A 50676-nucleotide genomic window follows, 5' to 3' on the forward strand; every position below is an offset into this window, starting at 1 on the left:
GGCGCAGTCCACGAGTGATCGTGATCAGCGGGTGGAGGACATCGGTGGCGCTGTCGGCGGCCGACCGTGCGAACTCCCGGCTGCGGGCGATCGAGGCGGTGCCGTTGCTCAGGATGCGGGGGAGGGGGCGCCGGGCCACGTCAGTCTCCAGATGGTGCGAACGAAGTGCTGCAGGGGGCAGGAGGCGTCAGAACTTGATCCCGCCCAGGAGGCTCGCCAGGCTCGCGCTGCCGGCCTTGATGCTCGGGGCGATGGCGGTGCCCGCCATGAAGAAGCCGAAGAGCGCGCAGACCACGGCGTGGGACGCCTTGAGCCCGTCCTTGCGGAAGAACAGGAAGACGATGATGCCGAGCAGCACGACGCCCGAGATGGAAAGGATCATGACGGTTCTCCTGGTTGGTGGGGACAGTCACCATGAGTTGTTCCAGGTTCACAGCATGTATCCATACGATAAAAGGTGCAAATGGGGGAATTTTCGCGGATTTCCCTCGAATGGCGGAGGTCTGCAGGCCCTCCTGAGTGCGCTTTCGGCAGGCGTCCGGGTGCCTTCGTGATCGTTGCCGCGGGCGCGCCCCGTCATGTGCCCGGACGGGCAGTACCCTGTCGATTCACTCGTACGGCTGCACTGGGCGCCGTACGCACCCCCTGAGTCACCCCGCAGTCGAAAGGCGGTCCGGTCCATGAGCGAAGCCCCCGACCCGGAAGTCGTGGAGCTGGCGACCAAGATCTTCGATCTGGCGCGCCAGGGCGACACGGCGGCCCTGGCCGCGTACGTGGACGCGGGCGTTCCGGCGAACCTCACCAACGACAGCGGCGACTCGCTCGTGATGCTCGCCGCCTACCACGGCCACGCGGACGCGGTCCGGGCGCTCCTGGAGCGGGGCGGTGACGCCAACCGTGCCAACGACCGGGGGCAGACGCCGCTCGCCGGTGCCGTCTTCAAGGGCGAGGACGCGGTGATCCGGGCGCTGCTCGACGGAGGCGCGGATCCGGCCGCGGGCACGCCGTCGGCGGTGGACACCGCCCGGATGTTCGCCAAGACGGAGCTGGTCGAGCTGTTCGGGGCGGCCTGAGCGGGGTACCTGACCAGCAACAACGGGGGCGCTGGAAATGTGGTCGCGGCGGTGTGAACCGCTGGGTCATCATGACGACGTGATTCACGGACGCGACGGCGGGGCAGGAGTTGCCGCACCGCGTGGACCGTGAGCGGCCCGCCCCCGGACCTCCCGTCCGGGATCCCTACGGGCCACCGACGAGAGGCAGAGGAAGATGGTCTACAGCAAGCAGAAGACGGCGGGCGGCCCGACGTGTTGGCGCACGGCCAGGTAATTCACGATTCCCGGTTGCGTCGACGCTTGATGTGAGGCTGTTTCCCATGTTCGATCCGGTCATAGCGCCCAGCGGTACGCTGCTCGGCCTGCTGCAGCGGGGCCGCGGCGACGGCACCCTGCACGCACTCACCGCACCCCGATCCGAGGCGCTCGCCGCCCTGGAGACCTGCGTGCTCCACGACCCGCGCCACGACTGGCAGGTCGAGAACCGCTCCCTCTACTACGCCAGGCTCTACCTCGATCTCCGTGGCGGGATCGAGGAGATCGAGCGGCATCTGTTCGACCCCGAGGACGTCCTGAACACGGACGACTCACGCACCGGCCTAGCGCTCGCCGTCCTGGGGCACCTCGCCTCGTACGGCAGGCATGACGCCCTCGAACTGCTGCGCCGGTACGCGGCCTTCGGCACCAACTGGGCCTGGGCCCTGGACGAACTGGCGCTGCGTGACGACGACGCGGGCCTGCGCGCCCTCGCCGTGCCCGTGCTCGGCAGATTCCCCTCGGACGCGCAGGGCGAGGCCGAACTGGCCGCCGTCGTGCGCGACGCCTACGAACCCCGGCCCTGGCGGCTGTGGGAGGAGGACCCCCGGGAGGCCGTCGGCGCCCGCGTGCGCGCCGCACGGGAACAGGGCTCCTTCGACCGCTGGCAGCGACAGATGCGCCCCGCCGGGCCGCGCCCCGGCTGGAGCGTCCAGGCCGTCTTCGACTGGGCGCAGGAAGGGCTCGAACGCGGCGCCGTCCTGCACGTGCCCGCTGCCCGCTGCCTGAGCGCGGTCGCCGGGCCCGAAGATCGCGCCGAGATCCTCGCAGCCGCCCGCGACGGCTCCGACGGGGCGCGCGGCACGGCCCTGCGCTACCTCGCGGACGCCCATGATCCCGATGTGTTCGACCTCATCGAGTTCGCGGTGGAGAGCCCGTCACGGGCCGTCGTGGACGCCGCGGCCGAGGCCTTCGAACGGATGCGCGGCGTCGCCGCCGTCGAGCGGGCCCGCCGCTGGGCCCAGCGGCCCGACGAGCTCGGTGCCGCCGCGGGACGGGTGCTCGCCTGCAGGGGCGGCGCCCAGGACAGCAAGCTGGTGCTCGCCGCTCTCCGTGAGGCCGTCCGCGGCGAAGGCCCGGACGCGCCGACCCTCTGGACACTCGTCGACGGCGCGGGACGGCTCGGCATCGCCTGCGCGGCCCCCGTCCTTCGCCACGTCTACCGCGAGACCGCCTCCTCCCACCTGCGCGGCCGCGCGGCCCGCGCGCTCGCCGCCACCGACCCCTCCTTCGCCGCCGGATTCGCCGTCGAGTGCCTGTGGGACTGCGAGGAGTCCACCCGCGAGGTCGCCGCACGGCACGCCGAGACCGGCGACGCCCGCGTGGTCACCCAGCTCAGAAGGCTCGCCGCGGACCCCGCCGAAGAGGACGAGGTACAGACCGCGGTACGCAGCAGGATCGACCCCGACGCGGCCGAGGTGTGACCGGCGCGCCCCGGGGCGGGGCGCGTGCGGAGGGCAACGCTCATGGGACGTTCCTCGCGAGGAAAGATCCACGTTGACGTGACCACGCCCCGTGCGACGACAACACGGGTATGCGTGTCGTCATCGTCACCGAGTCCTTCCCTCCCGACGTCAACGGCGTGGCGCACTGCGCCCTGCAGACCGCCCGGCAGCTCGCCGCGCGCGGTCACGACCCCCTGGTCATCGCCCCGGCCCCCGCGGCCGGGGCGGACGCCACAGCCGACGCGAGTGCGCCCTGCCCCGTCATCCGTGTCCCCTCCCTGCCCCTTCCCGGATACCCGCAGGTCAGGGTGGCCCTGCCCAGCCGACGCCTGTCGGCGGCGCTGAGCGCGCACCGGGCCGAACTCGTCCACCTGGCCAGCCCGTTCGTCCTCGGCGCGCGCGGCATGGCGGCCGCCGCTCGCCTGGGCATACCCGCCGTCGCCGTCTACCAGACGGATCTGGGCGGCTACGCCCGTACGTACATGGGAATGGGCGAGGCCACCGCCTGGCGCCGCATCCGCGCCGTGCACGCCGCGGCCGACCGCACCCTCGCCCCGTCGGCCGCGGCCCTGCGTGATCTCGTGGCGCACGGGGTGCCGCGGGTGCGGCTGTGGCCTCGGGGCGTGGACGCGGCCCGGTTCCGACCCGCGCTGCGGGACGAGGGCGTACGCCGTGAACTGGCGCCGAACGGTGAGCTGATCGTCGGCTACGTAGGGCGTCTCGCCCCCGAGAAGCAGGTCGAGCTCCTTGCCGGGGTGTGCTCCCTGGAGGGCGTGCGCCTGGTCGTCGTCGGTGACGGACCCAGCGAGGGCTCCGTCCGGACTGCGCTGCCGGGCGCGGTCATGCTGGGGCGCCGCACCGGCGGCGAACTCGCGCGGATCTTCGCCTCGTTGGATCTCTTCGTGCACACCGGGCCCTACGAGACGTTCTGCCAGACCGTGCAGGAAGCCATGGCCAGTGGCGTGCCGGTGATCGCGCCCGCCGCGGGCGGACCGCTCGACCTCGTAGTCCCCGGCCGCACCGGCGTCCTGGTGCCGCCACGCGACGCCCTCGCGGTGCGGGACGCGGTCTGGGCGCTCGCCGCCGATCCGGGGCTGCGTGCGACCTACGGAGAGGCTGGGCGCGCGGCCGTCGAGGGGCGGACCTGGGACGCGGTGGGCGAGCGGCTTGTCGACCACTACTACCAAGTGCTCGCCTCGCGGACGGCGGTGGCGGCATGAGGGCGGCCCTGTACCGGGAAGCGGCCTACCGAGCGGCGGCGGCCCGCGGTGGCGCGCGCCCCGCCGGCTCGCTGCGCATCGTGCGGCTCGCGAACTTCGTGGCCCCCTCGTCGGGCGGACTGCGCACCGCGCTGCGGGAGCTGGGGCGCGGCTATCGCGCGGCCGGGCACGAGCCCGTGCTGATCGTGCCCGGCGAGCGGGCCGCCGTCCGCGACACCGACCAGGGCCGCGTCGTGACCCTGCCGGGTCCGCTGCTGCCCGGCACCGGCGGCTACCGTGTCCTCGCCGACCGGCGCAGGGTGGCCCGGGTCCTCGAACGCCTCGCCCCCGACCGCATCGAGGTCTCCGACCGCACGACCCTGCGCTGGACCGGCGCCTGGGCCAGACACCGCAGGATCCCGGCCGTGATGGTCTCCCACGAGACGGCCCACGGTGTCCTCAACACCTGGGGCATGCCCAGGGAGGCCGCCCTGCGGGCCGCCGACGCCCTCAACTCCCGTACGGCGCACGCCTACGCGCGGGTCGTGTGCACCACGGAGTGGGCCGAGCGTGAGTTCGTCCGCATCGGGGCGCGCAATGTCGTCCGCGCGCCACTCGGTGTCGACCTGGTGGGCAGCCATCCGGGACTGCGTGATGCACGCGTGCGTGCCCGCCACGCGCGCGGGGGCGAGGTACTCCTCGTCCTCTGCTCACGGCTGTCGGTGGAGAAGCGGCCGGGCATGGCGCTGGACGCCCTGGAGGCACTTCGTGGCCGGGGAGTTCCGTCGGCCCTCGTGGTGGCGGGGGACGGGCCGCTGCGCGCCCGCCTCGAACTGCGGGCGCGCGAGCGGCGGTTGCCGGTGACGTTCCTGGGGCACGTCGCGGACCGCGCGGCCCTGGGGGCGCTGCAGGCCACGGCCGACGTCTGCCTCGCGCCGGGCCCCTGCGAGACGTTCGGGCTCGCGGCCTTGGAGGCGCTGGCCTGCGGTACGCCCGTGGTGGCCAGCGTGTCGTCGGCACTCCCGGAGATCGTGGGTGGCGCTGGCGAGGTGGCGAAGGACAACGGCAGGGCGTTCGCGACCGCCGTCCAGGCGCTCCTCGCCCGCCCGGAGCAACTCCGGAGGGAGGCGGCACGCGCGCGTGCGGAGTGCTTCGGGTGGGAGGGGGCGGTCGCCGCGTTCTTGGGGGCGCATGAGGCGGGGCTCGGGGTGGGTGAGTCGGGGCTGGGGGCCGGGGCTTTCGGTGGTGGGCTCGGCTTGGGTGAGGTGGGGTTTGGGGGTGGGGCTTTCGGCGGTGGGTTTGGTTCGCCACGGAGGGGTGCGTCGTGAAGCTGCCGTGTTTTGTTGCCATGGGGGATTCCCTCACCGCGGGTGTCGGTGACCCGGTGGGGGAGGGGCAGGGGTTGCGGGGGTGGGCGGCGCTGTTGGCCGGGGGGATCGTTGCGGGTGGCGGGGAGGCGCGGTTCCACAACCTCGCCGTCAGCGGGGCCCAGACCTCGGACGTGCTCGGGCGCCAGCTCCCCGCGGCGCTGGAGCTGCGGCCCGACCTGGCGTCCGTGATCGTCGGCGTCAACGACACTCTCCGCTGCACGTTCGACATCCGTGCCGTGGCCACGCGGCTCGACGAGATCTACGGGGCCTGCGCACGGCAAGGCATCCCGCTGCTCACCGCCTGCCTCCCCGACCCGGGGGCCATGCTCGGGCTGCCCAGCGCGTTGGCCCGCCCGCTGGCCCGGCGGCAACGCGCGGTCAACGCCGTCGTCCACGCGTTGTCCGAGCGGTACAGCGCCGTGCACCTGCACCTCGCGGACGACGCGTGGGTCGCCGACCGCACCCTGTGGAGCGCGGACCGGCTGCACCCCGGAGAGCGAGGCCACCGCCTGGTCGCCGCCCGCTTCCACGCCCTGCTCGCCGCCCGGGGCTTCGCGGCGGGCAGCCCGCCCTCGTGCGAGCCCCAACTGCCGTCGCCCACCCGGTCGGCGAACCTGCTGTGGCTGGCCACCGCGGGCACCGGCTGGGTGGCGCGCAGGTGCACCGATCTGCTGCCCCAGTTGCTCACCCTCGCGGTCGACGAGATACGGCACCAGATGCGGGGCAGCAGCGCCCGGCTCGATCTGAGCGCCACCGACGCGGTGACGGCGGCCCTCGTGGCGCTTACCGCGGCCGAGCAGCCGGAGGCGGCGTAGGAGGGGAGACCCGGGGGCCTCAGCGTATTGCCGCCGGGACGAAACGGAGCGGCGTTCCCGGCACCGCCTGCGCGGCACCGGCCAGATCGGCCTCCCTGACCACCGCGATCACCGGATAGCCCCCGGTCGTCGGGTGGTCGGCGAGGAACACCACGGGACGGCCGTCCGGCGGCACCTGGACGGCGCCGAGGACCATGCCCTCGCTGGGGAGTTCGCCGGTGAACTCCCGCTCCAGGGAGGGCCCTTCGGTGCGCAGGCCGATGCGGTTGCTCGCCGAGGACACCCGGTAGACGCGCGTGGTCAGCGTGCGCAGGGCCGCGGCAGTGAACCAGTCGGCACGCGGTCCCGGCGTCACCCGCAGGATCAGCTCGCGGGGTGGTGCGAGGTGCGGGACGGTGTCCACGCGCGCGTGGGGCCCGCCGACCGCCCCCAGCGGGATGACGGCTCCGTCCGCGAGCGGGGGAGGGCCGAGCCCGGAGAGCAGGTCGGTGGAGCGGCTGGCGAGGACCGGGTCGACGGCCACTCCGCCGCTGAACGCGACGTAGCAACGTACTCCGGAGACGGCCGCCGAGACGTCGAGCAGCGCACCGGCAGGTACCCGCACGGGCGCACCCCATGCCACCGGGCGTCCGTCGACCGTCACCGGGCAGGGCGCCCCCACGACCGCCACCGTCACCGCGCAACGCGGCCGCACGGAGCAGCCGTTGAGCGTCGTCTCCAGGACGGCGGCGTCGGACGGGTTGCCGACGAGGCGGTTGGCGAGGCGGGCCGCCGCCGGATCGAGGGCCCCGGAGCGCGGCACCCCGAGGTGCGCGTGCCCGGGGCGGCCCTGATCCTGCACGGTGGTCAGCGCCCCGGCCCGGACGACGGCGAAAGCCCGGTCGGTCATCGTGCCTCCGAGCCCTGCACGAGGGGGACGGGCACGAAGCGCACCCGGACCCCGGGGGTGAGCAGCGCGGCGGGCACGCGCGCGTGGTCCCACAGCACGGCGTCGGTCGTGCCGATCAACTGCCAGCCGCCCGGCGAGGAGCGCGGATACATCCCCGTGTACGGTCCCGCGAGGGCGACACTGCCGGCCGGGACACTGGTACGCGGGGTGGCCCGGCGAGGCACGTCATAGCGCTCCGGGAGCCCGGTGAGGTAGCCGAAGCCGGGCGCGAACCCGCAGAAGGCGACCCGGAATTCGGTCGCCGCGTGGATGCGGGCCACCTCCGTCACCGGCACCCCCCAGTGCGCTGCCACATCGGCCAGATCGGGCCCGTCGTAGCGGACCGGGATCTCCCGTACGTCCTCCGCGCGCGCCGACAGGGGCGGTACCTCCAGGGCGGCGAGCTCCGCGCCGACGCGGCCGGGGTCGTCGAGGCCGTCCAGGAGCACCGTGCGGGCCGCGGGCACGATCTCCCGTACGCGGATCAGCCCCGCGGCCCTGCGGCGCAGCAGTTCGGCGTGGAGCGCCTGCGCCTCGTCGCCGTCGGCGAGTTCCACGAGCAGCGCCAGATCGCCGACCGGAAGCACCCTCACGCGAAGGCCTCCACCCGCACGCCCGCGCCCTCGAGGCGCGCACGGACCTGCCGGGCGAGGGCCACCGCCCCCGGGGTGTCGCCGTGCAGGCACAGCGAGCGCGCGCGGACGCCGATCCGCCGGCCGTCCAGAGCGGTGACGGACCCGGACCGGGCCATGCCCACGGAGCGTTCGACGACGACGTCCGCCTCCGTGATGACGGCGCCCTCGCTGCCGCGCGGCACGAGCGTCCCCTCCGGGGTGTACGCGCGGTCCGCGAACGCCTCGGTGACGACCGGCAGTCCGGCCTTGTCGGCCACCTCCAGGAAGCGCGATCCCGGCAGTCCGAGGACGGGCAGAGTGTCATCCGCGAGCAGGACCCCGTCGACGACGGCGTGGGCCTGGCCCTCGTCGTGGACGACGCGGTTGTAGAGCGCACCGTGCGGCTTCACGTACGACACGCGCGTGCCTGCCGCCCGCGCGAAGACCTCCAGGGCGCCGATCTGGTACGCCACTTCGGCCGCCAGTTCGTCGGCGGGTACGTCCATGGAGCGGCGCCCGAAGCCCGCCAGGTCGCGGTAGGAGACCTGGGCGCCGATCCGTACGCCGCGCGCGGCGGCCTGTTCGCACACGCGGCGCATGGTGGCCGCGTCCCCGGCGTGGAAGCCGCAGGCCACATTGGCGCTGGTGACGACGGAGAGCAGCTCTTCGTCGTCGGTCAGGCGCCAGCGGCCGAAGCCCTCACCGAGGTCGGCGTTGAGATCGATCACGGCGTCGATCGAGGCTTCCGTCATCTACGTAGATCTCCTGTTTCCGTTCGGCGGCCGCTCAGGCCACCCTGTACTGCTCGTCGCGGGCATCGGTGACGAACATCTGCCCCGGCGCGTGCGTGATCGCGAACGGCGGACGCGAGGCCATCACCGCCGCCTGGGGTGTCACTCCGCACGCCCAGAACACCGGGATGTCACCGGGCTCGGCGGCCACCGGATCACCGAAGTCCGGCCGGGTCAGGTCGTCGATGCCGAGCCCCGCGGGGTCCCCGCAGTGCACCGGACCGCCGTGCACCGCGGGCAGCAGTGAGGTCTCGCTGATCGCCGTCGAGAGGTGCTCGGGCGGAACGTGGCGCATCGACACCACCATGGGTCCGTGCAGGCGGCCCGCCGGGCGGCAGGGGCGCGCGGTGACGTACATGGAGACGTTGCGGCCCTGCTCGACATGGCGCATCGGGACGCCGGACTCCGTCAGCGCCCACTCGAAGGTGAAGCTGCAGCCGATGAGGAACGACACCAGGTCGTCCCGCCAGTGCTCGACCACGTCCGTGGGCTCGTCGGTCAACTCGCCGTCCCGCCACACCCGGTAGCGCGGCAGGTCCGTCCGCAGATCGGCGCCGGGCGCGAGGGGCGTGGTCCAGGAGCCCGCGTCCGTGACGTCGAGCACCGGGCAGGGCTTCGGGTTGCGCTGGCAGAACAACAGCATGTCGTACGCCCAGTCGGCGGGCACGGCGATCAGATTGGCCTGGGTGTGGCCGGCCGCCCAGCCGGCCGTCGGGCCGCTCGTGCCCGCGCGAAAGAGCGCGCGGGCCTCCGCGGGGCTGTGCGACGCGGTGACCGAGGGGCTCATGCCAGCTCCTTCCCGCGCGTCTCGGGCAGTCCGAACAGCGCGAGCACGGCGATGGCGTAGCCCAGTGCGCCGAAGACCAGGGCACCGCCCACGCCCCAGCTGTCGGCCATGAAACCGACCATGGTGGGGAACACGGCGCCCACGGCGCGCCCGGTGTTGTACGTGAAGCCCTGCCCCGTGCCGCGCACGGCTGCCGGGTAGAGCTCGCTGAGGAACGAACCGAAGCCGCTGAAAATGGCCGACATGCAGAAGCCGAGCGGGAAACCGAGCACAAGGAGAAGGCCGTTGGCCCCGTCCGGGATGTTCGTGTAGGCCAGGATGCTGGCCGCGGAGAGGAACGCGAAGAGCGTGATGTTGCGTTTGCGGCCGAGTACGTCCGTGAGATAGCCGCCGGCGAGATAGCCGATGAAGGCACCGGAGATCAGGAACGCGAGATATCCGCCCGTGCCGACCACGGTGAGTCCGCGCTCGGTCTTCAGGTACGTGGGCACCCAGGTGGCGAGCGTGTAGTAACCGCCCTGGACGCCGGTGGAGAGCAGGACCGCGAAGAGCGTGACGCGCAGGAGGCCGGGCTTGAAGATCGCGGTGAACGACCCCTTGTGCGCGCTCTTCTCGCGCTCCTCGGCCGCCTCCGGGGCGTCCTGCACGTTCCGGCGCACGTAGACGACGAGGAGGGCGGGCAGCGCACCGGTCCAGAACATCACGCGCCAGGCGATGTCCTCGTCGAGGAACTGGAACACCAGGGTGTAGACGATCACCGCGAGCGCCCAGCCGACCGCCCAGGAGCTCTGGATCGCGCCGAGAGTGCGGCCGCGGTTCTTGGCGGTGGCGTACTCGGCGACCAGGATCGCGCCGACCGCCCACTCGCCGCCGAAACCGAGGCCCTGGAGGGCGCGGAAGACGAGCAGCGTCTCGTAGTTGGGCGCGAAGCCGCAGGCGACGGTGAAGACGGCGTACGTGATGACCGTGATCATCAGCGCCTTGACCCGGCCGATCCGGTCCGCGACCACCCCGGCGATCGCGCCGCCGATGGCGGAGACGACCAGGGTGACCGTGGTGAGCAGGCCCGTCTGGCCGCTGTCCAGGCCGTAGTACGCGGCGATCGCGACCATGCTCAGCGGCAGCGTGAAGTAGTCGTAGGAGTCGAGGGCGTAGCCGCCGAAGGCGCCCGCGAAGGCGCGGCGGCCGCGTGGGCCGAGGGCGCGCAGCCAGCCGAACGCGCCGCTGTCGTCGGAGGATTGGCCGTCCGTGGGGCGGGGGTCGGTCGACAGGGCCTGGGGCGGTGGGGATGTGCTCATGGGCACCTCGCAGGAGGGGGGACTGTGCCGTGCCCGCCAAGGTAGAGGATCGTTGAACGATCCCTCAATACCCATGTTGTCTCGTTCTTGTATCTGCGATTGAATCCGGGCATGGCTGAGGGAATGGCTGACCCGGGCGGACCGAGCGGACTGGCCGACGACCGTGCGCTCCTGGGGCGCACCAGTACCGCGGAGCGGGTGTCGGACATCCTCCGGAGCCGCATCGCCGAGGGATACTTCCCGCCGGGAGTGCGCCTGTCGGAGGACAGCATCGGCGGTGCGCTCGGTGTCTCGCGCAACACGCTGCGCGAGGCCTTCCGTCTACTCACGCACGAACGGCTGTTGGTCCACCAGCTCAACCGCGGGGTATTTGTCCGAGTTCTCACGATTGAGGACGTCGAGGACATTTACCGCACACGGCGCCTCGTGGAATGCGCGGTCGTCCGCGGCCTCGGCGATCCGCCCTTCGCCCTCGACGGACTCGCGAGCGCCGTCGCGGACGGCACGAAGGCGGCCCGCGAGCGCAAGTGGAAGGGCGTCTCCACCGCCAACATCCACTTCCACCGAGAGCTGGTCGCGCTCGCCGGAAGCGCCCGCACCGACGAGGTGATGCGCAGCGTCTTCGCCGAACTCCGCCTGGCCTTCCATGTGGTGGACGATCCGCGCGGGCTGCACGAGCCCTACCTCGCGCGCAACCGGCAGATACTGCAGACCCTGCAGGAGGGCGACGCCACGGAGGCCGAGCGGCTGCTTGCGGTCTACCTGGACGACTCGCTGCGCGGCCTCGTCGACGTCTACGGCAGCCGCGTGGCAGAGGGCGAGCGGGCGGGCGGCTGAGCCCGGGCGGACCGGCGAAGGGCGTTGCCAGATCTGCGCCGTTTCGACCGTTGTCAGACCGAGGATCTAGTCTGTGCAGCGTGACTTCGCCTGCCGTTACGGACACCGCTCCGCCCCAGCTCAGCGCGGGGCCGAGGCCCGCTCTGGGTCCGGCCGCCGACGAGGGCCTGGCGCGGCGCCTGCGCGCGCTCGCCTGCACGGCGCCGCTGCACGACCTGGACGTGCGCAAGGCCAACCTCGCCGGCGAGTACTCGGTGTACGCGATGGCGGAGGTGGCCCTGTCCGCCATCGACCTCGTCACCCTGAACATGGACTTCGACACCGGCGCCGACCACGAGCAGATCGTGACCAGGCTGCTGCCGCGCGTCGGGGCCCAGGCCCCCCGGCGCCCCGTGGCCGAGCACGAGCGCGTGGCCCGCTGGGTCCTGGAGAACCTGATCAACGTCGGCAGCGTCGACCGCGGCTTCCGCGCGGTGTACGGCACCTTCGCCCCCGACGGCACCTATGTGCGCAGGGACTACGACTTCAAGCTGATCGAAGAGGTGCCCGGGTACGGGGGCGGTGTCTATCTCCGCACGACGGACGAGGCGGTCAACGTCCTCGTGGGCGCCCTCGACACCGACGTCACCAGCGCCCAGATCGCCGCCGAGGTGAAGCTCGAGGTGCTCATCAGCCGCGGCCGTCTCGCCGATGCCCAGCTCGCCGCGGAGCAGGCGCGCTATCGGACCGTGCAGTACTCGGAGACGCTCCGCAGAGCCTTGGACGCCACCCGGCGCAACGTCCGCGCGGTCGACTGGCTCCGCGCCGTCCCCGACATGATCGCGGAGGCGCTCGACCACGTCGCCGACCGCTACCGCCACGAGAACGCGATCCTGACGAACATCCGCAAGGCGCGCGACGAGTCCGAGGACCCCGAGCAGAAGCGCCGCGCCGCCGAGCTCGTCGACATCGTCAAGGACTGCATCCGCCGCCACACACAGCTGCAGTCGCGGCTCCTCGAAGCGGGCCCGCTGTTCCGGGCCGAGCAGGACCGCCAGGCCTTCGCGGCCCCCACCGCCCGCACCGGCCTCGATCTGTACGGCCAGCTCGTCGCTCCCCTCCTGCCCCTCCCGGTCGAGCAGGCGAGCCGCGTGACGGGCGCGTTCTTCGCGCGCGGGACGGGGCTGCGCACACCCGTGTCCGTCCGCGTCGGCGACCTGGTGGACATACTGCTCACGCCGCCTCAGGAGCGCGAGCACCTGGGCATGGAGATGCCCGAGCCCGACCTCATCGCCACCCCTGACGACAGCCGCTTCAGCGAGGAACAGCTCGCCGACGCCATGGAGCTGCTCGACCTGCCGGCCGACGCGCCAAGGCGTCTGTCCGGGCTGCTCGCCGACGCGCGCCGACGCGACACCGAACTGCCCTATCTGGTCGCCCTCCTCGCCGTGCACGCGGCCAGCCCGCCGGTCGGCACCGCGTACCGCCAGGGCGAGGAGAAGCTCCTGTTCGCCGTGGACGACGGCGCCCAACTCGACGACCCGGAGTTCGGCGGCGCCGACCTCATCGTGGGCACGGCGCTGCTCGACGCCGCCGGCATGGCGGCCGGCCGGACGGAGGCCGCGTGAGCACTCCCCGGACGCTCCTGAGCACCCCCGACCCCCGCCACTCCCTCCCGTACGACCGCCGCAAGGAGCACAAGCCGTGACCGAGCACCCCGCAGAGCACGCCGCGTGGGGCGAGCCGGACGCGACGGCGGCGCCCGCGGCGAGCGCCCCCATCACCCCGGCCGACGCCGCCGACGCAGCCCGCCTCGTCGCCTTCGGGCTCCAGCCCAAACTCCAGCCCGCCCGCGACCAGGAGTACGCCGAACTGCTGCGCAGGTACCGCGAGGACCCGCCCTTCGCGCGGCTCGCCGACGCCGTGGCCGCCGGGCTCGGGCTCGTCGTCCTTGAGGTGTCCCCGCGCGCGGGGATGGCCGTGACAGCCGCAGAGGACTCCGTGTTCGCCGTCCGCATGGGCGACTACGCACGCCGTACGGCCGCCGACTCCACCGACCGCTTCCTGCACGGTCTGGCCCATCTCGCCGTGGCCGCCCTGGCGTTCCCGCGCCCCGAGGACCTCGCCGACGACGGCTACATCGGACGCGTCACGGTCAACGGCGTGGACGCCTTCGTACGACAGGCCTGCCACCGCCTGGAGGAGCGCGCCGAGGAACAGGGCGAGAACTCCGACCCCGCCACCGACACCCCCGGTCTGGAGGCAGCCTGGCGGATCTGGGCACGGCGCAGCTCGACGGGCGCCACCAAGGACGCCCGACGCCTCGCCGGGTCGACCACCGGGATCATCGGCAAGGCCGTCGCGTTCCTCACCGACTCCGGGTTCCTGCAGCGCACGGGCGACGACTCCGGGGGCACCTACCGCACCACGGCCCGCTATCAACTGCAGGTGCGCGACATGGCGGGCGGCGCCGCCATGGCCGAACTCCTGGAACTCGGCGTCGTGCCCGTCACGGACGGGTCCGCGACCCTGCTGCCCCCCGAAGAGACCGACGATCTGGAGCTGGCCGCCGACGCGGGGCTGCCCTTCCACTCCTGACGTCTCGCCCCGCCCCCCCCACATTCCCGCTGTTCCCCACGACTTACGACGAGAGTCCGCCGCCATGTACGAGCTGTCCCGGGTCCGCCTCTACTCCATCGGCCCAGCCGGTGCGCGCTACGCCGACACCGTGCTTGACCTGCGCGGCGTCGGCGCGGAGGTGCCCGACCCCGCGCCCGCCCAGGCGGAGTTCTTCGAGGACGAGCCGGTCGGCCCCCCGCGCCGCCCCGCGCCCGCGGGCGTGCTCTTCCTGGAGAACGGCGGCGGCAAGTCCGTCCTGCTCAAGCTGATCTTCTCGGTGATGCTGCCCGGCCACCGGAACACGCTCGGCGGTGCCAGCTCCGGAGTCCTTCGCAAGTTCCTGCTCGCCGACGACTGCGGGCACGTCGCCCTGGAGTGGCAGCACACCCTGACCGGCGAGTGCGTCGTCGTCGGCAAGGTCAGCGAGTGGCGCGGGCGGCAGGTGTCCAATGACCCGCGGAAGTTCGCCGAGGCGTGGTACTCCTTCCGGCCAGGACCCGGCATGAGCCTGGACTCGCTGCCCGTCGCCGAGTCCACCGCCGTACGCCCCTTCGCGGAAGGCGCTTCGGGTGCCCAGGGGCGGCGGCGCACCATGAAGGGCTTCCGTGACGCGCTGACCGAGGCGGGCAAGGCGTACCCCCACCTCGAAGTGCACTGGGAGGAGATCCACGACCGCTGGAACGAACACCTCGGCGACCTGGGCCTCGACCCCGAACTCTTCCGCTACCAGCGCGAGATGAACGCCGACGAGGGCGAGGCCGCGGGCCTCTTCGCCGTCAAGAAGGACTCCGACTTCACCGATCTGCTGTTGCGCGCCGTCACGGACACCCGCGACACGGACGGCCTCGCCGATCTCGTGCACGGCTTCGGCAACAAGCTGGGCCGCCGCTCCGAACTCATCGCCGAGCGCGACTTCACCGCGGGCTCCGTCGACCTGCTCGGCCGGATCGTCGAGGCCGCCGACACCCGCTCACGCGCGCGTGACGTGCACGCGGGAGCCGAGCGGCGCACCCGTACGCTCGCCCGGCGCCTCTCGGCGCGCGCGGTCGCCGAGCGGAGCCGCGCGGGAGAACTCTCCGAGCGGGTCACCGCCGCCGCGCAGACCGTCACCACGGCGGAGGAAGCACGCGGCAGGTCCTCCCTGATCTCAGCCGAACTCGCCTTCCGGCACGCCTCCTTGGCGCTCACCGTCGCGGAGAAGGCCGCTGCCGCGCAGCGCCGTGAGCTGGCCGACGCGCGTCAGCTGCACTCCGCCTGGCAGGCGGCCGAGGCCGTTCTGCGCCACCGCGCGGCCGCCGACCGCTCCGCGCGCGTGGCCTCCGCGATCCTGGAGGCCGAGCGTGACGCGGCGCCCGCCCTTGCCGCCCGCTCCAAGGCGGCGGCCGATCTCGTCCGTGTGCTGCACACCGCGGCCGAGGGCGCCGAGTCGCTCGCGAACGAGGAGGAGGAGCGCTCGGCCGCGCTCCAGGAGACCGGCGAGGCCGCCCACCGCGACGCGACCGTCGCCGCGACCGAGGCGCAGCGTGCCCGCAGCGAGGCCGGACACCTCCGGCAGCGCCTCTCCGAGGTCGAGCAGGAGACCGCGGAGGCGGTCCGCGCGGGCTGGCTCGACGACACCGCGCCGGATGCCGACCCGGCGCGCGCCGCGCTGGCCGCGAGCGACGCCGAGAAGAGCGCGGCGGCCGCCTGGGACACGGCCCGCGAGACCTCCCTGCGCGCCGCCGAGCACGCCAAGGAGGCAGCCGCGGCCGAGGCCCGCGCCGAACTCACCGCGGCCCGCGCGTCGGACGCCGCGGACGCGGCCGAGCACGCGTACGACGCGGAACGCCGGGCGGCGGAGTCGATCGCCGGGGACGAGCGCCTCGCCGAGCTGCTCGGCCTTCCCGGGACGAGCTCCCAGGGCGGGGTGCCGCAGCCACGCCAGGGGGCCGCGGGCACGGGCGACAGCGGCGACCGGGAGGACGAGGCCGCCCCCACCACCCGCACCCTGATCGATGGCCTGTCCCTCACCGAGCTGGACCGCAGCGCCGACGACCTCCGCACGCTCCTGGAGGACGGGGTCGCATCCGCCGAGCGGCAGCTCTTCGAGCTGCGGACCGCAGCCGCCGACGACTCCCGCATCCTGGGCGCCCTCGGCGACGGCGGGCTGCTTCCGCCGGGACCCGACGTCCTGGCCACCGTGGAGTTCCTCGGCGAGCACGGCATCCCCGCGCTGCCCGGCTGGCGCTACCTCGCGCAGGCCGTCGACCCCGGCGACCACGCGCGCGTGCTCGCCGCCAGGCCCGAACTGGTCGACGGCGTCGTCATCACCGACCCCGCCACGCACGCACGGGCCCGCGAGGCGCTCGCCGGCGCCGCCCTGCTGCCCCGCTCCGCCGTAGCCGTCGGCACGGCGGCCGCCCTCCTCGCCCCGACCCCCGGTGAGGACGCACAAGGCGGGGACGTCTTCCTTGTGCCGCCGAACCCCGCCATGCACGACGAGCACGCCGCCGACGAGGAGCGGCAGGCGCTCCGCACGCGGGCGACGAAGCGTGACGAGGAGATCCGGACGCTCGCCGCGCGCCTCACCAAGGACCGCGAGCTCGCCGCGCGGCTCGCCTCCTGGCGCGGCGGCTGCCCCGCCGGACGCATCGAAGAGCTCGCCGCCGCCGCACGCGGCGCCCGTGCCTTCGCCGAAGAGGCCGAGGCCGAGCTCGCCGAGGCCCGAACGGTCCGGGCCGAGGCCGACGAGGCGGCGGCCGAAGCGGCACGCGCGCGTGACGAGCGGCAGGAGGCCGCCCAGCGCGCGCGTCGCGTCGCCGACGCACTCGCGGGCCTCGCGTTCCGCCTGCGCGAGCGCGCGGGCTGGCAGAGCACGCTGCGCGAACTGGCCGATGACGCCGTGGAGTCGGAGGCCCGCGCCCAGACGTGCCTGGACCGCGCCCGCGCTGCCGACGAGGACCGCCGAGCCGCCCAGCGCGCCGCCGACGACGCCCGCCGCACCGCCCGCGCCCTGCGTGCCGAGCGCGCCGAGATCGCGGGCGCCCCCGAGGACCTGCCCGAGGAAGCCGCCGCCCCCAAGTCGTCGCTGCCCGCCCTCCGCGAGGCCTACCGCGCCGCCTCCCAGCTCTACGAGAAGGTCGGCGTCGGCGCCGACCTGCGCGCCGAACAGGCCCGCGCCGAGAGCGACGAGAGCAGTGCGCTGGCCGAGCTCGACCGGCTCAGCAACAAGGTCCGCACCCGCGCCGCCCTGCTCCTGGAAGGCACGGACGGCTCCGACGGCCCCTCCCGGCAGGCCGCCTCCGCGCGCGCCGAGGCCCAGGTCCAGCTCATCGAGACCCGCGCCTCCGCCGCGAGCGAGCAGCTCGGCAGGCTGCGCGGCGAGGCCGAGCGGCTCGCCCCCCAGGACGACGCCGAAGCGCACACCGAGCTCCCCGAGGACCTGGTCCCCGCCGACGCCGAGCACGCGCAGGCCCTCCTGCGCACCGCCACCGCCGAACTGGCCGCTCACACCGGGGCGTTGAGTCAGGCCAAGGACGCGCACGCCACCCTCCTGCACGCCCACCGCGCCACCGAGGACGCGGCCGGCGGCTTCGACGAGACCGCCGCCCTCCTGCGGGACCTCCTGCGCGAACAGCACCAGGAGGAGGAGACCGCCGAAGAGCCCGAGCCCTACCCCGGCACCCTCGAAGAGGCCCGCCAGTCCGCGTCCGAGGCCCGGCGCTCGCTGCGCGGCTGCGCCGCCGACCTCTCCACCGCCGAGGCCGCCGTCCGCGAGGCCGGCGACATCCTCGTACGGCACGCGAACTCCACCCGCTACGAGCAGGTGCGCACGCCCGCCCGCCAGCAGATCCGTGAGCTGCCCGCCTCCGCGCTGCCGGAGCACGCCAAGAAGTGGGCCGACGCCTTCGCGCCCCGGCTGCGGGTGCTCACCGACGAGTTGGAGCAGTTGGAGCGCAACCGCGACAGCATCGTGGACCGCCTGCGCGGGCTCGTGGAGTCCTCGCTCGCCACGCTCCGCTCCGCGCAGCGCCTCTCCCAGCTGCCCGAGGGCCTGGGGGAGTGGTCGGGCCAGGAGTTCCTGCGGGTCCGCTTCGAGGAGCCCGACCAGGCGACGCTGACCGAGCGCCTCGGCGAGGTCATCGACGACGCCACGCGGGCCGCGGTCAAGAAGAACTCCGACATGCGGCGGGACGGGATGACCTTGCTCCTTCGCGGAGTTCAGGCGGCGCTCGAACCGCGTGGCATCGCCGTGGAGATCCTCAAGCCGGACGCCGTGCTGCGCGCCGAGCGGGTGCCGGTCGGCCAGATGGGCGACGTCTTCTCCGGCGGGCAGCTGCTCACCGCGGCCATCGCCCTGTACTGCACGATGGCCGCCCTGCGCAGCAACGACCGGGGCCGCGACAAGCACCGGCACGCCGGCACTCTCTTCCTCGACAACCCCATCGGCCGTGCCAACGCCACGTACCTCCTGGAGCTCCAGCGGGCCGTTTCGGACGCGCTCGGCGTGCAGCTGCTCTACACGACGGGGCTGTTCGACACGACGGCGCTCGCGGAGTTCCCGCTGGTCATCCGGTTGCGGAATGACGCGGACCTGCGCGCGGGCCTGAAGTACATCAGCGTCGAGGAGCACTTGCGGCCGGGTCTGCCGCAGCAGGACCCGGCCGAGGAGACCGTGCACGGGGAGATCACGGCGACGCGCATGTACAAGCGCCCCGCCGCCACCTCCTCGTAGGCGTTAGGCCAGCCGGTCGGCCAGCCACTCGTGGAAGAGGCCGATGTGATGCTCGGTCGGCACGAGCACCCCGCCCCCGCGATAGGCGCGTGACGCCATCGCGGGCTGGGTGCGCTCGCAGGCCTCGAAGTCCTGTTCGTTGACCCGGTGGAAGAGCTCCACGGACCGGGTGAGGTCGACGCCGGACGCGACGACCTCGGGTGCGTACAGCCAGTCGCACTCGACGACCGTGCGGTCCTCGGCCAGCGGGAACATCCGGTGCAGGATCACGTGGTCGGGGACGAGGTTGATGAAGACGGTCGGCTTGATCGTGATCGCGTAGTAGCGGCGGTCCTGGTCCTCGGCGATCTCGGGGAGCCGTTCGAAGCCCGGACCGCCGTCGACGGTGAACCCGCTGACCTCCTCGCCGAACGAGGCACCGTGCCCGACGTAGTACTGGGCGGCGAACCCGTCCGCGAACTCCGGCAGCACATCGGTCAGTTCGGGGTGGATGGTCGCGCAGTGATAGCACTCCATGAAGTTCTCGACGATCAGCTTCCAGTTGGCCCGTACGTCGTACGTGACGCGTTTGCCGAGGGCCAGCGATTCCGTCCCGTAGCGCTCTATGGACGCCGCGTCGCCCAGGCGTTCCACCGCCGCGCCGACGACACTCTCTTCGAAGGACGGGGGTTCGTCGGCCAGGCACACCCAGGCGTAGCCGAGCCACTCCCGTAGCGCGACCTTGACCAGGCCGTACGCCGTGCGGTCGACGTCGGGCATCTTCACCAGGTTCGGTGCGGCGATCAGCTTGCCGTCGAGGTCGTACGTCCATGCGTGGTAAGGGCATTGGAGCGCGCGGCGCACCTCGCCCGCCTCCTGGGTGCAGAGCCGGGCGCCGCGGTGCCGGCAGATGTTGAGGAAGGCGCGCAGCTCCCCGGAGCGGGAGCGGGTGATCAGTACGCTCTCGCGGCCGATTTGGACGGTGCGGAAGGCGCCGGGTTTGCCGAGGTCGGCGGCGCGCACCGCGCAGAACCAGAGCGATTCGAAGACGTGCTCCTGTTCCTGCCGGAAGATCTCGGGGTCGGTGTAGAAGTGGCCCGGCAGCGTGGTCATCAGGCTGGCGGCGGACGGGGCCTCGGGGGTCGTCGTCACGGTGGCGTACTCCTCAAGCGGGCGCGGCGGCCAGGCGGCTGGGGTCGAAGAGCTCGATGGGGTGGTCGGTGGTGCCCCGCAACGCCAGATCGGCGACGATCTCGCCGACGACCGGCACGAACTTGAAGCCGTGCCCGGAGAACCCGGCGGCCACGGTGACCGACTCCGGGTGGGCCGGGTGGCGGGCGATGACGAAGTGTTCGTCGGGCGAGTTGGAGTACATGCAGGTCGCGGCCTTGAGGAACCGTCCGGGCAGGGAGGGGATGTGGCCCGCCATGTGCTCCGCCATCGCGGCGACCTCGTGCTCGTGGACCGTGCGCTCGATGTTCTCGGGAGTGCAGGGCGTGCCCTTGCGGAAGAAGGCGACCTTGGCGCCGAGGTCAGGTCCGTCGATGGCCGGGAAGCCGTAGACCTGCACGTCGTCCGCGTCCTCCCAGATGTAGATGGGGTGATTCTGCGGCAGGAAGGGCCGCACACCGCCCGTCGGCTGGAACCAGTACATGACCTGCCGCTCGATGGTGAACGGCACCCCGATGTCGGTCAGGAGCTGCGGTGCCCAGGCCCCCGGACAGATGACCAACTGCCCCGCGGTGTAGGTGTCTTCGGGGGTGTGCACGCGGACACCGCCCCCATACGGTTCCCAGCGTGTCATCGGCTCCTCGAAGTGCAGGTCGGCGCCCTGTTGGGTGGCGAGCTGCAGATGGGCGGCGACGGTGTTCTCGGGGCGGACCAGCCCGGCCCGGGACTCGTACAGGGCGACCTCGTCGTCGCGGGGAGCGAGCGTCGGGAAACGGCGGCGTATCTCGCCGGCGTCGAGCATCTCGTGGGGCAGGTCCCACTGCCGGGCGGAGAGCAGCGAACCGGAGACGGTGCGGCTCTCGGGGCGCCCGATCATCACGCCGCCGCACAGGGTGGCTATCTCGCGGCCGGTGTCGCGTTCGAGGCGCGCGTACAGCTCGTACGAGCGAAGGAGCAGCGGTACGTACGCGGGGTCCTCGAAGTAGGACTGCCGGGTGATGCGTGAACCGCCGTGGCTGGATCCGCGGTTGTGGACGGGACCGAACTTCTCCAGGCCGAGGACGCGGGCGCCGCGTGCGGACAGATGGTCGGCGGCGGCGCTGCCCATGCCGCCGAGGCCGATCACGATCACGTCATAGGTGGGGGACACAGAGCTTCCTCCAGAACAGCCGATGGGTCTGTGGCAGTGGGGCCGCTACCGGCGGATGCGGGTCATCTTCGGGTCGAACAGCGGTTCTTCGGCGACCGTCGCGGGCACCTTCTCGCCGAAGTACTCGACGTGCACGCCCGTGCCCGCCTCCAGCGGCGGCAGCCACGCGTAGGCGACGCACCGGCCCAGCGTGTAGCCGTACGAGGCGCTGGTGACGTACCCGGCCGGTGTCCCGTCGACGTGCACCGGCTCCTTGCCGAGGACCACCGCGGCCGGATCGTCGAGCAGGAGCGCGGTCAGCTTGCGCGCGGGGGCACCGAGTTGTTCGAGTGCGGTCCGGCCCACGAAATCACCGCGGTCCATGCGCACGGCGAACCCGACACCCGCCTCGTACGGATTGTGTTCGGTGGTCATGTCATGGCCCCAGGCGCGATAACCCTTCTCCAGACGCAGGCTGTTGAACGCCGACCGTCCGGCAGCGATCACACCGTGCTGCTGCCCCGCCTCCCAGAGGGTGTCCCAGAGGCGGAGCCCGGTGTCGGCGCTCGTGTAGAGCTCCCAGCCCAGCTCACCGACGTACGACAGACGCATCGCCGTCACCGGGACATGCCCGATGTACGTCTCCTTGGCCCGGAAATAGCCGAACGCCTCGTGCGAGAAGTCGTCCCGGGTGAGGGGCTGGACGAGGTCACGCGCGAGCGGGCCCCAGACGCCGACGCAGCAGGTGCCCGAGGTGATGTCCCGCAGGTGGACGTCGTCGGGGGCATGGCGCAGGAGCCAGTCGAGATCGGCCGGACTGTTGGCGCCGACCTGGAAGCGGTCCGGGGCGAGCCGGGCCACCGTGAGGTCGGAGCGGATTCCGCCCGCCTCGTCCAGGAGGAGGGTGTACGTCACCGCGCCGGGCTTCTTGGCCAGGTTGTTCGAGGTCATGCGCTGCAGGAAGGCGAGCGCACCGCGGCCCGAGACCTCCAGGCGGCGCAGCGGGGTCATGTCGTAGAGGGCGACCTTCTCGCGGGTCGCCTTCGCCTCCGCGGCCGCGATCGGCGACCAGTGCCGGGCCGACCAGGCGTCGCGCTCGGGCACCTCGACGCCCGCGAGGAGCGGGGCGTTCGCCTCGTACCAGTGCGGGCGCTCCCAGCCGCCGCCCTCCAGGAAGACGGCGCCCAGCTCCTGCTGCCGGGCGTGGAAGGGGCTCACCCGCAGCGGCCGGGGCCGGTCCATGGGCTGCAGCGGGTGCAGGACGTCGTAGACCTCGACGAACTGCTGGGCGCCGCGGTCGGCGATGTACGCGGGGGAGCGCTGGGCGTCCTCGAAGCGGGTGAGGTCGCAGTCGTGTACGTCGACGGAGGGCCGCCCGTCGATCATCCACTCGGCGACCGCCTTGGCCACGCCCGCGGAGTGCGTCACCCACACCGCCTCGGCCAGCCAGAAACCGCGCAGCGCACGGGACTCACCGAGGACGGGCATCCCGTCCGGGGTGAAGGAGAAGACGCCGTTGAAGCCCTCCGCGACCTCGGTACCGCGCAGGGCAGGCAGCAGCCATCCGCAGTCCTCCCAGCTCGGCGCGAAATCCTCCTCGGTGAAGGGGTACGAGGACGGCATGTCCGCCGCGTCGTCGTACGCCGGGACGGCGAAGGCGTCCACGGGCAGGGGCCGGTGGGCGTAGGAGCCGATGCCGATGCGGTCGGTGTGCTCACGGAAGTACAGGTCGCGGTCCTGGAAGCGGAGGATCGGCTTCGACGCCTCCGTGCGCAGGTTGTTGACGCCCGCGAGCTCGGGGAGGGGAGCGGTCTTCGCGTACTGGTGGGCGAGCGGCAGGAGGGGTATGTCGACGCCGGCCATGCGCCCGATGACCGGCCCCCAGAAACCCGCCGCCGACACGACGTGATCGGCGGGGAAGGTCCCCTGGTCGGTGACGACGGCGGTGACGCGTCCTGCCTCCTGTTCCACGCCGGTCACGGTGTGCCGGTCGAGGAAACACGCGCCACGCGCGCGTGCCCGCTCGATCTGCGCGTGGCAGGCGAGCACGGCACGGGCGAGCCCGTCGTCAGGGGTGTGCAGTCCGCCGATGACCTTGCTCTCGTCGATGAGCGGCCACATCTCCTTGCACCGGGCCGGACCGACCAGTTGCGCGCGGATGCCCCAGGAGGCGGCGTATCCGGCCTTGCGGTGCAGGTCGGCCCAGCGCTCGGGCGTGGTGGCGAGCTCCAGGCCGCCGACCGGGTTGAAGCAGGGCAGACCGTCCACCTCAAGGGCCCCGAACTTCTCGACCGTGTACGTCGCGAAGGCGGTCAGGGTCTTGGACGGACCTGTCTGGAAGACGAGTCCGGGGGCGTGCGAGGTGGAGCCGCCGGGGGCGGGCAGCGGGCCCTGTTCGAGGACCGTGACGTCGGTCCAGCCGCGGGCGGTCAGTTCGTCGGCGAGTGAGCACCCGACGATGCCCGCGCCGATGACGACGACGCGAGGGGGCGAGGAACGGCCGCTCACAGGACCACCACCGAACGCAGCACCTCACCGCGGTGCATCCTGCCGAACGCCTCCTCGACCTGGTCGAGCGTGATGGTCTCCGAGACGAAGCCGCCGAGGTCGAGGCGGCGGCTGAGGTACTGGTCGACGAGGATCGGGAAGTCCCGGGTCGGCAGACAGTCGCCGTACCACGAGGACTTGAGGGCGCCGCCGCGCGAGAAGAGATCGATCAGCGGAAGATCGATCCGCATCTCCGGATCGGGCACCCCGACCTGCACAAGGACGCCCGCGTGATCGCGCATGTAGAAGGCCTGTTTGTACGTCGACGGGGTGCCGACCGCGTCGATCGCGACGTCGACCCCGAAACCGCCGGTGAGTTCGCGGACGGCCTCGACCGGGTCCGTGCCACGGGAGTTGACGGTGTGCGTGGCGCCGAACCGGGTCGCCCCGTCGAGCTTGGCCTCGTCGATGTCGACGGCGATGACGCGGCGCGCCCCCGCCAGCGAGGCACCGGCTATCGCGGCGTTGCCGACACCGCCGCAGCCGATGACGGCCACGGTGTCGCCGCGGCCCACCTGGCCGGTGTTCACGGCGGCGCCGTAACCCGCCATCACCCCGCAGCCGATGAGCCCGGCGGCCTCGGGGCGGGCCGCCGGGTCGACCTTCACCGCCTGCCCGGCGGCGACCAGGGTCTTCTCGGCGAAGGCGCCGATGCCCAGGGCGGGGCTCAGGGGAGTGCCGTCCAGGAGGGTCATGGGGTGGGCGGCGTTGCGTGAGTCGAAGCAGTACCAGGGACGGCCGCGCAGGCAGGAGCGGCAGGCTCCGCAGGGTGCCCGCCAGGCGAGCACCACATAGTCGCCGGGCGCCAGATCCGTGACGTCGGCACCGATCGCCTCGATGGTGCCTGCCGCCTCGTGGCCGAGCAGGAACGGGAAGTCGTCGTTGATCGCGCCTTCCCGGTAGTGCAGATCCGTGTGGCAGACGCCGCAGGCCTGCACGGAGACAAGTACCTCTCCCGGTCCGGGATCTGGCACGACGATCGTCTGCACCTCGACGGGTGCGCCCTTCTTCATGGCGACGACGGCACGGACCTCGTGTGGCACGACCCAACTCCTCTGCTGTTGCGCACTGCACGACGGGTTGCGCTATGAGAGACATAGTGGGAACGCCATCAAGAGGCCGTCAAGGGGTGGGAGTTAACCCTTGGCAAATCAGCTGCGCACAGCGAAACGCCGCCGGACACAGCGCGAGGGCGGAACCGGATACGCCGGTTCCGCCCTCGTTCTTGGCCCTGGTCCTCCGCCCGTACTCGCGGGCTGTCGGGTCAGTCGCTCAGAAGCCGTAGCCCATCCGCCGCGACAGCTCCACGGCCGCGGCGACCGTGCGCTTGGCGAGCTCGGTCAGGCGGTCCTCGGTCAGGCGGTACACGGGCCCGGACGCGCTGAGCGCCCCGATCACCTTGCCGTCGTGCGCGCGCACCGGCGCGGCGACGGCCGCCAGGCCCACCTCCAGCTCCTCCACGGCGACGGCGAACCCCTGGTCGACGACGGCCTCCAACTCGCCGCGCAGCGCCACCGTCCCGGTCACCGTGTGCTCGGTCAGACGCGGCAGCGTCCGCGCGATCAGCCCCTCGCGCAGCGTCGTCGGCAGATGGGCGAGGAGGATCTTGCCGCTGGAGGTGGCGTGCAGCGGCGTGCGCCTGCCCAGCCAGTTCTGCGCGGTCACGGACGCGGGACCACGGGCCTGCATGATGTTGACCGCGGCGTCGTCGTCCAGGATCGCGATGTTGACCGTCTCGCCCAATTCGTCGGCGAGGTCGCGGCAGACCGGGCCGCCCTCCTGGGAGATGTCCAGACGCACTGCCGCCGCCCCCGCGAGACGGAGTACACCGGCCCCGAGGAAGTACTTCCCGCGGTCCTTGGCCTGGCCCACGAGGCCACGGTTCTCCAGGACGCCGAGCAGCCGGAAGGCCGTCGACTTGTGCACCCCCAACTCGTCGGCGATCTCCGTGACCCCGGCCTCGCCGAGCCGGGCGAGTATCTCCAGAACGCTGACAGCGCGGTCCACGGACTGGACGGACGCCGGCGCGGCTTTCGGCTGTTTCTCGCGGGACCCGGGCCGGTTCTCGGGGAGCTCCTCGTGCGGCTCCTCGTTCTGATCAGGCTGTTTCCGCGTGCCGGTCATATCTCAACTCTCACCACCTCGCGGCCCGTTGAAGCCGCATCTGCGGGAAGCCCTTGACGCGGTGGGCTTCCCGGCCGGAGTCTGTTGCGCATAGCGCTCCCTCGTGCGCCATGCGAAACATCATGTTACCGAAGGGTCCTGGGCCGAGAAGGTGTCCGGACCGGCCGAGAGAGATCAAGAGGGGGGCCCATGATTCCCGTCTGCCGCCTAGAAGACCTCCCCGCGGGCGAATCCGTCCGTGTCGACACCACACCTCCCGTCGCGGTGTTCAACGCCGACGGCGAGATCTACGCCATCGACGACACCTGCAGCCACCAGGACGCCTCCCTTTCCGAGGGATGGCTCGAGGGCTGCCTGGTCGAATGCCCGCTCCATGCCGCCTCGTTCGATCTCCGCACCGGCCGGCCGACCTGTCTGCCGGCCCGCCGCGCCGTGCGCACCCACCGGGTGAGCGTCGACGACGGCACGATCCATGTCCACCTCGTGGCCGAGGAGGGTTCCGCCGCATGAGAACCATCACCGTGGTGGGCGCCTCGCTCGCCGGGCTCTACGCGGCGCGCGAGCTGCGCGCCCAGGGATACGACGGACGGCTCGTGATCATCGGCGACGAGCCGCATCAACCGTACGACAGGCCGCCGCTCTCCAAGGACTTCCTCGTCGGGCGGGCCGACGAGGCCCAACTCGCGCTGACCGACGCCGAGGAGGCCGACGAACTCGCCGCCGAGTGGCTGCTCGGGGTGCGCGCCCGCGGCCTTGATCCACGCGGCCGCACCGTGCTCCTGGAGGACGGCAGGACCATCACGGGCGACGGGGTGATCATCGCGACCGGCGCCTCCGCGCGTCGGCTGCCGGGGCCCTCCCTGTCGGGGGTGCACACTCTGCGCACCCTGGACGACGCCCGCGCGTTGCGCAGGGAGCTGACCGCGGGCCCGCGGCGGGTCGTCGTGATCGGCGGCGGTTTCATCGGCGCGGAGACCGCGTCCTCGTGCGTGGCGCTCGGGCACGAGGTGACGGTCGTCGAGGCGGCCCCGCTGCCGCTTCTGGCGCAACTGGGCGCGGACATGGCGGCTTTCTGTGCCGGGCTGCACGCGCGTGGGGGAGCGGAGCTCGTGACGGGCACCGGTGTCGCCGCGCTGCACGGCGAGAAGGCCGTACGCGCGGTGGAGTTGACCGACGGCCGTCTGCTGCCCGCCGATGTGGTCGTCGTGGGCATCGGGGCCGTCCCCAACACCGGCTGGCTCGCGGGCTCGACCGTCGCCGTGGGCGACGGAGTGCTCTGCGACGACGGCTGCGTCACCGGGCTGCCGCACGTCGTCGCGGTGGGCGATGTGGCCCGCGTGGGCGGCACGCGAGCCGAGCACTGGACGAGCGCCACGGAGCAACCCCGTGTCGCCGTACGCAATCTGCTGGCCGGGCACACGGCCGAGACCGTGCGTCCGCTGCCGTACTTCTGGTCCGATCAGTACGGCTCCCGCATCCAGTTCGCCGGGCGGCGGCGCGCCGACGACGCCGTGCGCCTCCTCGAAGGGGCGCCGGAGGAGGGCAGTTTCCTCGCCGCGTACGAGCGGGAGGGGCACACCACCGCGGTCCTCGCGGTGGACCGGCCGCGCCCGTTCATGCGCATGCGACGCGGTCTGCTCGCGGAGTCGCCCGTCGCGGCCTAGGAAGCCCCGGACGCGGGCTGAGAAGCCCCCAGTGCGGGTTGGGCGGCCGGCGCGGCCTAGGAGTGCGACAACTGCCCTGCTCCGCCGCGCCTGCGTATGCGATCGTCGCCGCGTGCCGCCGTCCTGGCCTGTCGGCGGGCCCGGCGCCGCTCGCGCCGCAGCTGACGTGCCGTGCTGCTGGGCACCGACACCACGCCGTTGCGCTGGTTCCACACCTGGCGGGTCACCCACACGTCCAGGACACCCCAGGTGGCGACGACGGTGCTGGCCACGCTGCTGAGCACCATCGGAAAGGACAGCCAGGATCCGGCCATCGTGCACAGGAACGCCGTCATCGCCTGCATGAGGGTCAGCGCCACTATGATCACGGCCCGCACCGCGGCCGTACGCACCGGATCGGGCAGGCGGCGTCTGCGCGCCGGTTCCTCGACCCACAACTCCCTGCGGTCCTCGCCGGACTGCTGCCCTGGCGCCTCGTGCTGATCCCCGCGCCCGGATGCCTCGTGCTCGTCCCCGGTCGTCCTCTGGCGCTCTGCAGTGGCCATCAAACTCGTCACTCCCCCGATGCTCTCGGGCCGTTCGCTGAGATGTCGGCGGACCCGACTCTCCACTGGCTGCCCGGTATACGCAGCTTTACGCCGCCTGATGGCGGCATGCGCTCCCCTGGCGCCGCTGTCCCCGATTCCCCTACTCAAGGACGAACGAGAAGTCCGGAAGATTCCCGCCGGTTCAAAAAAGCGAAGAGTTCCGGCCAACTGGGTTGATCGGCAAGGGTGACTGTGCCGAGTGGCATGTGCCACACGCGGGATGCAATCTCCCGAATTGGAGGGACAACTGGGGACGTCCCTTTTGCGTCACGGCCGAAATCCGTCCGGACGTGCCTTCGAGTTACTCCTGCGTCAGTAGTAGGCTCACGCCGTTTGTTGACGCACATGTGTGCCCCTGGCCATAGCGCGGCCGCAGGGGGTCGATCTGGGGGAGGCCATGCGCTTTCGCGGGAAGTCCATCCGCCGGAAGATCGTGGCATTGCTGCTGGTGCCGCTCATTTCTCTGACCGCGATGTGGGGGTTCGCCACTTACCTCACCGGTCAGTCGGCCAAGGACCTCATCGACGTCTCCAATGTCGTCGACAAGATCGGCTACCCGATCGAGGACGCCGCCCGGGTCGTCCAGCAGGAACGTCGCCAGACCCTCGTCTATCTCGCCGACCCCCGTGCATCGGACGCGCTCGCCGCGCTGCGCCGCAGCCAGACGGCCACCGACGAGATGATCACCAAGGTCGTCGACAACGCCGGACACAAGGACGTGCGGGACGAGGTCACCGGACAGTCGGCTGACCGGCTCGCGTCGCTCCTCGACTCCTTCGAGGGCATCGATTCGCTGCGGCGCACCGTCGAGGAAGGCACGATCACCCGCGCCGGCGCGCTGAAGATGTACACGAAGCTGATCGACCCCTGCTACGGCTTCCTGATGACCCTGCACGGGCTCGACGACGTGAAGATGGACCAGCAGGGCCGGGCCCTCGTCGGGGTGGCAAGCGCGCGTGAACTGCTGTCCCGCGAGGACGCGCTGCTCGGTTCCGCACTGGTCGCGCGCAGGCTCACCAAGGCCGAGATCCGCGAGATCTCCGACCTCAGGGCCCAGCGCACGCTGCTGTACGAGGTCAACCTCGCCCAGCTCCCCGAGGACGAGCGCGCGGGCTACGAGCGGTACTGGAACGGCGCCGAGACGACCCAGCTCAGGTCGGCCGAGAAGGCCGTCATCGAATCCTCGCCCGGCACCCCGCGCGCCGTCACCTCCGCGCGCTGGGACGCCGCTTCGGGCAAGGCGCTGAAGGATCTCGCCGAGCGCGACAAGGCGGCGGGCGACCGCTTCCAGGAGCGCGTCGAGCCGGTGGCGGTCGGCGTGATCGTGCGTGTCGTCGTCGCCGGCGTGTTCGGTCTGCTGGCCCTCCTGTTCTCGGTCTTCATGTCCGTGCGCATCGGCAGCAGCCTCATCCGTGACCTGCGCCGACTGCGCCTGGAGGCCCACGAGGCCTCCGGCGTCCGGCTGCCCGGCGTGCTGCGCCGCCTGGCGGCGGGCGAACAGGTCGACGTGGAGACCGAGGCACCGCGCCTGACGTACGAGAAGGACGAGGTCGGCCAGGTCGGCCAGGCCCTCAACACCCTGCAGCGCGCGGCGGTCGAGGCCACCGTCAAACAGGCCGACCTGCGCCGCGGCGTCTCCGAGGTCTTCGTCAACCTCGCCCGACGCAGCCAGGTGCTCCTGCACAAGCAGCTCACCCTGCTCGACACCATGGAGCGCAGGACCGAGGACACCGACGAACTCGCCGACCTCTTCCGCCTCGACCACCTCACCACGCGCATGCGACGGCACGCCGAGGGCCTCGTGATCCTCTCCGGCGCCGCCCCGTCCCGGCAGTGGCGCAAGCCCGTCCAGCTCATGGACGTCGTACGCGCGGCCGTCGCCGAGGTCGAGGACTACGAACGCATCGAGGTACGCCGTCTGCCAAGGATCGCCGTCACCGGGCCCGCGGTCGCCGACCTCACCCACCTGATGGCCGAACTCCTGGAGAACGCCACGGTGTTCTCGCCCCCGCACACCGCGGTGCAGGTCCTCGGGGAGCACGTGGCGAACGGCTTCACCCTGGAGATCCACGACCGGGGCCTCGGCATGGCGGCCGACGCGCTCCTCGACGCCAACCTGCGCCTCGCCGAGACACCGGAGTTCGAGCTCTCCGACACCGACCGGCTCGGCCTCTTCGTGGTCAGCCGCCTCGCCCAGCGCCAGCGCGTACGCGTGTCCCTGCAGCCCTCTCCGTACGGCGGGACCACCGCCGTCGTGTTCATCCCGGAGACGCTGCTCACCGACGACGTGCCGGACACGAACGGCGTCGGGTTCCGACTCGACCGGCCGCAGCCCAAGGACGCCCTGGGCCGCGACGTGGCGGGTGACAAGCAGGCGGCGCTCGGCCAGGTGCCCGTACAGCTGCCGGGGCTGCCCGCGTCCGTCCTCGACGGCCCCGTCGAGCTGGAGGCGCCGGTCGGCATGGCGGGCCTCGACCCCTTCCCGGGCGCGCTCGGCGACTTGGAGGACGCCGACAGCGAGCGCGGCGGTCTCTTCCGCCCGCGCCGCCGCGCGGCCGGGGTCCAGGGCGACGAACAGCACCAACAGGCGCGCGACGAGCGGGAGACGGGCGAACGCGAGCCCACCCGCCCCGGCGACCTGCCCGCACGAGGCAGCGGCGGCAACGGCTTCGGCGCCCCCGACGACGACACGGACGGGGGCCCGGGAGACCCCGTACAGCTGCCCCGCCGCAGAACCCCGAAGCTGGTCTCCTCCCACGGCCGCCCCGTGACGCACAACAGGCCCCGCGGCGCGACGGAGAGCGACGAAGCGGCACCGGAGCGCCCCGAGCGCCCCGAACGCACGCAGGCCCCCGTGGGACGGCCCCAGGGCGGTGCGGTGGACCGGGACCGCGGCATCCGTCCCGCGGCCGAGCCCATCGACCTGCCGCGCCGTCCCGAGCCGCAGTCCGCCTGGCCCGACCTCTCCCCGCCGCACCGCGACGTCACCGCGGCCGACGCCCCGCCGGACCTCCCGAGGCGCAGCCGCCGCACGGAGTCCCCGCGTACCGAGTCCCCGCGCACGGAGACCCCGATCGCGGAGGCCGAGTCCCGCGCCGGTCAGGCACCGGCACCCACCACCGCACCCGGCGGACTGCCCCGGCGTGTGCGTCAGGCCAACCTCGCCCCACAATTGAAGGACGGACCGGACCACCGCACGGAACGCGGCCCGGCCCCGGCCACGACCAGGCCGGAGGAGCGCGACGCCGACGAGGTACGCAGCCGAATGGCTTCGCTCCAGCGTGGCTGGCAGCGTGGCCGTGAAGAGAACGCCGCGGGCGAAGACGCCTTTGACGGCACAGCACCAGGAACGACATCTGAGGGGGACGGTCGATGACCGCACCGAAGGCCGACGCACGCATCGCCAATCCCGGGGCGGCGAGGGAGCTGAACTGGCTCCTCGACGACCTGGTGCAGCGGGTCGCCAGCATCCGCAAGGCGCTCGTGCTCTCCGGCGACGGCCTGCCCACCGGCGTATCGCAGGACTTGACCAGGGAGGACAGCGAGCACCTCGCTGCTGTCGCCTCCGGCTTCCACAGCCTCGCCAAGGGCGTAGGACGCCACTTCGAGGCGGGCCGGGTACGCCAGACCGTGGTCGAACTCGACGACGCGTTCCTCTTCGTCACGGCCGCGGGTGACGGCAGCTGCCTCGCCGTCCTCGCGGACGCGGACTCCGACGTAGGTCTGGTGGCGTACGAGATGACGCTGCTGGTCAAGAGGGTGGGTGTGCATCTGGGTACGGCGCCGCGCACCGACCTGCCCACGGGAGGGTAGCGGGAGGGTATGAGCGAAGACGGCACAGGGACACAGGGGACGCCTCGCTGGTTCGACGACGACGCCGGGCCCGTGGTGCGGCCGTACGCGATGACGCGCGGCCGGACCACGAGTCCGGCCCAGCATCGCCTCGATCTGATCGCGGTCGTCATCGCGGAGGCCCGTGCCGGTGACCCGGAGGCGGACCGGCGGCTGTCTCCGGAGCACGTGGACATCGTCGGGCTCTGCCGTGACAGCCCCCAGTCGGTCGCCGAACTGGCGGCCGAACTGGACCTTCCCATCGGCGTGATCCGCGTTCTCATCGGCGATCTCGTCGATGACGAACTGGTGCACGTGACACGTCCCGTACCCCCGGCGGAACTGCCGGACGAGAGTATTCTGCGCGACGTGATCAACGGCCTCCGGGCGCTCTGAACAGCGCGGAAGCGGGAGTGGGACGTGACTGGCTGGCAGTTCTGGGTCGACAGGGGCGGCACCTTCACGGACATCGTCGCGCGGCGCCCCGACGGGCGGCTGCTCACGCACAAACTCCTGTCGGACAACCCGTCCCGCTATGCCGACGCGGCCGTCGCAGGCATCCGTGAATTACTGGACTCCGCTACCGACGCCTCCGATGCGTCCGAAGCCGCCGACGCGTCCGACACCTCCGACGGCCCGGCGGACGTTCGCATCGACGCCGTCCGGATGGGCACCACCGTCGCCACCAACGCCCTCCTGGAGCGCAAGGGTGAACCCACCGCCCTGGTGATCACCCGCGGCTTCGGCGACTCCCTGCGCATCGCCTACCAGAACCGCCCCCACATCTTCGCCCGCGAGATCGTCCTCCCGGAGCTGCCGTACGACCGTGTCATCGAGGCCGACGAGCGGGTCACCGCCGAGGGAGAGGTCCTGCGGGCACCCGACCTGGAGCAGCTCGCCGGGCCACTGCGCCAGGCTCATGCGGACGGCATCCGGGCCGTCGCGGTGGTCTGCATGCACAGCCACCTGTACCCCGCCCACGAGAGGGCCATCGCCGAACTGGCCGTCCGCACGGGATTCGCCCAGGTCTCACTCTCCAGTGAGGTCAGCCCGCTGATGAAGCTGGTCCCGCGCGGTGACACGGCCGTCGTCGACGCCTATCTGTCGCCCGTCCTGGACCGCTACGTCCAGCACGTGGCCGACGAACTCGACGGCGTACGGCTGATGTTCATGCAGTCGAACGGCGGCCTCACCGAAGCGGGTCAGTTCCGCGGCAAGGACGCGATCCTGTCCGGGCCCGCGGGCGGCATCGCCGGCATGGCCCGGATGTCGCAGCGCGCGGGCTTCGACCGCGTCATCGGCTTCGACATGGGCGGCACGTCCACGGACGTGTCGCACTACGCAGGCGAGTACGAGCGGGTCTTCACCACACAGATCGCGGGCGTACGACTGCGCGCGCCGATGCTCGACATCCACACCGTCGCGGCGGGCGGCGGCTCCGTGCTGCACTTCGACGGCAGCCGCTATCGCGTGGGCCCCGACTCGGCGGGCGCGGCTCCGGGCCCGGCGAGCTACCGGGGCGGCGGGCCGCTCACCGTCACCGACGCCAACATCGCCCTCGGGCGCGTCCAGCCCGCCCACTTCCCGACGGTGTTCGGTCCGCACGGCGACCAGCCGCTCGACGAGGCGCTCGTGCGCGACCGCTTCACCGCGCTGGCGCGCGACATCAGGGAACACACCGGCGACGACCGCACCCCGGAGCAGGTCGCCGAGGGATACCTGCAGATCGCCGTCGCCAACATCGCGGCCGCCGTCAAGCGCATCTCGGTCCAGAAGGGCCACGACATCACCCGCTACGCCCTGACGACCTTCGGGGGCGCGGGCGGCCAGCACGCCTGCATGGTCGCCGACTCGCTGGGCATCCGCACCGTCCTCGTACCCCCCATGGCGGGAGTGCTCTCCGCGCTCGGCATCGGACTCGCCGACACCACCGCGATGCGTGAGCAGTCCGTGGAGGCCCGCCTCGAACCGTCGGCGATGTCGCGCGTCCTGAAGACCGCCGACGACCTGGAGGAAGCGGCCCGCGCCGAACTCCGCGCCGAGGACGTGCCCGAGGACCGCATCCGCGTCACCCGCCGCGCCCAACTGCGATACGACGGCACCGACACCACCCTCACCGTGGAGCTCACCGAGCCGGACAGCATGATCCGTGTCTTCGAGGAACGCCACCGCACCACCTACTCCTTCACCCTGGACCGCCCCGTCGTCGTCGAGGCGCTCTCCGTGGAGGCCACCGGCCTGACCGAGCAGCCCGACCTCTCCGTGCTCGCCGGTGACGCGCGCCGGGGCGCCGCGCGGACCGTCAGCCTGCACACGGGCGGCACCTGGCGCGACGTGCCCCTTCACCGGCGCGAGGAACTGCCGTCGGGCGAGGCCGTCGTCGGACCCGCGATCATCACCGAGGCCGGCTCGACGACGGTCGTGGACGACGGCTGGCAGGCGGCCATGTCACGCGAGGGACACCTGGTCATGGAACGTGTGGCGGTGCCCGAGGGTTCCGCCGCGAGCACCGAGGCCGACCCCGTCCTCCTCGAAGTCTTCAACAACCTCTTCATGTCGATCGCCGAACAGATGGGCGCCCGCCTGGAGTCCACGGCACAGTCGGTCAACATCAAGGAGCGGCTCGACTTCTCCTGCGCGCTCTTCGACCCGGACGGCAACCTGGTCGCCAACGCCCCGCACATCCCGGTCCACCTGGGCTCGATGGGCACCAGCGTGAAGGAGGTGATCCAGCGCCGGGGAAGCAACATGCGCCCCGGGGACACCTACGCGGTCAACGACCCCTATCACGGCGGAACCCACCTCCCGGACGTCACCGTCATCACGCCCGTCTTCGACACCCCGGGGGAGCGGGTCCTCTTCTACGTGGCCTCGCGCGGACACCACGCGGAGATCGGAGGCATCGCCCCCGGTTCCATGCCGGCCAACAGCCGCACCATCGAGGAGGAGGGCATCCTCTTCGACAACTGGCTGCTCGTGGAGGGCGGCCGCCTCCGCGAGGCCGAGACCCTGAGCCTGCTCACCGACGCCCCGTATCCCTCCCGCAACCCGGCCACCAACCTCGCCGACCTGCGCGCCCAGATCGCCGCCAACCAGAAGGGCGTCGACGAGGTCGGCCGCATGATCGAGAACTTCGGGCTCGATGTCGTCCAGGCGTACATGCGGCACGTCCAGGACAACGCCGAAGAAGCGGTGCGCCGTGTCATCGACGCACTGGAAGAGGGCGAGTTCGCATATCCAACCGACTCGGGGGCCGTCATCCAGGTCCGCGTATCGGTCGATCGCGAAGCCCGCTCGGCGACCATCGACTTCACGGGTACTTCCCCTCAGCTCGCCACGAACTTCAACGCGCCCTTCGCGGTGGTCAACGCCGCGGTCCTGTACGTCTTCCGCACCCTGGTGGCCGAGGACATCCCGCTCAACGACGGTTGTCTGCGCCCCCTGCGCATCATCGTGCCGCCGGGCTCCTTGCTGGCACCCGAGCCACCGGCGGCCGTCGTCGCGGGCAACGTCGAGACCTCCCAGGCGATCACCGGCGCCCTCTACGGAGCGCTGGGCGTCCAGGCCGAGGGCTCCGGCACCATGAACAACGTCACCTTCGGGAACGACCGCCACCAGTACTACGAGACGGTGGCCTCGGGATCCGGGGCGGGCAACGGCTTCGACGGGGCGTCCGTCGTCCAGACCCACATGACCAACTCCCGGCTCACCGACCCCGAAGTCCTCGAGTGGCGCCTGCCGGTGCTCCTGGAGGAGTTCGCCGTACGCCGGGGGAGCGGCGGCACCGGCAGGTGGCACGGCGGGGACGGAGCCGTGCGCCGCATCCGCTTCCGCGAACCGATGACGGTCTCCACGCTCTCGCAGCACCGCAGGGTGGCGCCGTACGGCATGGCGGGCGGCAGCCCCGGAGCGCTAGGCACAGGCCGTGTGGAGCGTGCCGACGGAGGCGTCCAGGAGCTGGCCGGCAGCGACTTCGCGGACGCCGGCCCCGGCGACGTACTCGTGATCGAAACCCCAGGCGGCGGCGGATACGGACCGGCCCCGCGCGACACCACTGATCCAGGAGAAGCGAGCGATGATCTTCAAGCGTGCTGAGCGCGGCAAGGCCCCCGTCGAGCCGGTGACGCTGAAGATCCTGGTGGCGGGCGGCTTCGGCGTCGGCAAGACGACCCTCGTCGGCGCCGTCAGCGAGATCAAACCGCTGCGCACCGAGGAGCTGCTCAGCGAGGCGGGGCGCCCGGTCGACGACACCAGCGGTGTCTCGGACAAGCACACCACCACCGTCGCCATGGACTTCGGGCGCATCACGCTCCGCGAGGACCTGGTGCTCTACGTCTTCGGCACCCCGGGCCAGGACCGCTTCTGGTTCCTCTGGGACGAGCTGGCCACCGGGGCGCTGGGTGCCGTGGTCCTCGCGGACACCCGCCGCCTGGAGGACTGCTTCGCGGCCGTCGACTACTTCGAGCGCCGCTCCATACCCTTCGTCGTGGGCGTCAACTGCTTCGAGGGCGCGTCGCGCTACCCCGCCGAGGCCGTGCGGCAGGCGCTCGACCTCGACCCCGGTGTTCCCGTGCTGATGTGCGACGCGCGCGAGCGGCAGTCCGTCAAGGAGGTCCTCATCGGAGTGGTCCAGCACGCGATGGCGGTCGCCGCCGCGGCCCGGGAGCCCGCGACGACCTGAGCAGGTAAGCGAGTGAACAGCCGCGGCCCGTACCCCCGCCGAACGGGGTACGGGCCGCGGTCATCCCCGGCTCAGCTCGCGCCGTCCTCGTGCCAGCCGAAGCTCCGTTCCACCGCCTTGTGCCAGTTGTCGTACTCGCGCTCGCGGGCCTCCGTGCCCATCACCGGCGTCCACTCCACGTCCTGCTGCCAGTGCGCCTTCAGCTCGTCGAGGTCGTTCCACACCCCGGTCGCGAGACCGGCGGCGTACGCGGCGCCCAGACACGTCGTCTCGGAGACCTTCGGCCGGATCACCGGCACCCCGAGCACGTCCGCCTGATGCTGCATCAGCAGATTGTTCTTGGTCATGCCGCCGTCCACCTTCAGGGTCCGCAACTGCACCCCGGAGTCCTGGTACATCGCGTCGACGACCTCACGGGTCTGCCAGCTGGTCGCCTCCAGGACGGCGCGCGCCAGATGCGCCTTGGTCACGTACCGGGTGAGGCCGGTGACGACACCGCGGGCGTCGGAGCGCCAGTAGGGCGCGAAGAGGCCGGAGAACGCGGGCACGATGTACGCGCCGCCGTTGTCCTCCACGCTCGCGGCCAGCGTCTCGATCTCGTCCGCGCTGCGGATGATGCCGAGCTGGTCGCGGAACCACTGCACCAGGGCGCCGGTGATCGCGATGGCCCCTTCGAGGCAGTAGACGGGCGCCTCGGAGCCGATCTTGTAGCCCATCGTGGTGAGCAGCCCGTTCTTCGAGGGGACGGGCCGGTTACCGGTGTTGAGCAGCAGGAAGCTCCCGGTTCCGTACGTGTTCTTCGCCGTCCCCGTGTCGTAGCACGCCTGCCCGAAGATGGCCGCCTGCTGGTCGCCGAGCGCCGAGGCGACCGGCACACCGGAGAGCTGCCCGACCGCCGTGCCGTAGACCTCCGCCGATGACCTGATCTCCGGGAGGACCGCCTCGGGGACGTTCATCGCGGCCAGGATCGACTGGTCCCACTGCAGGGTCGCCAGGTTCATCAGCATGGTGCGCCCGGCGTTGGTGACGTCCGTGACGTGCACGCCGCCGTCCGTGCCGCCGGTGAGATTCCAGATCAGCCAGGAATCGATGGTGCCGAACGCTATCTCGCCGCGCTCGGCGCGGGCCCGCAGCCCCGGCACGTTGTCGAGCAGCCAGGCTGCCTTGGGCCCGGAGAAGTAGCTCGCGAGGGGCAGCCCGGTCTGCTCCCGGAACCGGTCCTGCCCGTCCGCACCGCCCAGTTCGTTGCAGAGGGCCGAGGTGCGGGTGTCCTGCCAGACGATCGCGTTGTGCACGGGCTTGCCGGTCGCGCGGTCCCACAGGACCGTCGTCTCGCGCTGGTTGGTGATGCCGAGGGCGCTGATCTGGTCGGTGCGGAGCCCGGCCTTGGCGATCGCTCCCGCGACCACGGCCTGCACCTTGGACCAGATCTCGGTGGCGTCGTGCTCGACCCACCCCGGCTTCGGGAAGATCTGGCGGTGTTCACGCTGGTCGACGGCGACGATCTCACCCGCGTGGTTGAAGATGATGCAGCGGCTGGAGGTGGTGCCCTGGTCGATGGCGGCGACGAACTTCTCGGAGTTGTCCGGCATGGCTACCCCTAGCGTCAGAAGGCTACGTTGTAGATGAGACCTGCGAGCGCCCCGCCGATCAGCGGCCCGGCCACGGGGACCCAGGCGTAACTCCAGTCGGACGTGCCCTTGTTCGGGATCGGCAGGAACGTGTGCACGATGCGCGGGCCCAGGTCACGGGCCGGGTTGATGGCGTAGCCGGTGGGCCCGCCGAGCGAGAGGCCGATGCCGACGACCAGGAACGCCACGATCAGTGTTTGCGTGCCGGATTCGCCGAGCCCCTTGGTGAGCCCGAAGGCGAGGATGGGCAGCACCAGGGCGATGGTCGCGATGATCTCCGTGACGAGGTTGGCGACCGGGTTACGGATCTCGGGGATGGTCGAGAAGATGCCGAGGGTCGGCGTCGGTTCGTGCGCGCTCGTCACCTTGTCCTTGACGCTCCCGGAGACGTTGGCGTTGAACTGCGCGTAGTACACGAGATACGCGAGGACGGCGCCGAGCATCGCGCCGACCATCTGCCCGAGCAGATAGATCCAGACCTTGCCCCACTCCTCGGTGTCGATCGCGATGCCGAGTGTGACGGCGGGGTTGAGATGGCCACCGGAGAGGGGTCCCGCGGTGTACGCGCCCGCGAGCACGCCGAAGCCCCATCCGAAGGCGATGACGACCCATCCGGAGGCTTTCGCCTTCGAGTGGCTCAAGGTGACGGCGGCACATACGCCGGCGCCCAAAAGAATCAGGATCGCGGTGCCGATGATCTCACCGACGAAGATGTCCCCATTCGAGTACATGGCGGCTCCTAGGCCCTCGCCCGGGGCGGTGGCCCCGGTACTCCGTGCTGGGTGCGTTCCACGACTACTGCCTGGCGTTGCCCGGTGACTTCGGCCGAAGGCAGGGGTGTCCCGCGCCCCGTCCGGCATCCATGGCGAGCGTGCCGTCGCAGTCGAATCGCCCAGAGGGGGATGACCCGCTGAACAGGCCCTTCGTGCAGACCCTTCGCGCGTACAGGGGCCCTGAATGGCGCGGAGCCGAAGTGCGGCGATGCCGACTGACACCGGAAGTGTTCACCGGTGGTGATGGAGCGTCAAGGTCGCGGACGGCAACGGTTAACCGGCGTACGCCCTTCCTCCGTGAGGCGTCCGTGGTCTTCCCCGCAGCGGGCGAAGGAGAGCCGGTGGCAGCGGTCAGCGCACCGCCACGACCGCGGAGCCATGCCCGAACAGCCCTTGGTTCGCGGTGATCCCCGCGCGCGCCCCCGTGACCTGCCGCGCTCCCGCCGATCCCCTCAACTGCCATGTCAGCTCGCATACTTGGGCGATGGCCTGGGCCGGGACGGCCTCTCCGAAGGAAGCGAGCCCCCCGCTGGCGTTGACCGGTATGCGCCCGCCCAAGGTGGTCGCTCCCTCCCGCAGCAGCTTGGCGCCCTCTCCCTCGCCGCAGAGCCCCAGATCCTCGTACCACTGCAGTTCCAGCGCGGTGGAGAGGTCATAGACCTCCGCCAAGGAGAGCTCCTCGGGCCCGATGCCCGCCTCCTCGTACGCGGCGTGCGCGATGGAGGCGCGGAAGGTCCGGTCGGCCGGCGTCACGACGGCCGCGGAGTCCGTGGCGATGTCCGGCAGGTCCAGGACGGTGGTCGGGTACGTCGGTGTCACCGTGGACACCGCCCGGATCCGCACCGGGTCCGCCGCGCCGTGCCGTCGGGCGAACTCCAGGCTGGAGAGCACGAGCGCTGCTGCCCCGTCGGAGGTCGCGCAGATGTCGAGCAGCCGCAAGGGGTCGGCGACGACGGCCGAGGCGGCCACTTCCTCGGCGGTGACAGGCTTGCGGTAGCGCGCGTTCGGATTGAGCGCCCCCGCCGCCGCGTTCTTCACCTTGACCTGGGCGAAGTCCTCCAGGGTGTCGCCGTGCACCGCCATCCTCCGGCGGGCGTAGAGGCCGAAGTACGTGGGGTTGGTGGCGCCGAGGAGGCGGAACCGCAGCCAGTCCGGGTCGTCGTGCCGGTCCCCTCCGGCGGGCCGGAAGAACCCCTTGGGCGCGGCGTCCGCCCCGACCACCAGGACGACATCGGCGAGGCCTGCGAGGATCTGCGTACGCGCCGTGTTGATCGCCTGGGCGCCGGACGCGCAGGCGGCGTACACGCTGGCCACCCGTGCGCCCTGCCAGCCGAGCGCCTTGGCGAACGTCGCCCCCGCCACGTACCCGGGATAGCCGCCGCGGACCGTGTCGGCCCCGACGACGGACCCCACGTCGCGCCAGTCCACCCCCGCGTCGGCGAGCGCCGCGCGGGCCGCGGCCGTGCCGTACTCGACGAAGCTCCTGCCCCACTTGCCCCACGGGTGCATGCCCGCACCCAGAACCGCCACCTCGCTGGTCATGCGCTCACCCCCACCGGCCGCCAGTACCACGTCGTCGCCGGGCCCTCGTCGGCGTCGCCCGCCCCGGCCTCGTCGCTGAGCACGCCGGGGACGACCTCCACCTCCATGCCGACCTCCAGATCGGCAACCGTGACCCCGGGAGTCGCCTGGCCGAGCACCACCATCCGTTCCGCTTCCAGCTCCACTGCGATCAACGTGTAGGGCTGCCAGGGAAGTTCCGGATCGGAGACATAGGGGGCGGGCGGGCGGTAGCGGCTGTCCGTGTACGACCAGACGCGTCCGCGCCGGGAGAGCGGCACCTCTTCGAGGTCACCGCCCGGGCATCCGGGATGACGGCAGAAGCCGTCCTCGCGGGGGAAGAAGACACAGGCGCAGGCCGAGCAGCGCGTGCCCAGAAGACGGAAGTTGTCTCCCTCCCCGGCGAACCAGCCGGTCACCACGGGAGTACGCGTACGCGACAAGGCTCCTCCACGACACTGGATCTGACGGAACGTCAGAAGTGTGCCACGGGCAGCCGGATCGCGTCAGTAGCGCGGCACCCGCTACTTCCCCTGCAGCGAACGACGTGCCACGGGGAAGTCGAAGTAGGTGTCGGGGAACAGCTCGGGCTTGTACGTGAAGTGCCACCACTCCTCGGGAAGGTTGACGAAGCCGACCTTGGTCAGCGCGCCCCGCAGCAGATCGCGGTTGGCGCGCTGCTTGCCGGTGATCCGGGGATCGTCCGTGTGGGAGAGGGTGTCGAAGCAGTCGAACCCCGTCCCCATGTCCAGGGAGTTGTCGGGGAACCGCTCGTCCTTGGGTCCGAAGCAGGGCGTGAGGGGCTCTCCGGGGATGTACGGCCGTGTGGGCAGGGCGGGCAGCTTCACGACCGTCAGATCGAGCGTCGAGCCACGGCTGTGCCCGGACTTCGCCGCGATGTAGCCGTCCTCGAACAGACGCGACTTGTCGACATGGGGATAGAACTCCGCCTTCATGCGTACGTCACCGAGATCCTCGGCCCAGCGCACGAACTGATCGACCGCCCGTTGCGGCCGGTAACAGTCGTACACCTTCAGGGAGTAGCCCTTGCGCAGCAGCGAGCGCTGGGCCTTGTGCAACGCCTTGGCCGCCGGCTCGGTGAGGATGCACATCGGCTTCTTGTAGCCGTCGATGGGCTCACCCACGAAGTTGTGCGGCGTCAGGTAGCGCATCTCCTGGATGATCGTCGGATCGACGTCCCGCAATGCCACGAACTCGTCGGGCGCCTTGGGTTCGGGCTTGGCCTGGGCGGGCGCGGAGACGGCGGCCACGGCGACGAGAGCGGTGGCGGTGACGGCGAGTTTCCGCAGCGCGGGAGCGATTCCTGTCATGAACCCTGCATCTATCAGGATTCGGTCCCGGAGCGAAAGACCGTCACCGGAGCATCGGACCGAGATCGGCTACAGTCCGCGGCGTGTCCGCATCCCAGCACCACGCCACACCCGCCCCGGACTCCTGCTGTTCGAGCTGCGGGGCCCACTACGGGGAGAACCGTTCCGCCTGGCCCCGCGCCTGCGCCGCCTGCGGCACGGTGGCCTACCGCAATCCGCTGCCCGTAGCGGTGGCCCTGCAGCCCGTGTACGACGCCAAGGGCACCGCCCTCGTCGTCGTGACCCGCACCATCGCCCCCGCGCGCGGGGGAGTGGCCCTGCCCGGAGGGTTCATCGACGACCGGGAGGACTGGCGGGACGCCGTCGTCCGCGAACTCCGGGAAGAGACCGGCATCGGCGCGCAGAGCCGCGACGTCCGCCTCGCGGACGCGCTCAGCGCACCCGACGGCTACCTGCTGCTCTTCGGTCTCCTGCCCGAGCGCCCGGCGGCCGAGCTGCCGGACCCCGCGCCCACGGGCGAGACCGAAGGCTGGCACCTGCTGCACCGCCCGGCCGAACTCGCCTTCCCCCAGCACACACTGGCCGTGCGCGCCTGGTTCGAGGGCCGCTACATCTGACGCCGCTGGCTGCCCCGCACCGTCACCGGCAACCCCACAGCGCCCGCCTCCGCGCCGTCCCGCTCGACCACCACCCGCTCTCCGACCCACCGTGCGGCGAACCGCTCGATGTCCGGCTCCTGCCACCCGTCGCCCGCGTCCCTGACCACAAGACCGCCTCCCGTACGCCCCCGCGCCGGAGCCCACACCTCCAGCTCGAGCTCACCGTCGGCGCCCCGCACCGGCAGCACAGCGCCTGCCCGCGCGAGCACGGGGATGCGGGACAGCGGAGCCTCCAGGCTCACCCGGGCCGGGCCCTCGTACGCCTGGCCGGTCACCGTGTCGTACCAACGGCCCGGCGGCAGCCGCACCGTGCGGCGGACGGCCCCCGGCTCGAACACCGGCGCCACCAACAGACAGTCCCCGAGCAGAAACGCGTCCTCGCAGTCGCGCAGCCCCCGGTCCTCCGGAGTGCCCCACCACAGGGGCCGCACGTACGGCGTGCCCGTACGCCGGGCCAGATGCGCGAGCGTCACGAAGTACGGCAACAGCCGCCGGCGTTCGCCGAGCGCCACGCGCGCGTGCTCAAGGACTTCGGGACCGAACTCCCAGGGCTCCCGGCGCCCGGCCCGCAGCGCGGCGTGCGTACGGAACAACGGCAGATACGAGCCGAGCTGGAACCACCGCAGATACAGCTCGGGTGACGGACTTCCGTCGAACCCGCCCACATCAGGGCCCGAGTACGGCACGCCGCACAGCCCCAGACCGAGCACCAGCGACAAAGACGCCCGCAGCCCGGGCCACCCCGTGGCCACATCCCCCGACCACGTCCCTCCGTAGCGCTGCATCCCCGCCCACCCGGAGCGCGAGAACAGGAACGGCCGCTCCTGGGGGTGCAGTTCGCACAACCCCTCATACCCGGCGCGCGCCATACCGAGGCCGTACACGTTGTGCGCCTCACGGTGGTCACCGCCGCGGCCCTCCAACGCGTGCCGGGCCGAACGGGGCAGCGTCGGCTCCCCGAAGGCCGCGAAGGACACCGGCTCGTTCATGTCGTGCCAGAAACCCGCGAACCCCTGGGCGAGCCGCTCCTTGTAGAGACCGCCCCACCACGCCCGCACCCGTGCGTCCGTGAAGTCGGGATACACCGCCTGGCCCGGCCAGACGACCCCGTGCACCGTCCGCCCGGCGGCATCCCGCACAAAGGCGTCCGTCGCGCTGCCGCTGTCGTAGACCTCGTTGCCCGGCTCGGCCTTCACCGCCGGATCGACGATCGACACCAGACGCACGCCGTCCTTCAGCAAGTCGTCGGCCAACTGCGGCAAATGGGGATAGGTCTCCTTGTCGACGGTGAACACCTGATGCGCTTCGTAGTGATCGATGTCCAGATGGACGGCATCCAGCGGCAGCCCCCGATCCCGGTAACCGGCGACGATCCGCCGCACCTCCCGCTCACCGCCGAAGCCCCACCGCGCGTGATGGTGCCCGAGCGCCCATGCGGGAGGCAGCGCGGGCGGCCCGGTGAGCGAGGCCCAGGCATGCAGCACGCGCGCGGGGGTGCCCACCATGACCCAGCAGCGCAACGGCCCGCCGTCCATGCGCACCTCGCACGAACCCGCCTTGTCATGCCCCGACCCCGCACCCTCCTCACCCTCGCGCACCGACACGACGCCGTCCCACGTGTTGTCGTGGAACACCAGATGACAACCGGCGTCGGCCACGACGAACTGCACCGGCATGGTGATGTACAAAGGGCCGTCGCCGGGCCCGAACGAACCCCCGGGATCGGTGTTCCACAGCCGGTACGACCCGTTCCGCAGCCGCGGCCCCTGCGCGCGGCCTCCGAGACCGAAGAACCGCGCGTCAGCCGCCACCTGCGAGCGCTGCAACCAGCGCGTGGCACCACCGGCCGACTCCCACCAGCGCGGCGGCTGATCACGCCGCAGCACCAGACCGCCGGGTGTCCGCAGCTCCACGGCGCCGAGCCGCGAGACGATCACGGTCGCCCGCTCCGACACCACCCGCCAGCCACCCTCCTTGTCCGGCTCGAGGACGGCCCGCGGATCCGCCTCGGGGCTCCCGCTGACGAGTGCGTACGAGGGGTCGGGCTCCGCACCGTCCCAGCCCCAGAAGATCGCCCCACCCGTCGTGACCCGCACCCGCAGCTCCGAACGGGCGAACCGCACCACCCCGCCCCCGGGCCCCGGCTCCACCCCCGTCACCGGACCGGGCACCCGCGCGCGCTCGACACCCCGCGGGGCGAGCGCGGCGGCGTCCACCCGTCGCCTGCGCCAAGAGGACCGCACCGCACGCAACCCCTGCGCCGTACCGACCAAGCTGACCGCCTTCATCGAACGCACCAGGTCACGACCGTTCATGCTGCTCACCCTGCCACCGAAGAAGCCGCCCGTGTGGATCGTTCAACTGCCGTTCACCTGGGGTGACGCCACATAGACGCCTCGCCGACTGTGTGAGGCACACCCTGGTGTCGAAATCGATCACGTGGCATCGTCCCTGTCAGCCGTGTCGCGCGCACAACCAGCACGCGCGCACCACACACGCATACGACGCGTAGAGCCCGGGAGCCGACCCATGTCCTCAGCGAACCCCTCACCGCTCTGGCAGCCCGACCAGGAACGGATCGCCGCCGCGCAGATCACGCGCTTCCAGGCATGGGCCGCCGAACGCCACGGAGCACCCGCCGACGGCGGCTACGCGGCCCTGCACCGCTGGTCCGTGAACGAACTGGACACGTTCTGGAAAGCGGTCACCGACTGGTTCGACGTGCGGTTCACGACGCCCTACGCGCGCGTACTCGGCGACCGCTCGATGCCGGGCGCCGAATGGTTCCCCGGCGCTACGCTCAACTACGCCGAACACGCACTGCGCGCCGCGGAGGACCCCGCGCGCGCGGGCGACCCGGCTCTCCTCCATGTGGACGAGACACACGAACCGACCGCCACCACCTGGAGCGAGCTGCGCCGCCAGGTCGGCTCCCTGGCGGCAGAACTGCGCACCCTCGGCGTACGCCCCGGAGACCGCGTCAGCGGATACGTCCCGAACATCCCGCAGGCCGTCGTCGCCCTCTTGGCCACCGCGGCCGTCGGCGCCGTCTGGACCTCCTGCGCCCCCGACTTCGGCGCACGCAGCGTCCTCGACCGCTTCCAGCAGGTCGAACCGGTCGTCCTGTTCACCGTCGACGGCTATCGCTACGGCGGCAAGGAGCACGACCGCCGCGACGCCGTCGCCGAACTGCGCCGCGAACTGCCCACCCTGCGCGCCGTCGTCCACATCCCGCTGCTCGGCACCGAGGCCCCCGAAGGCGCCCTGGAATGGGCCGCCCTCACCGCCTCGGACACGGCTCCCGTCTTCGAGCCGGTGCCCTTCGACCACCCCCTGTGGGTGCTCTACTCCTCCGGCACCACGGGCCTGCCCAAGGCCATCGTCCAGTCCCAGGGCGGCATCCTCGTCGAACACCTCAAGCAGCTCGGCCTGCACTGCGACCTGGGCCCCGACGACCGCTTCTTCTGGTACACGTCCACCGGCTGGATGATGTGGAACTTCCTCGTCTCCGGCCTCCTCACCGGCACCACGATTGTCCTCTACGACGGAAGCCCCGGCTATCCCGACACCGGCGCGCAGTGGCGCATCGCCGAACGCACGAAAGCCACGCTCTTCGGCACATCGGCGGCGTACGTCATGGCCTGCCGCAAGGCGGACGTGCACCCGGCCCGCGACTTCGACCTCTCCAGCGTGAAGTGCGTCGCCACCACCGGCTCCCCGCTGCCGCCCGACGGATTCCGCTGGCTGCACGACGAGTTCGAGGACACCCCCGGCGGCCTGTGGACGGCCTCGGTCAGCGGCGGCACGGACGTCTGCTCCTGCTTCGCCGGAGCCGTCCCCACCCTGCCCGTCCACATCGGCGAGCTCCAGGCCCCCGGCCTCGGCACGGACCTGCAGGCCTGGGACCCCCAGGGCAAGCCCCTCATCGACGAGGTCGGCGAACTCGTCGTCACCAACCCGATGCCCTCCATGCCGATCCGCTTCTGGAACGACCCGGACGGCAGCCGCTACCACGACAGCTACTTCGACACCTACCCCGGCGTCTGGCGCCACGGCGACTGGATCACCGTGACCTCACACGGCTCGGTAGTCATCCACGGCCGCTCCGACTCCACGCTCAACCGCCAAGGCGTACGCATGGGCTCGGCCGACATCTACGAAGTCGTCGAACGGCTCCCGGAAATCCGCGAATCCCTCGTCATCGGCGCCGAACAGCCCGACGGCGGCTACTGGATGCCCCTCTTCGTCCACCTGGCCCCAGGCGCCGTCCTCGACGACGGCCTGCGCGACCGCATCAAGCAGGCGATCCGCGCGCAGCTCTCCCCGCGCCACGTCCCCGACGAGGTCATCGAGGTCCCCGGCATCCCGCACACCCTCACCGGCAAGCGCATCGAGGTCCCGGTCAAGCGACTGCTCCAGGGCACCGCACTGGACAAGGCGGTCAACCCCGGCTCGGTGGACAACCTCGACCTGCTCCGCTTCTACGAGGAACTGGCCCGCAAGCGCTCCTGAATCCCCGCCCGGCCGCCGTTGTCAGTGCCCCCAATTACTCTGAGTGAGCATTGATCGACGTAACGCCAGGGGGAATCATGACGCGCACCCAGCACAGCACGATGCGGCGGGCGCTACGCCGCGAAGTCGCCGGCACCATCGGCCTGTTGGCCGACGAGGACGACTTCGCGGCGATGCGCCGCTACCGCACCTTCACCTTCGACGACCACACGACCTACCTCCGGCAGGCCGAAGGCCTCCTCAGATCACTCGCCTCCGACGGCGGACACACAGCCATCGCGCTCTTCGACCCCGAGGAGTACGCGGAGTACTGCGCAGAGGCCGGCCTGGACCCCGACGCCCCGGCCAGCCGTACCCGCTTCACCGCCGAACTCGCCGCCACAGGCCCCACCGTGCCGTACGACGGCCGCCCACTCGCCGACCTGCTCCCCGACCTCGTCGACGAAGCGATCCGCAAGGCCACCTGGGAGTACGCGACGACGCTCCTGGCCCGCCTCGGCGCCTGCGCGGTCTGCGGCGAGGACATCGGCCGCGAGGCGTTCAACCGGGCATCGGACCTCATCGTCCAGCTGCTCGAGACCTCCGGCCCCGGCACCCGCCACCTCGTCTGCAGCGTGCCCGCCGCCTCGGAAACACTCCTCGCCGCCCTGCACACGGCAGAAGACGCCGACGGCAACACACAACTGGACGAGACCGAAGCCCTGGAGTTCACCACGGTCCTCGCGGCCGGCATCGCCACCCACAGCGCCGCGGGCCTGGTGATGCGCACCATCGCCGACGGCAAACACGACCGCGTCCAGGGCTGGCGCCTGCACGGCGAACGACTGCTGCCCCTCACCGCGGCCGAGGTATTCGACGCCTACTGCACCGACGCGGTGTCAGGAGACCTCGTCGCCCCTGAATCCGGCGTCGACTACTGCGCCGCACCGGCCATCGGGGACGCTGAGCCCGGAGGAGGCCACCGCCACTGAACGCCGAGGGGCGCCCCACCCATGACGGATGGAGCGCCCCTCACACACCTGGTGCCGGCTACTCGCCGGACAGAACGGCCTGCACAGCCTTCCGGGCTTCCTCGGCGCTGTCCGCGGCACGCGCGGCAGCCGCCGCACGCTCGCACTGAGCCAGCGTGTACTTGGCCAGCGTCGCCCGCACGTAAGGAATCGACGCCGCACCCATCGACAGGGAGGTGACACCGAGACCGGTCAGCACACACGCGAGCAGCGGGTCGGAAGCCGCCTCGCCACACACGCCACAGCTCTTGCCCTCGGCCCTGGCCGCCTCGGCGGACAGCGCGACCAGGTCGAGCAGCGCGGGCTGCCACGGGTCCTGGAGCCGGGACACGGCGCCCACCTGACGGTCGGCTGCAAAGGCGTACTGCGCGAGGTCGTTGGTGCCCAGGGAGAGGAACTCGACCTCCTGGAGAATCGAGCGCGCCCGCAGAGCGGCCGACGGAATCTCCACCATGGCACCGAACTTGGCCCGCAGCCCCGCCTCACGGCACGCGTCGGCGAACGCCTTGGCGTCAATGCGGTCGGCGACCATCGGCGCCATGACCTCGAGGTAGACCGGCAGCCCCTCGACGGCCTTGGCCAGCGCGGTCAGCTGCGTACGCAGCACGTCCGGATGTTCGAGCAGCGACCGCAGGCCGCGCACACCCAGCGCCGGGTTCGGCTCGTCGGCGGGCGTCAGGAAGTCGAGCGGCTTGTCGGCCCCGGCGTCGAGCACACGCACGACGACGCGACCCTCGGGGAAGGCCTCGAGCACCTTGCGGTACGCCTCGACCTGCTTCTCCTCCGACGGCGCCTTCGTGCTGTCGTCGAGGAAGAGGAACTCGGTGCGGAAGAGACCGACACCCTCGGCCCCTGCCTCCACCGCCGCCGGCACGTCCGCGGGACCACCGACGTTGGCAAGCAGCGGGACCTTGTGCCCGTCCGACGTCGCACCGGGACCGGTCGACGCGGCAAGAGCGGCCTTGCGCTCGGCGGCCGAAGCCTCGAGCTGACCCCTCTTCTCCGCACTCGGCTCGACGAAGATCTCACCAGTGCTGCCGTCCACGGCGACAACCGTGCCCTCGGCCAGCTCACCGGCACCCGGCAGCGCGACGATCGCGGGCACACCGAGCGCACGCGCCAGAATCGCGCTGTGACTGGTCGGCCCGCCCTCCTCGGTCACGAAACCGAGCACCAGCGTGGGGTCGAGCAACGCCGTGTCCGCCGGCGCGAGGTCGCGCGCGATCAGGATGTAAGGCTCGTCGCTGTCCGGAACGCCGGGCATCGGAACGCCCAGGAGACGGGCGACGATACGATTCCGCACGTCATCGAGGTCGGCGACGCGACCGGCCATGTACTCACCGGCGCCCGCGAGCAGCTCGCGGTAGTGCGAGAACGCGTCATAGATGGCGCGCTCCGCCGAGCTGCCGACGGTCACCCGCCGGTCGACGTCCGCCATGAGCTCGGGGTCCTGAGCGATCATGGCCTGCGCCTCGAGCACATGCTGTGCCTCGCCACCCGCCAGATGGCCACGCGCATTCAGGTCGGCGGCGACAGCTTCCACGGCCTGGCGAGCGCGCCCCTGTTCGCGCTCGGCCTCCTCCGCGGGAATCTGCTTGGCAGGCGGCTCAAGGACCGCCGTCCCCATGTGCCGAACCTCGCCGATCGCCACACCGTGACTCACGCCGACGCCTCGCAGCGTTGTCTCCATTTCACCGTCTCCGATAGAGCGACGGGCCCAGCCGCCGCGGTGTATGTCGTGCCCGCCGTCGGGGACGGCGATGACGTCACTTCCAGCTGAAGAGAACGTCCCCAGGCTTTACGTCGCCATCCTCCATGAGACCGGAGAGGGACTCGGCAGTGGCCTCGAGCGCCACGATCGGGCAGATCGGAGACTTGCCGGCCGCCTCGACGCCGGCCGGGTCCCAGCGCACGATGGACTGACCGCGCTGCACGGTGTCACCCTTGTTGACGAGCAGCTCGAAGCCCTCGCCGTTGAGCTGCACGGTGTCGATGCCCAGGTGCGTCAGTACACCGTGACCCTGGTCGTCGACGACGACGAAGGCGTGGGGGTGGAGCGAGACGACGATGCCGTCGACGGGCGCGACAGCCTCGGAGGGCTCGCGCACGGGGTCGATGGCCGTGCCGGGCCCGACCATCGCGCCGGAGAAGACGGGGTCCGGTACTGCAGAGAGCCCGATGGCGCGTCCGGCAAGCGGGGACGTCACGCTGGTCATGGCAAGCCTCCCAGGGGGTGGAGATACGTAGCCGCCGTCACTACCTGTCCGGGACGACGCACTGTTCAGAAGAGTAAGTCATAAAAAGTCCCGGTTCCGCGCGAGAGGTCCCGGATGACTGAGTAGGGGCACTGCACAAACGATTTGCGCCCGCCCCAACAGCCGATGTACAGTCGGACTCCTGCCTGAGGCGAGTGACGCGGTCAAGCGTCCGGACTCGGCAGCATCTATCAAGTCAGATCCTAATCCCTGGGTCAGCTTCTGCGTGCTCGCAGATGAGTGGTCGGGGAGCCGAGAAAGTCCTGATAGTGTTTGGCTCGCCGGAAAGGGAAACGCGAAAGCCGAAAGGCCGGAGCGGGAACCGGAAAGGCACCGAGGAAATCGGACACGAAAGAGTCTGATAGAGTCGGAAACGCAAGACAGCAAGACAAAATGAAACACCGAAGGGAAGCGCCCGGAGGAAAGCCCGAGAGGGTGAGTACAAAGGAAGCGTCCGTTCCTTGAGA

40 protein-coding genes (1 of these 40 only partly in view) are annotated in these 50676 nt (G+C 71.7%); 19 read left to right on the top strand and 21 right to left on the bottom strand.

All coding sequences use genetic code 11. The features are described 5' to 3' along the window. Nucleotides 1-139 carry the 5' end (the start) of a hypothetical protein gene (locus tag ACWD02_RS24450; protein ID WP_451214485.1) on the bottom strand. Its footprint begins 1505 nt before the window's first position, so 139 of the gene's 1644 nt are visible here — the first part of the coding sequence; the start codon lies at nucleotides 137-139; its stop codon lies beyond the left edge, outside the window. Nucleotides 140-187: 48 nt separating this feature from the next. Beyond that, nucleotides 188-382, bottom strand: coding sequence for a hypothetical protein (locus tag ACWD02_RS24455; RefSeq protein WP_160503705.1), 195 nt, complete (start codon nucleotides 380-382; stop codon nucleotides 188-190). Between the two features lie 298 nt (nucleotides 383-680). Here ACWD02_RS24455 and ACWD02_RS24460 point away from each other — a divergent pair, with 298 nt between their 5' ends. From ACWD02_RS24460 to ACWD02_RS24480, 5 genes are all read left to right on the top strand, one after another. Beyond that, nucleotides 681-1073 carry an ankyrin repeat domain-containing protein gene (locus ACWD02_RS24460; RefSeq protein WP_451214487.1) on the top strand — a complete coding sequence of 131 codons (393 nt, stop codon included), beginning with the start codon at nucleotides 681-683 and terminating at the stop codon, nucleotides 1071-1073. A 302-nt stretch (nucleotides 1074-1375) separates the two neighbouring features. Continuing rightward, the gene (locus ACWD02_RS24465) at nucleotides 1376-2794 is read left to right on the top strand and encodes a HEAT repeat domain-containing protein (RefSeq protein WP_451214489.1); all 1419 of its coding nucleotides are present in this window, start codon (nucleotides 1376-1378) and stop codon (nucleotides 2792-2794) included. A 110-nt stretch (nucleotides 2795-2904) separates the two neighbouring features. Further along, a complete protein-coding gene (locus tag ACWD02_RS24470; protein ID WP_451214491.1) occupies nucleotides 2905-4035 on the top strand; it encodes a glycosyltransferase family 4 protein in 1131 nt (376 codons plus the stop codon). Next, the gene (locus tag ACWD02_RS24475; protein WP_451214493.1) at nucleotides 4032-5342 is read left to right on the top strand and encodes a glycosyltransferase; all 1311 of its coding nucleotides are present in this window, start codon (nucleotides 4032-4034) and stop codon (nucleotides 5340-5342) included. The genes ACWD02_RS24470 and ACWD02_RS24475 overlap by 4 nt, the downstream gene beginning before the upstream one ends. 20 nt (nucleotides 5343-5362) lie before the next feature. Next, nucleotides 5363-6199 (top strand): SGNH/GDSL hydrolase family protein, encoded by an 837-nt coding sequence (locus ACWD02_RS24480; protein WP_451214495.1) that lies wholly within the window; start codon nucleotides 5363-5365, stop codon nucleotides 6197-6199. 19 nt (nucleotides 6200-6218) lie between these two features. Here the strand turns inward: ACWD02_RS24480 and ACWD02_RS24485 are convergent, their stop codons facing one another. Genes ACWD02_RS24485 through ACWD02_RS24505 form a run of 5 tightly spaced genes read right to left on the bottom strand, consistent with a single transcriptional unit; the run spans nucleotide 6219 to nucleotide 10617 of the window. After that, nucleotides 6219-7088 carry a 5-oxoprolinase subunit C family protein gene (locus ACWD02_RS24485; RefSeq protein WP_451214496.1) on the bottom strand — a complete coding sequence of 290 codons (870 nt, stop codon included), beginning with the start codon at nucleotides 7086-7088 and terminating at the stop codon, nucleotides 6219-6221. Then, on the bottom strand, nucleotides 7085-7720 hold the full coding sequence (locus ACWD02_RS24490) for a 5-oxoprolinase subunit B family protein (RefSeq protein ID WP_451214498.1): 636 nt from the start codon (nucleotides 7718-7720) through the stop codon (nucleotides 7085-7087). Before ACWD02_RS24490 ends, ACWD02_RS24485 begins: the two co-directional genes overlap by 4 nt. Further along, on the bottom strand, nucleotides 7717-8493 hold the full coding sequence (locus ACWD02_RS24495; RefSeq protein WP_451214500.1) for a LamB/YcsF family protein: 777 nt from the start codon (nucleotides 8491-8493) through the stop codon (nucleotides 7717-7719). The genes ACWD02_RS24490 and ACWD02_RS24495 overlap by 4 nt, the downstream gene beginning before the upstream one ends. A gap of 34 nt (nucleotides 8494-8527) precedes the next feature. After that, nucleotides 8528-9319 (bottom strand): putative hydro-lyase, encoded by a 792-nt coding sequence (locus ACWD02_RS24500; protein WP_451214502.1) that lies wholly within the window; start codon nucleotides 9317-9319, stop codon nucleotides 8528-8530. Further along, nucleotides 9316-10617 carry an MFS transporter gene (locus ACWD02_RS24505; protein ID WP_451214504.1) on the bottom strand — a complete coding sequence of 434 codons (1302 nt, stop codon included), beginning with the start codon at nucleotides 10615-10617 and terminating at the stop codon, nucleotides 9316-9318. Before ACWD02_RS24505 ends, ACWD02_RS24500 begins: the two co-directional genes overlap by 4 nt. 111 nt (nucleotides 10618-10728) lie before the next feature. Between ACWD02_RS24505 and ACWD02_RS24510 the strand changes: the two genes are divergently transcribed. From ACWD02_RS24510 to ACWD02_RS24525, 4 genes are all read left to right on the top strand, one after another. Further along, nucleotides 10729-11454 carry a GntR family transcriptional regulator gene (locus tag ACWD02_RS24510; protein ID WP_451214505.1) on the top strand — a complete coding sequence of 242 codons (726 nt, stop codon included), beginning with the start codon at nucleotides 10729-10731 and terminating at the stop codon, nucleotides 11452-11454. Nucleotides 11455-11534: 80 nt separating this feature from the next. Continuing rightward, on the top strand, nucleotides 11535-13061 hold the full coding sequence (locus ACWD02_RS24515; RefSeq protein ID WP_451214507.1) for a hypothetical protein: 1527 nt from the start codon (nucleotides 11535-11537) through the stop codon (nucleotides 13059-13061). A 76-nt stretch (nucleotides 13062-13137) separates the two neighbouring features. After that, entirely contained in the window at nucleotides 13138-14031 is an 894-nt protein-coding gene (locus ACWD02_RS24520; RefSeq protein WP_451214509.1) for a hypothetical protein, read from the top strand. Nucleotides 14032-14095: 64 nt separating this feature from the next. Then, on the top strand, nucleotides 14096-18766 hold the full coding sequence (locus ACWD02_RS24525; protein ID WP_451214511.1) for a hypothetical protein: 4671 nt from the start codon (nucleotides 14096-14098) through the stop codon (nucleotides 18764-18766). Between the two features lie 3 nt (nucleotides 18767-18769). Here the strand turns inward: ACWD02_RS24525 and ACWD02_RS24530 are convergent, their stop codons facing one another. The 5 genes from ACWD02_RS24530 to ACWD02_RS24550 form a co-directional block, all read right to left on the bottom strand. Beyond that, nucleotides 18770-19897 carry an aromatic ring-hydroxylating oxygenase subunit alpha gene (locus tag ACWD02_RS24530; protein ID WP_451214513.1) on the bottom strand — a complete coding sequence of 376 codons (1128 nt, stop codon included), beginning with the start codon at nucleotides 19895-19897 and terminating at the stop codon, nucleotides 18770-18772. Nucleotides 19898-19910: 13 nt separating this feature from the next. Further along, nucleotides 19911-21065, bottom strand: a complete 1155-nt coding sequence (solA, locus tag ACWD02_RS24535) for an N-methyl-L-tryptophan oxidase (protein WP_451214515.1) — start codon at nucleotides 21063-21065, stop codon at nucleotides 19911-19913. Between the two features lie 45 nt (nucleotides 21066-21110). Continuing rightward, complete coding sequence (locus ACWD02_RS24540; RefSeq protein ID WP_451214517.1) at nucleotides 21111-23552, bottom strand: GcvT family protein; 2442 nt, start codon at nucleotides 23550-23552, stop codon at nucleotides 21111-21113. Continuing rightward, the gene (locus ACWD02_RS24545; RefSeq protein ID WP_451214519.1) at nucleotides 23549-24634 is read right to left on the bottom strand and encodes an S-(hydroxymethyl)mycothiol dehydrogenase; all 1086 of its coding nucleotides are present in this window, start codon (nucleotides 24632-24634) and stop codon (nucleotides 23549-23551) included. Before ACWD02_RS24545 ends, ACWD02_RS24540 begins: the two co-directional genes overlap by 4 nt. 229 nt (nucleotides 24635-24863) lie before the next feature. Then, nucleotides 24864-25715: an IclR family transcriptional regulator gene (locus tag ACWD02_RS24550; protein WP_451214521.1), complete on the bottom strand. Its 852-nt coding sequence runs from the start codon at nucleotides 25713-25715 to the stop codon at nucleotides 24864-24866. Nucleotides 25716-25904: 189 nt separating this feature from the next. Between ACWD02_RS24550 and ACWD02_RS24555 the strand changes: the two genes are divergently transcribed. Both ACWD02_RS24555 and ACWD02_RS24560 read left to right on the top strand, forming a co-directional pair. Then, nucleotides 25905-26225 (top strand): bifunctional 3-phenylpropionate/cinnamic acid dioxygenase ferredoxin subunit, encoded by a 321-nt coding sequence (locus tag ACWD02_RS24555; RefSeq protein ID WP_363211107.1) that lies wholly within the window; start codon nucleotides 25905-25907, stop codon nucleotides 26223-26225. Continuing rightward, nucleotides 26222-27379, top strand: coding sequence for an NAD(P)/FAD-dependent oxidoreductase (locus ACWD02_RS24560; protein WP_451214523.1), 1158 nt, complete (start codon nucleotides 26222-26224; stop codon nucleotides 27377-27379). Before ACWD02_RS24555 ends, ACWD02_RS24560 begins: the two co-directional genes overlap by 4 nt. 56 nt (nucleotides 27380-27435) lie before the next feature. Here the strand turns inward: ACWD02_RS24560 and ACWD02_RS24565 are convergent, their stop codons facing one another. Next, on the bottom strand, nucleotides 27436-27924 hold the full coding sequence (locus ACWD02_RS24565; RefSeq protein ID WP_451214525.1) for a hypothetical protein: 489 nt from the start codon (nucleotides 27922-27924) through the stop codon (nucleotides 27436-27438). A 439-nt stretch (nucleotides 27925-28363) separates the two neighbouring features. On the opposite strand from ACWD02_RS24565, the gene ACWD02_RS24570 reads away from it, so the two are divergent. The 5 genes from ACWD02_RS24570 to ACWD02_RS24590 are packed head-to-tail and all read left to right on the top strand — an operon-like array spanning nucleotide 28364 to nucleotide 36478. After that, nucleotides 28364-31342, top strand: a complete 2979-nt coding sequence (locus tag ACWD02_RS24570; protein ID WP_451214527.1) for a nitrate- and nitrite sensing domain-containing protein — start codon at nucleotides 28364-28366, stop codon at nucleotides 31340-31342. Beyond that, the gene (locus ACWD02_RS24575; RefSeq protein ID WP_363211111.1) at nucleotides 31339-31779 is read left to right on the top strand and encodes a roadblock/LC7 domain-containing protein; all 441 of its coding nucleotides are present in this window, start codon (nucleotides 31339-31341) and stop codon (nucleotides 31777-31779) included. The genes ACWD02_RS24570 and ACWD02_RS24575 overlap by 4 nt, the downstream gene beginning before the upstream one ends. A gap of 9 nt (nucleotides 31780-31788) precedes the next feature. Further along, entirely contained in the window at nucleotides 31789-32193 is a 405-nt protein-coding gene (locus ACWD02_RS24580) for a DUF742 domain-containing protein (protein ID WP_363211112.1), read from the top strand. 24 nt (nucleotides 32194-32217) lie between these two features. Further along, nucleotides 32218-35892, top strand: a complete 3675-nt coding sequence (locus tag ACWD02_RS24585; RefSeq protein ID WP_451214530.1) for a hydantoinase B/oxoprolinase family protein — start codon at nucleotides 32218-32220, stop codon at nucleotides 35890-35892. Then, complete coding sequence (locus tag ACWD02_RS24590; RefSeq protein WP_365821112.1) at nucleotides 35873-36478, top strand: GTP-binding protein; 606 nt, start codon at nucleotides 35873-35875, stop codon at nucleotides 36476-36478. Before ACWD02_RS24585 ends, ACWD02_RS24590 begins: the two co-directional genes overlap by 20 nt. Before the next feature lie 71 nt (nucleotides 36479-36549). Here ACWD02_RS24590 and glpK read toward each other — a convergent pair whose 3' ends face one another. The 5 genes from glpK to ACWD02_RS24615 form a co-directional block, all read right to left on the bottom strand. After that, a complete protein-coding gene (glpK, locus tag ACWD02_RS24595) occupies nucleotides 36550-38070 on the bottom strand; it encodes a glycerol kinase GlpK (protein ID WP_451214532.1) in 1521 nt (506 codons plus the stop codon). A 14-nt stretch (nucleotides 38071-38084) separates the two neighbouring features. Beyond that, entirely contained in the window at nucleotides 38085-38840 is a 756-nt protein-coding gene (locus ACWD02_RS24600) for an MIP/aquaporin family protein (RefSeq protein ID WP_451214534.1), read from the bottom strand. A gap of 393 nt (nucleotides 38841-39233) precedes the next feature. Further along, entirely contained in the window at nucleotides 39234-40424 is a 1191-nt protein-coding gene (locus ACWD02_RS24605; RefSeq protein WP_451214536.1) for a lipid-transfer protein, read from the bottom strand. Further along, the gene (locus ACWD02_RS24610; RefSeq protein ID WP_451214592.1) at nucleotides 40421-40864 is read right to left on the bottom strand and encodes a Zn-ribbon domain-containing OB-fold protein; all 444 of its coding nucleotides are present in this window, start codon (nucleotides 40862-40864) and stop codon (nucleotides 40421-40423) included. Before ACWD02_RS24610 ends, ACWD02_RS24605 begins: the two co-directional genes overlap by 4 nt. 102 nt (nucleotides 40865-40966) lie before the next feature. Then, complete coding sequence (locus ACWD02_RS24615; RefSeq protein WP_451214538.1) at nucleotides 40967-41773, bottom strand: M15 family metallopeptidase; 807 nt, start codon at nucleotides 41771-41773, stop codon at nucleotides 40967-40969. An 83-nt stretch (nucleotides 41774-41856) separates the two neighbouring features. Here ACWD02_RS24615 and ACWD02_RS24620 point away from each other — a divergent pair, with 83 nt between their 5' ends. Beyond that, a complete protein-coding gene (locus tag ACWD02_RS24620; protein ID WP_451214540.1) occupies nucleotides 41857-42390 on the top strand; it encodes an NUDIX domain-containing protein in 534 nt (177 codons plus the stop codon). Here ACWD02_RS24620 and ACWD02_RS24625 read toward each other — a convergent pair. Continuing rightward, complete coding sequence (locus ACWD02_RS24625; RefSeq protein ID WP_451214542.1) at nucleotides 42381-44747, bottom strand: glycoside hydrolase family 31 protein; 2367 nt, start codon at nucleotides 44745-44747, stop codon at nucleotides 42381-42383. The genes ACWD02_RS24620 and ACWD02_RS24625 overlap by 10 nt on opposite strands. Nucleotides 44748-44961: 214 nt before the next feature. Here ACWD02_RS24625 and ACWD02_RS24630 point away from each other — a divergent pair, with 214 nt between their 5' ends. Further along, the gene (locus tag ACWD02_RS24630; protein ID WP_451214543.1) at nucleotides 44962-46944 is read left to right on the top strand and encodes an acetoacetate--CoA ligase; all 1983 of its coding nucleotides are present in this window, start codon (nucleotides 44962-44964) and stop codon (nucleotides 46942-46944) included. Nucleotides 46945-47021: 77 nt separating this feature from the next. Then, nucleotides 47022-47915, top strand: coding sequence for a hypothetical protein (locus tag ACWD02_RS24635; protein WP_451214544.1), 894 nt, complete (start codon nucleotides 47022-47024; stop codon nucleotides 47913-47915). A gap of 58 nt (nucleotides 47916-47973) precedes the next feature. On the opposite strand, the gene ptsP is transcribed toward ACWD02_RS24635, so the two are convergent. Both ptsP and ACWD02_RS24645 read right to left on the bottom strand, forming a co-directional pair. Continuing rightward, entirely contained in the window at nucleotides 47974-49644 is a 1671-nt protein-coding gene (gene ptsP, locus ACWD02_RS24640; protein WP_451214546.1) for a phosphoenolpyruvate--protein phosphotransferase, read from the bottom strand. A gap of 76 nt (nucleotides 49645-49720) precedes the next feature. Next, nucleotides 49721-50170 (bottom strand): PTS sugar transporter subunit IIA, encoded by a 450-nt coding sequence (locus ACWD02_RS24645; RefSeq protein ID WP_451214548.1) that lies wholly within the window; start codon nucleotides 50168-50170, stop codon nucleotides 49721-49723. Between the last annotated feature and the right edge of the window lie 506 nt (nucleotides 50171-50676).

Source organism: Streptomyces sp. NPDC002853 (genome assembly GCF_053591915.1).

Excerpts from the sequence above, each read along its gene's own strand:
- ACWD02_RS24455 (WP_160503705.1), bottom strand. The coding sequence starts at position 382 with ATGATCCTTTCCATCTCGGGCGTCGTGCTGCTCGGCATCATCGTCTTC.
- ACWD02_RS24460 (WP_451214487.1), top strand. The coding sequence starts at position 681 with ATGAGCGAAGCCCCCGACCCGGAAGTCGTGGAGCTGGCGACCAAGATC.
- ACWD02_RS24465 (WP_451214489.1), top strand. The coding sequence starts at position 1,376 with ATGTTCGATCCGGTCATAGCGCCCAGCGGTACGCTGCTCGGCCTGCTG.
- ACWD02_RS24470 (WP_451214491.1), top strand. The coding sequence starts at position 2,905 with ATGCGTGTCGTCATCGTCACCGAGTCCTTCCCTCCCGACGTCAACGGC.
- ACWD02_RS24475 (WP_451214493.1), top strand. The coding sequence starts at position 4,032 with ATGAGGGCGGCCCTGTACCGGGAAGCGGCCTACCGAGCGGCGGCGGCC.
- ACWD02_RS24480 (WP_451214495.1), top strand. The coding sequence starts at position 5,363 with ATGGGGGATTCCCTCACCGCGGGTGTCGGTGACCCGGTGGGGGAGGGG.
- ACWD02_RS24485 (WP_451214496.1), bottom strand. The coding sequence starts at position 7,088 with ATGACCGACCGGGCTTTCGCCGTCGTCCGGGCCGGGGCGCTGACCACC.
- ACWD02_RS24495 (WP_451214500.1), bottom strand. The coding sequence starts at position 8,493 with ATGACGGAAGCCTCGATCGACGCCGTGATCGATCTCAACGCCGACCTC.
- ACWD02_RS24500 (WP_451214502.1), bottom strand. The coding sequence starts at position 9,319 with ATGAGCCCCTCGGTCACCGCGTCGCACAGCCCCGCGGAGGCCCGCGCG.
- ACWD02_RS24505 (WP_451214504.1), bottom strand. The coding sequence starts at position 10,617 with ATGAGCACATCCCCACCGCCCCAGGCCCTGTCGACCGACCCCCGCCCC.
- ACWD02_RS24510 (WP_451214505.1), top strand. The coding sequence starts at position 10,729 with ATGGCTGAGGGAATGGCTGACCCGGGCGGACCGAGCGGACTGGCCGAC.
- ACWD02_RS24525 (WP_451214511.1), top strand. The coding sequence starts at position 14,096 with ATGTACGAGCTGTCCCGGGTCCGCCTCTACTCCATCGGCCCAGCCGGT.
- ACWD02_RS24550 (WP_451214521.1), bottom strand. The coding sequence starts at position 25,715 with ATGACCGGCACGCGGAAACAGCCTGATCAGAACGAGGAGCCGCACGAG.
- ACWD02_RS24555 (WP_363211107.1), top strand. The coding sequence starts at position 25,905 with ATGATTCCCGTCTGCCGCCTAGAAGACCTCCCCGCGGGCGAATCCGTC.
- ACWD02_RS24560 (WP_451214523.1), top strand. The coding sequence starts at position 26,222 with ATGAGAACCATCACCGTGGTGGGCGCCTCGCTCGCCGGGCTCTACGCG.
- ACWD02_RS24565 (WP_451214525.1), bottom strand. The coding sequence starts at position 27,924 with ATGGCCACTGCAGAGCGCCAGAGGACGACCGGGGACGAGCACGAGGCA.
- ACWD02_RS24570 (WP_451214527.1), top strand. The coding sequence starts at position 28,364 with ATGCGCTTTCGCGGGAAGTCCATCCGCCGGAAGATCGTGGCATTGCTG.
- ACWD02_RS24575 (WP_363211111.1), top strand. The coding sequence starts at position 31,339 with ATGACCGCACCGAAGGCCGACGCACGCATCGCCAATCCCGGGGCGGCG.
- ACWD02_RS24580 (WP_363211112.1), top strand. The coding sequence starts at position 31,789 with ATGAGCGAAGACGGCACAGGGACACAGGGGACGCCTCGCTGGTTCGAC.
- ACWD02_RS24590 (WP_365821112.1), top strand. The coding sequence starts at position 35,873 with ATGATCTTCAAGCGTGCTGAGCGCGGCAAGGCCCCCGTCGAGCCGGTG.
- glpK (WP_451214532.1), bottom strand. The coding sequence starts at position 38,070 with ATGCCGGACAACTCCGAGAAGTTCGTCGCCGCCATCGACCAGGGCACC.
- ACWD02_RS24600 (WP_451214534.1), bottom strand. The coding sequence starts at position 38,840 with ATGTACTCGAATGGGGACATCTTCGTCGGTGAGATCATCGGCACCGCG.
- ACWD02_RS24605 (WP_451214536.1), bottom strand. The coding sequence starts at position 40,424 with ATGACCAGCGAGGTGGCGGTTCTGGGTGCGGGCATGCACCCGTGGGGC.
- ACWD02_RS24615 (WP_451214538.1), bottom strand. The coding sequence starts at position 41,773 with ATGACAGGAATCGCTCCCGCGCTGCGGAAACTCGCCGTCACCGCCACC.
- ACWD02_RS24625 (WP_451214542.1), bottom strand. The coding sequence starts at position 44,747 with ATGAACGGTCGTGACCTGGTGCGTTCGATGAAGGCGGTCAGCTTGGTC.
- ACWD02_RS24630 (WP_451214543.1), top strand. The coding sequence starts at position 44,962 with ATGTCCTCAGCGAACCCCTCACCGCTCTGGCAGCCCGACCAGGAACGG.
- ACWD02_RS24635 (WP_451214544.1), top strand. The coding sequence starts at position 47,022 with ATGACGCGCACCCAGCACAGCACGATGCGGCGGGCGCTACGCCGCGAA.
- ptsP (WP_451214546.1), bottom strand. The coding sequence starts at position 49,644 with ATGGAGACAACGCTGCGAGGCGTCGGCGTGAGTCACGGTGTGGCGATC.
- ACWD02_RS24645 (WP_451214548.1), bottom strand. The coding sequence starts at position 50,170 with ATGACCAGCGTGACGTCCCCGCTTGCCGGACGCGCCATCGGGCTCTCT.